A 56,932-nucleotide genomic window follows, 5' to 3' on the forward strand; every position below is an offset into this window, starting at 1 on the left:
GGTCACACCCGCTGGGCCACGCACGGCGGTCCCACCGACGGCAACGCGCACCCGCACCTCGCAGACAATGACAAGCTCGCGGTCATTCACAACGGCATCATCGAGAACTTCTCCGTGCTGCGGGAAGAACTCCTCGCTGAGGGCATCGTCTTTCAGAGTGAGACAGACACAGAGGTCGCTGCTGCGCTACTCGGACGTGAGTACGCGAGCAACGGCGGTGACCTGCAGCTTGCGTTCCGCGGAGTCGTAAACCGCCTGGAAGGCGCATTCACACTTCTTGCGATGCACCAAGATCATCCAGGTCTCGTGGTGGGCGCTCGCCGCAACTCCCCGCTCGTGATCGGCCTGGGCGATGGAGAGAACTTCCTTGGCTCCGACGTCGCCGCGTTCATCGAGTACACCCGTAAGGCGCTCGCGATCGGGCAGGACCAGATCGTTTCGATCACCCCGAACGCCGTCAGCGTCACGGACTTTGCTGGTACCCCCGTTGAGCCGGAGCCGTTCGACGTCTCCTGGGATGCTGCTGCCGCAGAAAAGGGCGGCTGGTCGAGCTTCATGGCGAAAGAGGTGTCGGAGCAGCCTGAGGCTGTGGCCAACACGATCCGCGGTCGCATTCGCGACGGCCAGGTCGTCATTCCAGAACTCGATGGTCTCGACGAGCTCTTCGTGGGAATCAATCGCGTCATCATTACGGCCTGCGGCACCGCGTCATACGCTGCTCTTGTCGGCAAATACGCGATCGAGCAGTGGGCACGCGTGGCGGTTGACGTCGAACTCGCGCATGAGTTCCGTTACCGCGATCCGGTCATCGGCGCCGACACCCTGGTCGTATCGATCAGTCAGTCCGGCGAAACCATGGACACGCTCATGGCCGTGAAGTACGCCAGCGAGCGCGGCGCACGCACCCTCTCGATCTGCAATACGCAAGGGGCCACGATTCCTCGCGAGTCCGATGCTGTCGTCTACACCCACGCGGGTCCCGAGGTTGCTGTCGCATCGACGAAGGCATTCTCGGCGCAGATCACGGCCTTGCTGCTTCTCGGACTGCACATGGGGCGCGTACGCGGAGCTGTCGCAGACGCTTCTGTGGATGTGGCCGAGCTTGCCGCTTTGCCAGAGAAGATCGCCAAGGTGCTGGAGAGCGAGCAGGAGCACGTCTCGCAGCTCGCTGGCTGGATGGCAGACACGCGCTCTGTGCTGTTCCTCGGCCGTCACGTCGGATACCCGATTGCGCTGGAGGGGGCCCTGAAGCTCAAGGAGATCTCCTACATCCACGCGGAGGGGTTTGCCGCTGGTGAGCTGAAGCACGGCCCGATTGCGCTCATCGAGCCTGGTCAGCCCGTCTTCGTGCTGGTACCGTCGCCTCGTCACTCGGCCTTGGTGCATTCCAAGGTGGTCTCGAACATTCAGGAGATCCGTGCTCGCGGCGCCAGAGTGATCGTGATTGCCGAAGAGGGCGACGCCGCTGTGCTGCCGTTTGCCGATGAGGTCATCCACATCCCGCTCGCCGGAGTGATGTTCGAGCCGCTGCTTGCCGTCGTGCCGCTGCAGATCTTCGCGATGGCGTTGGCGACAGCCAAGGGCCTCGACGTCGACCAGCCACGCAACCTCGCGAAGTCGGTCACCGTCGAGTAGGTTCGTCCTTTCGATTTGCATGGGTCCAGGTGCCGTCAGGCTCGGTAGGCTGGGCGGGTGATTATCGGAACCGGCATCGACCTCGTCGACATACCGCGTTTCGAACGAACGATGGCTCGGACCCCTCGACTGCTCGAGCGGCTGTTTGCAGAGTCTGAGCGCTCGCTCCGCCTTCCTTCCTTGGCCGCACGATACGCGGCCAAGGAGGCGCTGATCAAAGCACTAGGCGGGTCGGACGGCGTGCACTGGACCGAAATTGAGATCGCCTCTGAGGCTTCGGGGCGCCCTCATTTCGTTCTTTCGGGTTCTACCGCCGCCGTCGTCGAAGAGCGCGGGATCAGCACCGTGCATCTGACGCTCACACACGATGCGGGACTCGCCGCCGCTTTTGTTGTCGCCGAGGGGGCGCCACTGTGACTGTTCCGTTCCGCGAAGCAGCAATTGACCTTGATGCCATCGCCGACAACGTACGGCACTTTCGCCGGCTCACCGGCGTCGAAGTGATCGCGGTTGTGAAAGCCAATGCCTACGGCCACGGCGCAGCGGCTGCCGCTGTCGCTGCCCTTGCCGGCGGCGCCACCCGGCTGGGCGTTGCGGAGCTTAGCGAAGCGCTCGAACTCAGACGCCAAGGAGTGCACGCGCCGATTGTGGCGTGGTTGCACGCGCCAGGGGAGCGCTTCGAGCAGGCAGCAGCGCACGACATCGAGGTGGGGATCTCCTCTTTCGAGCAGTTGGAGGCCGCAGCGACCGCTGCGGCCGTCGATCGGCCGGTCGGGGTGCACCTGAAGTTCGAGACGGGACTGTCGCGCAACGGCATTGCTCCCGCTGACTGGGCACGCGTCCTCGCAGAGGCTGCCAGGCTGGAGCGGATCGGACGACTGCGCATCGTCGGTCTCTTCAGCCATCTCTCCAACACCTCCCCGGAAGACGATCGAGCGGCGCTTGCCAAGTTCGAGGAGGGAGTTGCGGCAGCGGCCTCCTTCGGCATCCACCCGGAGATTCGTCATATCGCCGCCACGGCCGCAGCGATCGATCTGCCAGAAATGCGACTGGACGCCGTGCGTATTGGCGTAGGTATCTACGGCCTCTCCCCATTTGCTGATCGCAGCTCGGCAGAGCTCGGCCTGCGTCCGGCGATGACGCTTCGTGCGGCCGCGGCCGCCGTGCGCCGGGTGCCTGCAGGAGCGGGCGTTTCCTACGGATACGACCACCGCACCGCAGGCGACACCACGCTGGTCTTGGTGCCGCTCGGCTACGCCGATGGTGTGCCGCGCCACGCTTCGGGCAAACTCCCCGTCTTCATCGGCGGACGCCAGTTCGTGAACGTGGGCCGGATTGCCATGGATCAGTTCGTGGTCGATGTGGGGGACATGCCGGTCTCCGTCGGCGACGAAGTTGTGCTGTTTGGCGACGCCACTTTAGGGGTACCATCCGCGGCTGACTGGGCGGATGCGGCAGACACCATCAACTACGAAATCGTCACGCGCATCGGCCCCCGCGTTCCGCGGAGAGCTTCATGAGCGTAGATCCGATACTCTTCGGACGCCAGCAGGTCGACACATCAGAGGCGATGGAGCATCTCGGCTTCCGCATCGGCGAACAGTTGATAGCAGGCGACCTCCTGATCCTGACCGGACCGCTGGGGGCGGGAAAGACCACCTTCACCCGCGGCCTCGCCGAAGGTCTGGGGGTGCGGGGGCCGGTGCAAAGCCCGACTTTTGTGATCGCGCGAACGCATCCGTCTCTCGTGGGGCGTGCGCCATTGGTGCATGTCGACGCGTATCGGTTGGGGTCAGCCTCTGAACTGGACGACCTCGATCTTGACCTCGCACGCTCTGTGGTCGTGATCGAGTGGGGAAGAGGCGTGGCAGAAGAACTAGCTGACTCCTGGTGGGACATCGAACTGGAGCGCCCCACCGGGATCGACGATGTCGACCCATCGGAGCTTGACGCTGACGCTCCGCGCATAGTGACGATTTCACCGAAAGGCATTTCATGACCACGGCGCAGACTCCTGTGCTCCTCGCGGTGATTATCGAAGACGACCCCGGTGTGCGGTCTCTGCTTGACGAAGTGTTTCTTGCGGCAGGCTTCACAACCGTCTTGGCGAGTTCAGGGTTGGAAGGTCTCGCGGCCGTTGAACAACACCACCCGGTGATCACGACCCTCGACATCAACCTGCCTGGCATCGACGGCTTCGAGGTAGCGCGACGCATTCGCCAGGTCAGCAACACGTTCATCATCATGCTCTCGGCGCTGGCCGATGAGTCTGACGTGGTGTTGGGGCTTACTTCGGGTGCAGACGAGTACCTCGTCAAGCCGTTTCGTCCGCGCGAGCTCCGTGCCCGCATCGAAGCTTTCCTTCGGCGACCGCGCACACCTGTGGCTGCGGTGGCAGAGGGCGCACGATCCGTGCCAGCGCTCACCACAGCGCATGAGCCGGCCTCCTCCGACGGAGCAACGGTGCTGACGTGGCGCGGCAAGGTGCATCGCGATCTCAGCCTCGACCTGGACACACGTCGCGTCTTGATCGGGCAAAGACGCATAGACCTGACCCCGACGGAGTTCGATCTACTGGCGGCACTTCTGGAAGCAAAGGTGCGCGTGTGCAGTAAGACAGAGCTTGCCCGCGGACTCCGCGCAGACATGGAGGGCTCGTCTGACTTCGTGAGCGAACCAGACAAAAGGGCTATCGAGACGCATATCGCAAACTTGCGCCGAAAACTAGGCGACAACACGTCCAAGCCTCGGTACATTGAGACAGTGCGTGGCGTCGGCTATCGCCTGACATCAGCGGACGCAGAGTCCGACTGACTGGGGCGGAGCCGCGGCTCCCCAGCCGCGGCCCCGGTTGCCCGCGAGTCCCCACTCGCTCGACCCCAGCATCTGCGTTGTTCCCCAGTCGCAGTATCGGCCCCACTAAGAATGCTAGGCCGGATAGGCCACCCAAAGAGCGGGCTTTACCGATCTTTGAGTAATCTTGCGCAAAAGCTGAGGTTTGGAAAGGAGTGTGAGCGCTAATGGTCCGCACCCTCTCCATTTGGCGCTGGCAACTCGTTTTCACCGGCAGCACGGTGGCGATCGTCGCCATGATCACCGCTTTTCATCCGCAGACTTTCGCTAATCGCCTTGTCGTCGCTGGAGTGGTCCTGGCCATCCTCACCACGCTGATGACGCTCGCAGTGCCGTGGCACCGACTGCCGCGCACTGCCGCCGTCGTCATCCCCTTGCTCGATGCGCTTGCTGTCGGCCTCACCACCAACGCCCCCGACATTCGACTGGGGTTCCTTTGGGTCTTTCCCATCGTCTGGCTCGCTACCTACTTCTCGATGCCGTGGGTGCTCGGTGGAATCGCTTTCATCAGTGCCACACTCGTGCTGTTCTCGGAGCAACAGGGCACTCCTGCCGACCTCTTGCTGCGACTATTGGTGCTCATCATCACCCTGGGGTTCCTGGGGGTGACAGTTCGTGTGGGGGCGCAGCGCTCCCGTGCGGCTCGGCGGCTTCTGCAGCTGAGGTCTGAGCAGGTCAACCGTGCGGCAGAGCGGGCAGAGGCCAACCAACGTCGCGTCACGCAGATCATTGACGGGCTGACGGTTGCCCTTGTCGTTGTCGCCGGTACCGGACGCGTTTTGCAAATGAACGATGCCTACCGAGCGCTCTATGGTCGCGACCGCTTCGGAGCTGCGCTTCCGTCTGCCGCGGTCGAATACGACGCCAGACGGGGGACAGCCATCCCGCCGGCGCACACTTCGCTCGCGCGCGCTGCTGCCGGCGAGACACTGCGAGCTGAGCAGGTATGGCTGTTCGACGGGGCAGGACAATGGCGAGCGCTAGAGGTTAGTACACAGCCGATGGCGAGCGCGGGAGAAGGCGAAGACCTCACGCTCGTGATTATCGACGACGTGACGGCACGGCTGGAGGCCGAAGAAGAACGTCGCGCATTCACCGCCGTCATCTCGCACGAACTCCGAAACCCGTTGACCGCGATTGTCGGGCACGTTGATCTGCTTCGCGAACGAGATGATCTGCCTGGCCGTGTACCGGCGCAGCTCGAGGTGGTGGCGCACGCGGGCGAGCGAATGCAAGATCTCGTCGAAAGCATCCTCACCCAGACCAGCACGACAGCACATGAGCCTTTCGAGTCGGTCGATCTCCGCGGTGTGGTCGAGGCTTCCGCAGCGTCTTACGAACCACTCCTTTCGGGCAACCGGCAGGAGTTCACCATCGAAGGCGCCGAGAGCCTCGTCATCTCCGGCGATGCCTTTCGGCTTAGGCAGGTGCTCGACAACCTGTTGAGCAACGCCGCCAAATACACCCCCGCCGGAGGGCGCATCAAAGTCGACCTCGACACGGTGCCCGATGGCCAGGCAGAACTGACGGTGGTCGACGATGGCGCAGGGATGACGAAAGCCGACGTGCACCGTGTGTTCGAACCATACTTTCGCACCGATAGTGCGGTGAGTTCCGGCATCAGCGGCACAGGACTCGGTATGGGCATCGTGCGAGAGATCGTCGCGGCGCACGATGGCAGCATCGACGTCGCTAGTGAGATCGGGGTCGGCACCCGGGTGACGTTGCGCTTTCCGCAGCGTCGAGTGAAGGAGACACAGGTATGACCCCGCTCGTTCCGATCAACGTCGACGTCACGACGGCTTTGGTGGCGCTCGCCACTGTGCTTACTGCCTTGGTCGCTGGCCTCGTCACCCTTGCGAGGCCCAGCGTTTCTACCGTGACGTGGGGGATCGCTTTCGGCGTGGGCATGCTGGGTGCCTATCTCTGGCTCGCGGGGCAGGAGGCAGACGAGCCTATGCTTCGTGCGGCAGCCTCGGCTCTGGTGCTGAGTTTTGAACCGTTGATCTGGATCGGACTGCGGATGCACTTCGGTCGGCGCGAAAGATGGGGCATGGTCGTCCCATTCTTGCCTGTGGTGCTCCCACTGCTTCTGTTCACTGCGGGGACGCCGTGGTACCTCCCCGTGTTCCACCTTGCCTACCTGGCCAGCGCTGTCTATGGCGGTTGCGTGGCGTATGAGCTGTGGCGAGATCGCACGGCAGTGCGAGATATTCAGATGCCGCTGGCACTGGCTTCTTGCGCGCTTGTGGCGGTCGCTGTGGTGAGCGCCGTCTCCTCCTTGCTGGCTGAGGGGGGAGGCACTGAGGAGCAGTTGGACGCATTGCGCGGTATGAATGCGGTGGGGGCTTTGGTGGTCGGCACCTGTGCAGCCTTCACCCTGGCGCTGATGGTGCGGTCATCAGACGAGAAGTCCAGCGGGCACGACCTCGCAGAGCGCTCACGTCGTCGACTTCTCAAAGCAAAAGAGCAGAACGATCAGACCTGGTCGGTGCTCGACATTTGGCTGGACGACCCTGCCGACCTCAGGGAAGCCTCTTCGGGCTCGGCATACTCCGCGATCGTCGATCGCTTCCACGAAGACATCGAGGAGGCACTGCCCGCATCCGCGGATGCCGACAGGGTGGGCGATGCACACTCCGTGGTCGTAATTCGTGGGAGCGATGAGTCCGTTCGTCACTATCTGCGCGAAATATTGAGTCGCGTCTCGGTGATTGAACGAGACGCCACCACCGTCTCCGGCATCCGGTCGTCCGCAAGTATCGGATGGGTGACAGCTGCCACTGCCGGTTTCGACTACGACGCGCTGGTTGCCGCCGCCGGTCAGGCCGCGGCCAGGGCTCGTGCTGCGGGTGGCGATCAGTGGAAGCGGGCTTCCTCCTCCGACCTCATGTCAACGACGGCTACCCTGGAAACGTGATCCTTGCCGTTGACACTTCCCTTGGCACCGCTGTTGCTCTCATCGATCCCGATGGCACCGCACGCGCCGAAGCCAGTGCCGCCGACCCCCTCGGCCATGCCGAAGTGATCGGCGACCTGCTCCTCGGGGCGCTCCGGGAAGCGGGAGACGACGAGATCTCCCATGTGGTGGCGGGGATGGGCCCAGGCCCGTTCACCGGGCTGCGCATCGGCATTGCCACAGCGCGCACCTTCGCGCTCGGGCGCGGCATCCCCGTGATCCCTGTTCCCAGCCATTTCGCTGCGGCGCTCACCGCCGCCGAGACGGAGACCTCACCGTTCGCCATCGTCACAGATGCCCGCCGTCGCGAGGTAGCCATCACTGTCTTCGATGGGACAGATAGTGACGGAATCCCGGTCGTTGTTGCCGACACGGTTCTTGTGCGTGCCGTCGATGCAGACGCGCATCTCAACGGTGTCCGACGCATCGATGTGAAGACCCTCTCGGCGACGGCACTCGCCCAGGTTGGCGCGCGGGCGCACGCCGCAGGCCGCGAACTTACAGGCGAAGAGCCGCTATATATGCGCCAGCCAGATGTGACGATGCCCGGTGCGCCCAAAAAGGTGGGAACATGACCCTCCGCGATGCCACAGCAGACGACCTCGATGCGATCATGGCCATCGAGCACCGGTCTTTCCCGACCGACGCGTGGAGTGCCGCCACAATGGCGGCGGAGCTTTCCAGCCCGCACGGCCGGTATCTGGTCGACGAGCACGACGGCGTCATCATCGGATACGGCGGGGTGCGCGCGCTTCACGGCAGTGCAGACGCAGACATTCAAACCATCGCATTTCTGCCAGAGCACCGAGGGAACGGTCGCGGCAGGGCGCTGCTGCGAGTGCTGCTCTTGACCGCTGCCGACCGAGGCGCGCGAGAGGTATTCCTCGAAGTCAGGGCAGACAACCCCTCAGCAGAGGGGCTTTACCTCGCCGAGGGATTTGAAGAGCTTGCGCGGCGTCCGAACTACTACCAACCAGACAACGTCGACGCGATCGTGATGCGTCTGCGCGTGCGTGCGTCTTCGGCATCAACCATCACGGCGGAGGAGACGAAGGCGTGAGCGAACCACTAGTTCTCGGCATCGAAACGAGCTGTGACGAAACCGGCATCGGCATCGTTCGCGGGCGGACACTGCTCTCCAACACGATCGCATCGAGTATGGATGAGCACGCCAGATTCGGCGGAGTGGTGCCAGAGGTCGCGGCCAGAGCGCACCTGGAGGCGCTGCAACCGGCGATCGATAAGGCGCTCGCCGAAGCTAACGTGCGATTGGGCGACCTTGACGCCGTTGCCGTGACGAGCGGACCAGGGTTGGCTGGTGCACTCATGGTGGGCGTTGGCGCCGCGAAAGGGCTTGCCGCGTCGCTCGGCAAGCCGCTGTACGCGGTGAATCATCTCGTGGGCCACATCGCCGCCGACATCCTCACCCCAGACAGCGATCCGCTGGAATACCCGACGATCGCGCTGTTGGTCTCCGGGGGGCATACCTCACTCCTGCACGTACGGGACCTCACCACGGACGTCGAGATGCTCGGTGAAACGATGGACGACGCGGCGGGGGAGGCCTTCGACAAGGTGGCCAGGTTGCTCTCCCTGCCGTACCCAGGCGGACCGGAGATTGATCGCGTCGCGGCGGATGGCGATCCGAATGCGATCAGGTTCCCCCGAGGGCTGTCCCGCGCTTCGGACCTTGCCAAGCACCGCTACGACTTCTCGTTCTCTGGCCTGAAGACGGCCGTCGCTCGCTGGGTAGAAAAGTGCGAGGCCGAGGGGACAGAAGTTCCTGTCGCCGACGTCGCCGCAAGCTTCAGGGAAGCGGTCGTTGACGTATTGGTGACGAAGGCGCTCGCCGCCTGCAGAGACCTCGGCGTTCCCCGCCTGTTGCTGGGCGGAGGCGTCATCGCGAACCGCCGCCTGCGTGATGTGGCCCTCGAACGTGCAGCGCAGGCCGGTGTTACGGTGCGCATCCCTCCGCTGTCTTTGTGCACAGATAATGGGGCGATGATTGCCGCGCTCGCCGCCGAACTGATCTCTGCGGGGCGTCGTCCGTCCACGTTCGGTTTCGGCGCCGATTCGACGCTTCCTGTGACCGAGATTCAGATCGCAGAAGCGAGCACTGTATGAGTGATCCGGCAGACACTCCAGAGCGGGCAGTGCCGCCGACTGCTCGAATCGAAGAGCCCAGCGGTGAGGTCGAACGCCCAGCGGGCGCTGCCCGGCTGCCGGGTGCTCGCCGAGACGGCTACACCAGACTGCCCACAGGCCCTGTCGGCATCGAGCCCATCGTCGTCAGCGGACCCGACCTCGATGAGGCGGCGACGACCGAGTGGGAACCGTCAACGGATCCCGCGTCGATCGACGACACACGCCTCGCGCCCTGGGCGTTGCTGGCCGCGATTGTCGCGCTGGTGGCTTCGTTCTTCGTGGGGTGGGGCATCCCGGTAGGTGTCGTTGCCGTGATCGCCGCAATCATGTCGCTTCGGCGCCCCGTGGAAAGTCGGGCGATCGCACGATGGGCGCTCGTGCTGGGGCTCTGCGCCACGGTGTACAGCTTGGGCTGGCTGGTGTGGGCTGGCATGCAGTTCGAGAAGCTCGGCTGACTTCGCGCGCCCTCGCCGTCCGCCGCGTTCCTACGCGTGATGGAGGTGCGGTTCGGCATCCCACGGAAAGTCGATATCGCCGTTGCCTGCGAGGATCGCTCGGTAGGTGAGTTCCGCCGCATTTTCGAGATTCAGAGCGCGCCGCAATGCCATGTCGCAGTCGTCGCCGACTGTGGTTGAGCCGTGATTGCCCATGACCACACAGTTGTGGGTGTGGAGTTCGGCTGCTGCGGTGTTCGCCAGCTCGTCTGACCCGTTGGGGTAGTACGGCGTGCGGCCGATGGATCCCACGTAGTAGGCATGGTCGAGAGTGACGAGACGGATGGGACGCTGCAGCGCATCGAGCAGAAGAGCGTGGGCGGGGTGCACATGCACGACCGAACCGATGTCGGCGCGCGCCTGGTACGCGCGCTGGTGAAGCTTCCATTCGCTCGATGGTTTTGGTGCACCGTCAACGACATTGCCATCCAGATCCATGACGCTGAACGATGAAGTATCGAGCCGGTTCAGCCAGGTCCCAGAGGCCGTCACCACAAACCGGTCAGCGCTGAGGCGGATCGAGAGATTGCCGGCACTCGCCAACGCGAGGCCTGATTGCACAATCTCCGCCCCTGCGCGGATGAGTTGCTGTACGGCGTCGGTGGTGTTGGGGGGATTCGTCATTGGATCGTCCACATCGCTCTGGGAAGTCGTTGTCAGACAACCATAGCGGTCGTTGGTGATGACCGGAAGCTCAAGCGTGGCGAATGATCGAGAAGGTATAGCGCCCATCAATGAAGTAGGTGCGCGAGTAGGCGACCGCCTGCTCGTCGCGGTCGTAGTGGACCTGGTCGAGAAGGAGTGCCAGACCGTTTCGGCCCGGCGGGGTGTCCCACGTCACGTGCTCAGAAACCACGGGATGGATTTCTGCGACGGCGCGCGTCGGGACGATGCCCCGTACGTCTCGCAGGTAGGCAAATACCGAACCGTCAAGCACGTCGGGGGACTCGCCTTCGGGGAAAACGCCGATCGGCAACAGGTCATATGAGTACGCCACGATCTCGTCGTCTGCCAAAATCACACGCCGTGTCTCGAGGGCAAGATCGTTCGTGGTGAGCCCGAGTTTGGCGGCTTCTTCGGGCAAAAGGGGCCGAATAGTGCGGCTGCGGTAACGCATTCCCGGCTCGCGTCCTGTGCGACGAATAGAGTCGGTGATCGACTCGAGCCGCTCCAGCCCCGCCGTCACGACCGGCGGCTCAGAGACGAAAGTGCCAACCCCGTGGCGGGTGTGCACGAGGCCAGCCGTCTTTAGCTCACTCAGTGCTGCACGCACCGTCGGCCGAGAAACTTCAAACGTCTCTCCGAGCTCTGATTCGGTGGGCAGGCGGTCGCCGACCGCATAAGTTCCGTCGCCGATTCGATCGCGGATACCGGCGACAACTGCATCAACGCGGGAAGCCTTACGTACCATCGTGAACCCCCCTTCACTGTTGGTCTACAGTCCTTCACTCGGACGCTTCGTTGTCGTCTCGAGCTGTAGAGACATTATGGCAGACAGGCAAGTTATTCGGTCTTATTGACACGGTTGTCTGACAACCGCTAGCGTTTCACCGTACGCAACAACGGAGTGCGGCGGAAGGAGATGGACACGGTGGTTCAAGCGATCGAGTGGATTGAGGACGAGGGCGGCCCAGCCGTGCGGATCATCGATCAGACGGTACTTCCGACTGAAGAGTCGCACCTCGACCTCCGCACCGTTGACCAGCTCGTCGACGCGATTGCGCGACTAGCGGTGCGTGGTGCACCAGCGCTCGGCGCAGCGGGCGGCTATGGCGTCGCGCTCGCAGAGCGGCAGGGAGCGGCAGAGGGGTGGACGAACGCACAACTCGACGCAGAGATCGAACGCGTCGCCTTGGCTCGCCCCACCGCCGTAAATCTCGCATGGGGCGCACGCCGCGTCGATGCGGTTCGTCGTGAAGGCGGCGGCGGCGCGCTCGCCGAGGCCCACCGAATTGCCGGGGAAGATGAAGCAGCCAACCGCGAGCTCTCCCGTCTCGGCGCTGACTGGCTGCTCAAGCGCACGGGCAAGCAGAAGTTGCGCGCCATCACGCACTGCAACACCGGAGCGCTGGCGACCACAGCGTGGGGGACCGCATACGGCGTACTGAAAGAACTACACGAGCGCGGTGCGCTTGAGATCGTCTACGTCGACGAAACTCGTCCCCTTCTGCAGGGCGTCAGGCTCACCAGCTGGGAACTCGCGAAAGACGGTATCCCACACGTGGTGCAGGTAGATGGTGCGGCTGGCAGCACGATCCTGCGCGGCCTCGTCGATTTCGCAGTCATCGGCGCAGACCGTATCGCCGCCAATGGCGATACGGCCAACAAGATCGGCTCTGTCTCTGTGGCACTTGCCGCACACCGCGCCGGCATCCCGTTCTTGGTCGCGGCGCCGATGTCGACCGTCGATGTCACGCTCGCCTCTGGTGATCTCATCGAGATTGAAGAGCGCGATGAACAAGAAGTGCTCACGCATGGCGGAACCCACATGGCGGCACCGGGGGTGCGCGGCTTCAACCCCGCCTTCGACGTCACCCCGCACGACCTCATCAGCGGCATCGTCACCGAACACGGTGTGGTGGAGCCGACGGTGACACAACCCGCATTCGCCTGACTCTGTTCAGTCGGATCGACCCCAAGAAAGGAATCGCAATGAAGCGCATGTCATCTCACAGCCTGCGGCGTCGGCTCGCAGCGACCGGCACTGTCGGACTCGCCGCGGTACTCGCCCTCACGGCTTGCAGCCAGGGGGAGCCCGCAGCTCAGGAGTCATCTGACTCTGGGGCCGTCAGCGACGCAACAGACGAAATGCCCGCCGAGCTGGTCGGGGCGAAAATCGCCATCGTTCAGCAGTCCGGTCAGGGAGACTATTTCCAGCAGTACCTCAACGGCACCCGCCAGCAGGCAGACGCCCTCGGCTTCGACCTGTCGGTGTACGACGCGCAGGGCGACAACGCCACCCAGGCAACCCAGCTCGAGCAGGCGGTGTCTTCCGGAGTCGACGCGATCATTGTGCGTCACGGCTTCCCCGACACCCTCTGCCCCGGTGTGAATGACGCCATCTCCCAAGGCATCGCTGTCATCGCCTACGACGTGAACGTCTCGGAGTGCGCTGACGGCGTGATCCAGACGCAGCAGTCGGACGAGATCATGGCTCAGCTGGTGCTCGACCGGATGTACGAAGACATCGGCGATGCGCAGCCAGTGGGCTACGTCAACGTGGAGGGCATCGCTCCGCTGGACCGCCGAGACGCCGTGTGGCGCGAATACCTTGCAGACAACGAGTGGGACCAGCTGTTCAAGACCGGTTCTTTCACCAGCTCGTCTGCAAGCGACAGTGCACCGATGGTGGCTGCGGCAACGCAGGCCAACCCTTCGGTGGTTGCCGTATACGCTCCGTATGACGAGTTCACTAAAGGAACGCTCACAGGTCTCGACCAGGTGAGCGGCAGCGAAGACGTGCTCGTCTATGGTGCTGACATATCTAACGCCGACATCGAGCTCATGCGTGCAGAGGGAAGCCGCTGGGTAGCCACCGGTGCCACCGACCCCAACGCGATCGGTGCCGCAGTGCTGCGCACCCTCGCGCTGTCGATGGCAGGCGAGCTGGACTCCGAGCTGGTGGAGTTCCCGCCGGTCCTCGTCACTCAGGAGATGCTGCAGGACGACGACATCAAAAACATGGATGATCTGCGCGCCGCCGTTCCCGAGCTGAACCTGTCGAAGGTCTCGGCGGCAGACTGGATGCCGGTCGTCAGCTTCTGACACCCCTTCCGGTGGGGCGGCAACCCGAAGCCGCCCCACCGGACCCCCTAGATATCACCCGCTCAGCGAGGAGCAGCGAGACTATGAGTACGCCGCGCGACGCGCATCCCCTACCGACTCCCGTGCTTGAGTTGCGAGACATTCGCAAATCTTTCGGCGCGAACGCCGTGCTCAAAGGCGTAGATCTCGCCCTTCGGCCAGGCCGCATCACCGCGCTCCTGGGGGCGAACGGTGCAGGAAAGTCAACCCTCATCAAGGCGCTTTCCGGAGTGCACGAGCCCACCTCAGGCGAAATCATGTTGGAGGGGGAATCGGTACAACTGGAGAACCCGATCGCCGCTTCGCGACTGGGAATGCGCACGGTTCACCAGCGCATCGACGATGCGATCATTCCCGGCCTCAGCGTGGCCGAGAACCTCGTGTTCGAGCAGATCGCGCTGGGAGAGGCTCCGGCGGTCGCTTCGCTTTCTTCGCTTCTTCCTCGTGCCCGCAAGGTCGCAGCCGCTCTCTCGCTGGACTGGGACGATGCGTTCTTGCGCCAAGACGTCTACGAGCTCGGTATTGCCGACTGCCAGATGTTGTTGTTGGCGCGCGCGCTCGTCACCGATCCGAAGGTGCTGATTCTCGACGAACCCACCTCGACGCTGTCGCAGTCCGAGGCAGAGCGGCTCTTCGAGACGATCCTTGCGCTGCGCGACCGTGGCGTGGCCATCCTGCATGTCTCGCACCGGCTCGCCGAAATCGACCAACTGGCTGACGACATCGTGGTGCTCCGTGATGGGCGCATCACCGCCATGCAGAACCGTCCATTCGACTTCGCTGCCGCCGTCACCTCGATGTTGGGGGAGGGAACCACGCACGACATCGAGGGGCTGGAACACCTCACCGGCGAGCAGGTAGCCCTGGAAATCGCGGGCCTGCGGATCTTCCCTGAGTCCCCAGCGCTCTCTGTGGCTCTCCGTGGAGGGGAGGTCACTGGGGTCATCGGGCTCGTCGGCGCTGGCAAGACCGAACTCGCCGACTACGTTTTCGGCGAGTCGACAGGTGCAGAGGCCGGCGTGATGACTCTGCGCGGAGACGCATACGCCCCGCGGCATCCGAAAGACGCCATCAATCGAGGGGTGTTCTTAGTGCCGGAAGACCGCGCGGCCCAGGGAATGCTCCCCGGATGGTCGATCGCGCGCACCTTCAGCCTGCCCTTCCTCTCGCGCTTTGCCCGAGGCCCGCTTCTCCAGCAGGGAGCCGAAACGGCGCGCGCCGCCCAAGCGATCGCCGATTTCGGCGTTGTCGCCACCGGCCCAGGACAAACAGTCGACGCGCTGTCTGGCGGAAACCAGCAGAAAGTGATGGTGGCTCGATGGATGCAGACTCCGCCAGACGTGCTGTTGCTAGATGAGCCCTTCCGCGGCGTTGACATCGGCGCGCGACGCGAGATTGCGCGCCGTGCCAGAGAGCAGGCAGCAGACGGGAGCTGCGTGGTGATGCTGTGCAGCGACGTCGATGAACTGCGCGAGATCGCCGATCGCGTGCTTGTGCTTGTCGAGGGACGCATCACCCTCGACGCCCGAATTGACACAGTTTCCGACGAGCAGATCGTCCAGAGTATGACGGAGGTGGCCTGACATGGCCGACACCACGACCCTTCGCGCGCAGAAGCGCGAGACCCGCACGAGCGACATCGTCCGCGACGCGGTGGTGAAGTACGGCTTTATCGCCGTCACCGTCATCGCTTTCATCTTCTTCGCTTTCACACAGTCCGCCTTCGCGACGCCGGACTCGCTGTTCTCGATGCTCAAGTTCGCTTCGGTCACCGCGATTCTCGGACTCGGCGTGATGTTCAGCATGATCGTCGGAGGCCTCGACCTGTCGATCGGATCGGTGGCAGGCCTTGCGGTGCAGTTGGTGGCCGTCACGATGGTCTTCTACAACCTCACCGGGGTGACGGCGGTGGGTATCGCGCTCGCCGCTGGTCTGCTGGTCGGTGTATTGAACGCCTTCCTCATTGTGGTGTGCAAGATCCCCGACCTGTTGGCAACGCTGGGCGTGATGTTCGTCATCCAGGGTGTGAAACTTATCCCGGTTTCTGGACAGTCGGTGTCTTCCGGCATGGTCCTGCCGAACGGCGAAACCGCTCCGGGAAAGTTCGATCCCACATTCCTGCTCATCGACCGTGGCACCATCGGTCCTGTCCCGATCCCCGTCGTGATCATGCTCGTGCTCGTCGTCGCTTCCTGGTTCGTGCTGACGCGCACCTCCTGGGGCCGAGTGCTTTACGCCGTGGGTGCTAACCCGGAAGCCGCGCGACTGTCTGGCATCCGCGTGGGTCTCTACCGCGGTGGCGCGTATGTCGTCTCGGCACTCTTCGCCTCTGTCGCCGGCATCATCCTGGTCTCGCGCATTGGCCAGGGCGATGTGAACGCGGGGTCTTCGAGCCTTCTGGAAGCCGTCGCGGTTGCACTGGTTGGCACCTCGGTACTCGGCATGGGTAAGCCCAACGCCTGGGGCACACTCCTGGGTGCTGTGCTGGTGGCCATCGTGCTGACCGGCATGACTATGGCAGGGTTCCAGTACTACTTCCAAGACACCGCGAAGGGACTGGTGCTGATCGTGGCCCTGCTGTTCTCCTTCACGCTATCTCGTCGCACTTCGCGGTACTCACCGGCCACATAGTCGTAGCCACCGCCCCCATTAGTCCCCCCAACGAAGGAACGGGCCCATGTCCCACGAGTACGAATTCCTCACTGAGGCGAACATCGCCAGCTACATCACCGCGCACCCCGAGTTGCAGCAGCGCATCGACGGCGCCGATCTGGCCGAGATCCGGGAGATCGGTGACGGCAACCTCAACGTCGTGTTTCACGTGCGCGACAGAGCGGGACGCTCGCTCATCTTGAAGCAATCGCTGCCGTATGTGCGGATGACGGGCGAGGGATGGCCGATGACCCCAGACCGCGCGCGCAGGGAAGCGGAATCGCTCGTCGCGCACGGCGCGATCTTGCCCGAGCTGGTGGTGGAGGTCATCAAGTACGACACCGAGCGCTACATCCTCGCCCTCGAAGACCTCTCTGACCATCGTGTGTGGCGAGGTGCACTGAACGATGGGGAGTACCACGAGGGCGTGGCTGCGCAACTGGGACGCTACGTCGCCGGTGTCGCGGTGGGCACCTCCGTGCTCGGGAGCGAACGAGGAGAGGTCGCCGACATGGCGGCTCGCTCCCAGAACGCTGAACTGTGCGTGATCACCGAAGACCTCGTCTTCACCGAACCTGTCTTCGACATCGGGCGCAATACTGTGTTGCCCGAAAACGAAGCAGACGCGGCAGCTCTCGCGGCCGATCTGTCGTTTGCGACCGCGATGAGCGAAGCAAAGTGGCGCTTCATGACACACGCCGAATCACTCATTCACGGAGACCTGCACACCGGATCTGTCATGGTGCGAGGAAGCGGTCAGCGCGGAGACGATGCTGACTCTGTCAAAGTCTTCGATTCGGAGTTCGCCTTCTACGGTCCCGTCGCCTTCGACCTCGGAGCCCTGTTCGCCAACTACGCCTTCGCGGCAGCGCGTGCACGCGCTCTGGGCGACGAGCAACGTGCAGCGTGGGCACTCTCCCTCATCGACCAGACCTGGGCGGGTTTCGCAGAGGCATACCTTGCTGCGGCAGAATCGTGGCATGAAACAAGGCTGTTCGATGCCGCATTTGCGCGCCGTCGGGTCGCCGAAACACTGCGCGAGGCCTCGCTGTTTGCGGCAGCAAAGATGGCACGCCGCATCGTCGGCGCCGCGAAAGTCGCAGACATCCAGACCTTGGAGCCGTCGCTGCGTGCCCCCGCAGCCCGCGCAGTACTGACGGCTGCTCGTGCCCTCGCGGCGGGGTGGACCGAGGTGTCGTCTGTCTCCGACATGCGCACAGTACTTGACGCTCACCTGCTCGCCTAAAGTGCTGGCGCTGCTTCGGCGCAGCCCGGTTACGCTGAGGGGATGATTCTGGGCCCGGGGGAACTCGAAGAGTTGCACTTCCTTCGCAGACGCGCGTATGGGCGAGATGGAGCGCTCACCGCGGCTGAAGCACGACGCCTGCAAGAACTGGAGGATCGCCGAGTTGCGAGAGGCCCAGAGCAAGATCCCGTGCCCTCTGCTCCCGCGGACCAGGGGATCGAAGCCTTTGACGTCCATGCTGATGACACCGATCTGGAGGATGCCCCCACGAAGGCGGAGCCGGATCAGGAATCGGAGCCAGGTCAGGAATCGGATTCGGGTGAGGAATCGGAGCCGGGCGAGCACGTCGCCCCCAAACCGTCGGAACTCCGCGCCCTGTTGCGCGCAGGATGGCGACCGCTTGCGCTCGCCGCGGCGTTAGCCATCGTTCTCGGGTTGGGGGTGGGCTGGCTCGTTTTCAGCGGTCCCGGCATCGCCGCCGTACCTTTGACCGCAGAGCAACAAAAGTGGCAAGCAGAGCTGATCGCTAGCGGGGACTATGACGCTGGATCAATTCGTGCGCTCGCCGTAGAAGACGGTGTCGTGGTGTGGTGGGCGACGAAAGATAACGCGCAGCGCACATGCCTCGTACTCGGCAACGCCGATATGACGTTCCCCAACTGTGATGAGACAGCTTCGGCAAATGAGAACGGGCTTTTCGGGTCCTTCACAGCAAGTAACCCCGATGGGTCACAAAGCCAGATCGGTGCCCAGATGCTCCGCACGACCACGGGCGAACCGGCTGTTGCTGTCAGTTCTTTCGTCATCGATGACCCCTCCTCCTCCTCCTTCAGTTACCAGTACGGGACTGACGAAGAAGTAGAGACGGCAGAGCAGCTTGTCAGCGCAGGATATGACCCCACCTCGATCTGGATTGTCGGTTATGACAACGACGTGCCAATCTGGCGGGCGATGGAAACGGGAACGCAGAGTCAGTGTCTGATCTATGACGGATCGACCCAGGACGCGCCTTTCGTCTGTGTGGAGCCGGAGATGATGCAAGACCAGGAGGGGAGGCTCATTCTCGACGTCCTTGACGCCGAAACGGGGGTATCCACGCGCTACGAGTGGCAATCGAATTCAATGTCAGAAAACCTGATCATTGAGCGTGGAGGAGCGCCAGCGAGCACCCTTGGTATGGGGGACTCGTTTGCGGTAGATGGCCCTCCTGGCGACCCCATCCAGGTCGAGGTCCCCGGGCGTAGCGCGGACGGCTGATCACCTGGTTTCGATCACAGGCTACTGACCTGCGCCTAGCGAGCGGGAGGTACCCGGTCGGCGAGAATTGCTCTCCGCTGGTTGCCCACCCTGGTGAGGATCAGCGTTGCCTCGTTGTCGCCGCGCAGGACGAGCTTCTTCCGAAACGCTGCGGGGTCGACGTCGACGCCGCGCTTCTTGATCTCGAGACGCCCGATGCCCTGAGCCTTGAGTGCGGCGCTGATCGCCTTGGGGTGCACCGGCAGCGTCTCACGCACGCGAAACGACTGCACGAAGGGGCTTGTAAGAGCGGCGTCCGACGTCAGGTAGGCGATATGCGCATCCAGCATGCCCGCGTCGAGAGTTCGCGCGACATCGCCGATCAAACGGGCTCGAATCACGGCGCCGTCTGGTTCGTGCAGGAATGCTCCGAGTTCGCGCACCCCTTCGTCTGTCGCGTCTGCGGGGGCCGTGATCTCGTGGGAGCGGTCGTCGCGGATCACGAGCGCAGAGCGACGCACTCCTTCTCGTGCCAACGCGCCGGTCCACACCACGAGTTCGACGACGCTTCCGTCGGCGCTGACCCACTGCGTTTCTGCGTCTGTCGGCAGCAGGTCGCGGTCGTGTCCTGGACCCAGCTTGATGCCGGTTGGCATGCGGGAGGCGACATCGAAGGCCCAGTCCAGTGACGGCGAATAGTCGTCGGCAGAGACACGCCGAGTTTCGCTGTGGCCCGATGTGCGTCTGGCCGGGTCCATCCAGATGGCGCGGGAGGATGCATCCTCCTCAGGCAGTGACTCCTCTGCGGTGCCGTGCCGCACGACCGCACTCTCCCCGAACGGTGCCAGGTTGTACGCCGCAATTGCTGATGTGACTTCGTCTGCATCTACCGCCAGCACGTTGAGTCCTGCCCCTGTGAACGCCAGGGAGTCGCCACCAATGCCGCAACCGAGATCGGCGACACCAGTGAGTCCTGCACCTCTGATGCGTTGAGCGTGGCGTGCGGCGACGCCGAGCCTGGTGGCTTGTTCGAGCCCTGCCCGTGTGAAGAGCATCCGCTCGGCAAAAGGGCCGAACTTCGCACTCGCCAGGAAGCGGAGTCGAGCCTGACCGACCACGGCCGAAACCAGCTCAGGGGAGTGTCCAGCTGAGCGAAGGCGAGAGACCGCACTCGCAACTTCGGCGGTCGATCCGATCGTCCCCACGCCCTCGAGCAGCTCGAGTCCGGCGGGGGTCAGTAGGGCACGCAGCTCGGACATCTCCACGCCCTCAGCCTAATTCCCGTTCATCGGCGCGAGGGTTCCGTTTGGCTGGCACTCGCATTGCATGAGTGCCAGCCAAACGCCTACACTGGGATTAGCACTCTCGGGTTGAGAGTGCGAACAAGTCTTTCGTGTCAGCGTCAAGAAAGAAGAGGTAGACAGTGTCGGTTTCTATCAAGCCACTCGAGGACCGCATCGTCATCAAGCAGGTCGAGGCAGAGCAGACCACCGCGAGTGGCCTGGTCATCCCCGACACCGCCAAGGAGAAGCCCCAGGAGGGCGAGGTCGTGGCGGTCGGCCCCGGTCGTATTGATGACAACGGCAACCGTGTTCCGATCGACGTCGCCGTCGGCGACCGCGTGCTTTACAGCAAGTACGGCGGCACCGAGGTCAAGTTCGGCGCAGACGAGTTCCTCGTTCTGTCCGCACGCGACGTTCTCGCAGTCGTCGTTCGCTGATCAGCTGAACCCGGTACCTGCCCTCTCTTGAGGCAGTGCCACGGTTTACGCAGAAGGCCCGGATGCTCAGGCATCCGGGCCTTCTGCTGTCTTCAACGGCTTCACCTCGGGCATATGGTTGACCGGTGCCTACCGAGACCGCCCGCGCCACGCAGACAGCGGGGGTCGCCTACGCCGGAGCCGCCTACCTGCTCTGGGGTGTGCTTCCGCTGTACTTTCTTCTCCTCCTGCCCACGGGCCCGTGGGAAGTCGTGGCATGGCGTGTACTTCTTTCGCTCGCTTTTTGCATTGTGCTGTTGACCGTGACGCGCGGATGGGCCGCGTTTGTGGTGATCTTCCGCCAGCCAAAACTGCTGGGCTGGACGGCGCTCGCTGGTCTTCTGATCTATGTCAACTGGCAGGCGTTTCTGATCGGCACCCTGAGCGGAAACGTTGTTGAGACAGCGCTCGGGTACTTCATCAACCCGATCACGACCGTGCTGTTGGGCGTTTTCGTTCTTAAAGAAAGCCTCAGACGTCTGCAATGGGCCGCCGTGGCTATCGCGGCGATTGCCGTCGTGGTGATCGTGGTGGCATACGGTGACGTGCCCTGGATCGCGCTCTCACTGACCGCGTCGTTCGGTTTATATGGACTCGTCAAGAAGAAGATCGGGCCGGCTGTCGATGCGGTGAGTGGCCTCACTCTCGAATCGTTCTGGCTGATTCCCATCGCCGTCGTGCAATTGATCGTGGTCGCGCAGACCACCGGCATCACAATGGGCGGGAACGGGTGGACGCACGCTCTGCTGCTGGCCTTCGCCGGTGTGGCAACAGCCGTGCCACTCTTGCTCTTCGCCGCTGGCACCAGAAGGCTCCACCTCACGGTGATCGGCATGATTCAGTTCATTACTCCGGTGATGCAGTTTCTGATCGGTGTCGTGATTCTGCATGAGCCGATGCCGCCGGAGCGCTGGGCGGGATTCATCATCGTCTGGATCGCCATCGCCGTCTTCATCATCGACCTCCTGCTTGCGGCTGGTCGCGGACGCCGGATCCCTCAACCGCTCCCCGTGTGAGGCTGAGGCTGAGGCTGAATTCGGGCGTCAAAGGCACTCGGTACCGGATCGTTAACGCACCGAGATACTGGCGGCCCCTCTGCGCGGGCGCCACGCTCTAGTGTTAGAGCACCCGATTGTGGTCAAATCCACGTTCAGTTACGCAAGGGAGCATCATGAACGCATTGAAGGGCTCGCGCAGCGCGAAGGTCTTCGCCGGAATCGCGCTGCTCAGCGCCTCCGCCATTGTCATTGCCGGTTGCAGCAGCACACCGAGCACAGAGGAGAGCGGTGGCGCAGAGCCAGCCGTCGATCTGACTCTGAAGCTTGGCTCGTTGCTCCCAGCCACCGGAACGCTTTCGTTCCTCGGAGCGCCGATGGAAGCCGGCGTCCAGCTGGCCGTCGACCAGATCAACGAGGCCGATGCTGGTGTCACCATCGAGCTCACCACTGCTGACGAGGGTGACCTCGACAACAAGGCGTACGAGACCTCGATCACCAACCTGCAGAGCGCGGGCATCACCGCGATGGTCGGTGCTGCATCGTCCAGCGTCACCAAGCTCATCCTCGATGGCAACGCCGGTGCAGGCATCCTCACCGTCTCGCCGTCGAACACCTCGCCTGACTTCTCTGGCATCAACCCGCTGTACTTCCGCACCGCCCCCAGTGACAACCTGCAGGGTGAGGTCCTCGGAAACGAGATCGCTGAGGACGGTCACAAGACCCTCGGCATCATCTACCAGAACGACCCTTACGGCACCGGCCTGGCCGAGGCCATCAAGGCGACGTTCGAAGGCACAGGCGGTGAGGTCGTCGCAGAGGCGTCTTACAACCAGGGTGACGGTCAGTTCAACGCTCAGGTGGCGACGATCGCCGCAGAGAAGCCGGACGCCGTGGCTGTCGTCTCCTACGACCAGTTCGCAACCATCGCACCGCTGCTTGGTAACGCAGGCGTTGACACCGGTGCGCTGTACCTGGTCGACGGAAACCTCAAGGACTGGGGTGCCGACATCTCCACGAGCCTCGAAGGTTCCAAGGGAACACGTGCAGGCGCTGAGCTGCCGCAGGACTTCCTCGACCAGCTCAACGAGGTCTGGACTGCCCAGGGCAACGACCCGATCGACGCTGTGACCTACTCGGCTGAGGCATACGACGCTGTCATCCTGATGGCACTGTCGGCTCTGACCGCTGGTTCGGTCGAGGGCGCAGACATCGCCGCAGAGATGGGCGCAGTCTCCGGCGGTAGCGGCGACGGCGAAGCATGCTCGACGTTCGCAGAGTGCGCAGACATCATCAACGGTGGCGGCGCGGCCAACTACAACGGTCTCTCTGGCGACATCCTCTTCGACGAGAACAACGACCCGAAGGGTGCGGCCATTGGCGTCTACGAGTTCGACGCTGAGAACATGACCTCACGCATCAAGTAATCACACACACGAAGGCCCCTGGCGCTCCGCCAGGGGCCTTCGTCGTCCCCGTCACATCCGTCATGTCCCTCGGCACATGTCCACTTGTCGGGAGTTTGCACGCCCGTCGGGCGAATTGCCCGTGTGGCCCGGCCGTGGCCGTTTTCTCCCGACAGGTGCTCCGGGGTGGGGGATGGAAAAGTGGGATGGAAAAGGGGGATAAAAAAGGGGTCAGGCGGCGTCGGTACCGAGGGTGCCGAGGTACAGGCCGATGACCTTGGGGTCGTTCAGCAGGGCGCGTCCCGAACCCTCGTACGCATCCTTGCCCTGGTCGAGCACGTAGCCGCGGTCGCAGATTTGCAGGCAACGCCGCGCATTCTGTTCCACCATGATCGTGGTGACGCCTGCTTTGTTGATGTCAGAGACACGGATGAACGCATCGTCCTGACGCACGGGGGAGAGGCCAGCGGATGGCTCGTCGAGCAGCAGCACAGACGGGTCCATCATCAGTGCGCGACACATCGCGACCATCTGACGCTCGCCGCCGGAGAGCGAGCCGGCTCGCTGCTTCAGGCGGCCGCCCAACTCGCTAAAGATGCTGCTGACGAATTCCAAGCGCTCGGTGAAGATCTTGGGGTTCTGATAGAGCCCCATCTCCAGGTTTTCCTGGATGGTCAGCGAGGGGAACACGTTATTCGTCTGCGGGACGAAAGCCACGCCTCGCTTCACAAGCTTGTCGGCTTTGAGGCCGACGATGCTCTCGCCCTTCACCGTGACGTCGCCGGAGCGCACCTCAACCATCCCGAAAATGGCCTTCAACAGTGTCGATTTACCGGCGCCGTTCGGTCCGATGATGCCGATCAGCTCACCCTTGCGAGCGATCAGATTCGCCCCATTGAGGATGTTCACTCCTGGCAGATAGCCGGCGTGCACATCTTTGAGCTCGACAATGACGTCGTCGTTCTTGATCTCGTTCCGCGGAGCGGGTGCGTCGGTCATGCCTTCTTCTCCTCGGCGTCTTCGGCCTCGATCTCGGCCTCTACTTCGGTTTCGATCCGCTCACGAATCCGCACGGCATCCTCGTCAGAGATGACCGCAAGACGGCCGGTGACCGCTCCGAGGTCGACATCTTGATGCGCACCGAGGTACGCGTCGACGACCGCTGGATCTTCCATCACCTGGTCTGGGGGTCCCTCAGCAACAACTCGGCCCTCGGCCATCACCACCACCCAGTCGGCGATGTGACGGACCATATGCATGTCGTGCTCGACGAAGAGCACCGTCATGCCGAGATCCTTCAGGCTGAGGATGTGCTCCAGCAACGACTGCGTGAGCGCCGGGTTGACCCCGGCCATCGGCTCGTCGAGCATGACCAGCGTCGGATCGCTCATCAGCGCGCGTGCCATCTCAAGCAGCTTGCGCTGACCACCAGAAAGCGAGGCAGCGAAATCCTGCTCTTTGGCATCGAGCTTGAATCGCGCAAGAAGCTCGCGCGCGCGGTCTTCGATCTCCTGGTCTTGCTTGCGCCACAAGAACGGGAACAGACTGGACCAAAAGCCTTCGCCTCGTTGATCCTTGGCTCCCAGCTTCATGTTCTCCAGCACCGTGAGCAGCGACAGAGACTTGGTGAGCTGAAAGGTGCGTACCTGGCCCATTCGAGCGACCTTGAACGAGGGGACCCCTGACAGGCCCTTGCCGTTGAACGACCAGGTTCCGGCGTTCGGCTTATCAAACCCGCACAACAGGTTGAACAGGGTGGTCTTGCCCGCACCGTTCGGCCCGATCAATGCCGTGATTGCCCCGCGAGGAATCTCGAGGTGATCGACGTCGACCGCTGTCAGACCGCCGAAACGACGCTCGACTGCATCGACAACCAGGATCGGGTCGACCTTCTTCACGCCGGGGACAGCCGGGCCTGCAGCGAGGCCCTGCGTCTTGGCGCGAGGTGTGCTGTTCGCGGGGGTGGCCGCGTGACCGTCGTTATTTGACAAAGGTCATCTCCCTCTTGTTTCCGAGGATGCCCTGTGGGCGGAAAATGACGATCAGCATCAGAACGACGCCAATCACGATGTACCGCACCACATCGGCCTGAGCGCTGGACATCGGTAGGTAACCGGCGGTGGCCATTGCGGGCAGGAGTGCCCCGAGGAACGCGAACACCAGCCAGAACAACACAGCGCCGAGAGTCGGGCCGAGGACAGTGGCCGCACCACCCAGAAGCAGGATGGTCCAGATGAAGAACGTCAGCGATGTGGAGTAGCTACCCGGAATCACCGCGGAGGGGAGCACGAAGACGATGCCGCCGAGCGCACCGATCACGCCACCGACCACGAGTGCCTGCATCTTGTAGGCGAACACGTTCTTGCCCAGCGAACGCACCGCATCCTCATCCTCACGGATGCCTTTGAGCACGCGCCCCCAGGGGCTGCGCATGAGCGCCCACACCAAGAGCACCGAGGCGGCAAGGGCAAGCAGGCCAACGACGCGGACCCACAGGTCATTCGCGTTGTAGGTCCACGGACCGAAGCCATAGGTGCCAGGGGGGAAGGGGTTCGCATCACGGAAGCTCTGGTGGTAGCCAGAGAGTCCACCGGCGGAGTTGGTCCAGTCTTTGAACAACTCGGTCAAGAACAGCAAGCGCACGACCTCTGCCGTCGCAATCGTTGCGATGGCGAGGTAGTCGGCGCGCAGACGCAGCGTCGGGATACCGAGGATGAGAGCGAACAGGGCGCCGGCGATGACGCCGACCAGCACACCGGCCCACCACGGGAACCCGAAGGTCAACACGGAGATGGCGTAGCCGTAGCCGCCGATGGCCATGAACGCCGCCATACCGAAGTTGAGGAGTCCGGTGTATCCGAAGTGCACGGCGAGGCCGGTGGCCGCCAATGCGTAGGCAATGGTGGTCGGGCTGAAGAGATAGGCGGCGGTGTTGCTAAAAATGCTTCCGAAGTCCATGCGTCAGCCCAACCTTTCCTTGCGCCCGAGAATGCCCTGCGGTCGCACCAGCAGGATGATGATCAGCGCGACCAGAGCAGTGCCGTACTTGAGGTCAGACGGAACACCCAAGAGTGTCGAGACCTCGACGGCCATGCCGACGATGATCGATCCGATCAGTGCACCGATCGCGGATCCGAGACCACCGAGCGTGATCGCACAGAACATCAAGAGCAGCATCTGCATACCCATGTCCCACTTCACACCCGGACGGAAGTAGGCCCAGAGGATGCCGGAGATCGCGGCGAGTACACCGGCGAGAATCCAGACGGTGCGGATCACCTTGTCGACGTCGATGCCGGAGGCGGCGGCGAGCTGCGGGTTGTCCGAGATCGCTCGCGTCGCCTTTCCGGTGCGAGTTCTGGTGAGGAAGAACGCCACCCCGAGGATCACGACAATGCTTGTCCCCATGGCGATCAGGTCGATGTAAGAGAGCGAGATCGGCCCAAACTGCATCGGGGTCGGGCTCGCCTCCGGCAGCTGGTAGGTGCTGCCGCCGATCATGTACTGCATGCTGTAGCGCAGTGCGAGGGAGAGCCCGATGCTCACGATCATGAGCTGGACGATTCCGAGCCCGCGCCGTCGAAGCGGCTTCCAGATCCCTGCGTCCAAAGCCCAGCCGAGCGCTCCACCACCGACGACCGCCGCGATGATCCCCAACCAGAGGGGGAGCTGCCAGAATGTGGTGCACAGAAGTGCCACGACGGCACCCCAGGTGACCATTTCACCGTGGGCGAAGTTCGACAGCCGGGTGGTGCCGTAGATGAGTGCGGCACCCATGGAGGCGAGACCGAGGAGGAGGCCGAAGTTCAGGCCACCAACGAGGCGGGAGAGCAGCTGGTCGAAGAACGACACGGTGATGCGCTCGCCTGCGCCGAGAAAGAAGTTGACGATCTTCGTGCCGGTGAGACCGAACTCGAGCTCGAACGACGCGGTCGTCCCATCAACGGGCTGGATGCCCTCAGGGAGTTGGGTGGCGTCGACGATTACTCCGTCTGGCAACGTCGATTCGTCGACCGTGAGGGTGTACGTCTCCTTTTCGGGAACGTAGAGGCGCCACTTGCCCTCTGCGTCCGTCTCGGTTTCGGCATCGAAGCCGTTCCCCTCGATCGACATCACGACGCCTTCAACTGGTTCATCGGCGTTGGTCACGACGCCGGCGAAGTAGAAGTCGGTGACCTCTTGTCCGTCATCCGACGTTTCGGCGGATGCCGCCGATGGAGGCAAGAACAATAGTGCGCTGAGCGCCATGACAATACTGAGGAAGGCGACCACCCAGGGTCGCTTTCGCTGCACGGCGAGAGATGTGGGTCCCACGCAACCTCCACTGTGAGTGCTGCGCCGCGGTATCGGGTGAACCGCAGCGTTGGACGACGCATTTGAGCGTAGTGGGCGATTCATGAATCTCCTACACCCACAGGCGCCATCGTGCTCAAGTTGTGAGGCTAGGGAATGTTCACTGGCGTGTCTCGCTTAGAATCTTCATACGGGTTACGGCCCGCCACCGGCCGACGTCGACCGTCCCTTTGCACCCGGACATGCGCGCGACTCGCGCAGAAGGAGATTTCATGGAACAGCACGATCCCTTCGGCTTCGTCGGGCTTACATACGATGACGTTCTTCTGTTGCCTGGGCACACAGACGTCATCCCCAGTGAGGCCGATACTTCGTCGCGGATCACTCGCCGCATCTCTGTGGCGACACCCTTGCTTTCCAGTGCAATGGACACGGTTACCGAGTCGCGGATGGCCATTGCGATGGCCCGCGAAGGTGGCATCGGAATTTTGCACCGCAACCTCTCTATTGCCGACCAGGCCGCGCACGTTGATCGTGTGAAGCGCAGCGAGTCCGGCATGATCACCGACCCGATCACCACGACGCAGGACGCGACAGTAGAAGAGGTCGACGACCTTTGCGCGAGATACCGCATCTCTGGCCTCCCTGTCGTTGACGCCGAGGGAAAGCTGGTCGGTGTCATCACGAACCGTGACATGCGCTTCGTCTCCGGTTTCGAGCGCCAGACCACTCTCGTTAAAGACGTCATGACGAGCGAGAACCTGGTTACCGCTCCCGTCGGCGTGGCCGCAGGCGAAGTTATCGCCCTCTTCGCCAAGCACCGCGTAGAGAAGCTGCCGCTTATCGATGGAGAGGGCAAGCTCGCCGGTCTCATCACCATCAAAGACTTCGACAAGAGCGAGAAGTATCCCCTCGCGACCAAAGATGACCAGGGTCGCCTGCGCGTCGGTGCCGCCATCGGGTTCTTCGGCGACGCTTGGGAGCGCGCAGAGGCGCTGCGTGACGCGGGTGTCGATGTTCTTGTCGTCGACACCGCCAACGGGCAGTCCCAGGGCGTTATCGACCTTGTGCGTCGGTTGAAGGCCGATACCTCGTTCGAGCACATTGACGTGATCGGCGGCAACGTCGCGACCCGTGAAGGTGCCCAGGCGCTGGTAGATGCAGGCGTGGATGCCGTGAAGGTGGGCGTAGGCCCCGGTTCGATCTGCACAACGCGTGTGGTGGCCGGTGTGGGCGTGCCTCAGGTTACTGCGGTGTACGAGGCGACGTTGGCGGCGCGGCCTGCTGGCGTTCCCGTGATCGCCGACGGCGGCCTGCAGTACTCCGGAGACATCGCCAAGGCGCTCGTCGCGGGGGCCGATGCCGTGATGCTCGGCTCTCTTCTTGCCGGAACAGATGAGTCGCCAGGTGAGATCGTTTTCCAGTCAGGAAAGCAGTTCAAGCAGTACCGCGGAATGGGGTCGTTGGGCGCGATGCAGACCCGCGGCAAGCAGACGTCGTACTCGAAGGACCGGTACTTCCAGGCCGATGTCCCCAGCGACGACAAGCTGATCCCTGAGGGCATTGAGGGGCAGGTGCCCTACCGAGGTCCGCTCGCTGCGGTGGCCTACCAATTGGTTGGCGGACTCCGTCAGTCGATGTTCTACGTCGGCGCACGCACCATCGAAGAGCTGAAGACGCGGGGCAAGTTTGTGCGCATCACCTCGGCTGGCCTGAAGGAGTCGCACCCGCACGACGTGCAGATTGTCGTCGAGGCGCCGAACTACAAGAAGTAGCCGACTTCTTCTGCTTTCGACGCGCAACTCGTCGCGGACGCGGAAGCGTCCTGAGCGTATCTCGTTGTGCCAGGATTGACTTACACCGCTCGACTTTCCCTGCGGTCTCAGCCCCGTAGGGGCGAGATCAACTCGCCGATTCCCCGATCGGTAGGGAATCTCCCCAAGGAGAGCTCTACATGTCAGAGGCAACCCCTCGCATCCTCGTCGTCGATGACGACCCAGACGTCGCACTGCTCGTAAAAACAGTGTTGGAGCGACGCGCTGGCTGCATCGTCGATGTCGCGGAGGATGGTCGCATGGCCGTCGAACGCGTCGCCGCTGTTCGACCAGACGTCGTCGTGACCGATATCGAGATGCCTGGGCTCAGCGGCATCGAACTCCTCGAGGAACTACGACGCACGGTCCCGACGGTGCCCGTCGTTGTGATGACCGCGCACGTCTCGGTGGAGTACGCCGTTTCTGCGTTGCGTGCGCAAGCAGACGAATTTCTCACCAAGCCGCTCGACAACGCCAAGCTGGTCGAATCCGTTACTCGCCTTGTCGAGGAGGGACGCCGACGCCGCGACGAAGCACGTCGGCCTGAGCGTGTGTTGGCCATCGGGGCACACCCCGATGATGTGGAGATCGGGGTCGGCGGCCTGCTGGCAGCCCACGCACAGGCGCAGGATGAGATCACGATCCTCACTCTTTCCCGCGGCGACCGCGGGGGCGATGCAGACAGCAGGCAAAACGAGTCGTTGGCCGTGGCCGAGATGCTGGGCGCTCGCCTTTTCCTGAAAGACCTCGTCGATACAGAAATCTCTGGCGGCGGCTCCACGGTGCGGCTGATCGAAGAGATCGTGCAGGAGATCAATCCCACGATTGTCTACACGCACTCGTCTCACGATCGCCACCAGGACCACCGCGCGGTGAGCGAGGCGACCATCGTCGCGACGCGTCGGGTGGGTACTGTCGCCTGTTACCAAAGCCCCTCCGCCACGATCGACTTCCGCCCGACGCGTTTCGTGCGGATCGATCAGTACCTCGATGCCAAGTTGGAACTGCTCTCTCAATTTGAATCGCAGTCCACGAGTCGTGATTATTTGGCCCCCGAGTTCGTCACCGCAACCGCGCGCTACTGGTCGCGATTCGGTGGCGGAACCGCCGTGGAGCCGCTGGAAGTAATCCGGGAGACGGCAGAATTCGTCGGGGCCCACGAACTCACTCGACGGGAAAGCTAATGACGCAACGTGTGCTGGTAACCGGAGCAGGGGGACCGGCCGGAGTCGCGGTGATCCGCTCGCTCCTTCGTCGTTCCGATCTGACAGTCTTCGCCGCCGACATGGACGGCTGGGCAAGCGGGATCTACCTCGTGCCCGCAGAGCAGCGCCGACTTGTGCCGCCGGGACGCGACGAAGACTTCGTCCCCGCGATCGCGCGCATGGTGGCGGAAGACAGGCTCGACCTCGTGATTTCCACGGTTGATGTGGAACTGATCGCTCTGGCAGGGCGGCGGCAGGAACTTGCTCCAGCGGTGCTCGCTGCTCCCTCGGCCGACACTCTGAATACGGCGTTGGACAAGCTCGCGCTCGCCGAGCGTTGCGAGCCCACAGGGCACACTCCCCGCACTGTTCTTGCGGGCAGCGCAGCGGAGGCAGTCGACTGGGAGTTCCCGGTCTTTGCCAAGCCGCGCCAGGGAGCGGGAAGCCGTGGTGTGCGGCTTGTTCCCGACAGGGCAGCTCTGGAAGCTTTGCCGCTGGACGAGGGTCTGATCGTGCAGGACTTTCTCCCCGGCGAGGAGTACTCCGTCGACGTTCTTGCCGATGCCACAGGCAACGTCGTTGCTGCGGTGCCCCGCACCCGCGCGCGGGTGGATTCCGGGGTCGCGATTGCTGGACGCACCGTCCGTGACCCGGAACTCGAAGAGACGGCGGCGTCGATTGCCCGCGCGATCGGGCTCGTCGGTGTCGCGAATGTGCAGTTGCGTCGGGACCGTACTGGCCGGGCTGTTCTGCTGGAAGTGAATCCGAGGTTCCCCGGTGCGCTTCCCCTGACGATCGCGGCCGGGGTTGATATTCCGTCGTTGGTCGCCGATCTGTTCCTCGGACGCGAGCTGCCTGTGCATGTGCCGTTCCATGAGATTGCGTCTGTGCGGTTCTTGGAGGACGTGATCCTCGAGATTGATGAAGTGCTGGTCTCCGACCATGCGGGGCATCAGGAGGAGCTGTGAGTCACGCGGAGCTTCGCGGCGACTACCACGTCCACTCGACGTTCTCGGACGATGCCGTCTCGACGCTGGCAGAAAACGTTGAGGCGGCGGCGGCCGCTGGCCTCAGCACCGTGCGTCTGGTTGACCACGTCCGCCAGAGCACAGCGTGGGTCCCGGAGTATCTGGCGGCTGTGCGCGCGCTGCGGCTTCCCGATGGGCTCACGGTGCTCACCGGTGTCGAAGCGAAGATCCTCGATACCTCAGGAGCGCTCGACATCCCGGCGCTCCCCGACGGTATTGATCGAATTCTGATCGCTGACCACCAGTTCCCTGGCCTCGAGGGTCCGCTGGGGCCTTCTACGGTGCGCGAACGGATGGCGGCAGGATGGGCGAAAGAAGACGTGCTCGACCAATTCGTCGACGCTCTGATGGCGACCATGCGCCGGTATCCAGGCAACCAGCTCGCGCACTGCTTCTCGATCCTTCCCAAAATCGGGCTCTCGGAGAGCGATTTGGGAGCCGAGCGTACCCAGGCCTGGGCCCGCGCCGTCGCTGAGACGGACACCCTTGTCGAGGTCAACGAGAAGTGGGGCTGCCCAGAAGTTGGTGCGCTTTTGGCCGTGCGCAATGCGGGAGGCCAGATTGTCGCCTCCACCGACAGCCACAACGCTGATGAGGTCGGTCGGTACGCCAGAGTGGTTTCGCTGCTTGACGCGTTGGGTGCATCCTCATGACAGCTGTGAGCTGGTGGGAAGCTTCACTCGCGGTGTTCTTTCTCATCGTGGTTTTGGTCTGCACCCTTCCGGTCATCAGCACCGCGATGCAGTTTCTTACATTGCCAATGCACGCGCTGCGCAATCACTACGGCAAGGCGGCTCCTCACCATCCCAATGTCGCGGTAATCATTCCGGCGTGGAACGAGGGGCTCGTGATTGGCCCGGCGATTGACCGGCTACTTCAGCTGGAGTACCCGACGTCCGGTCTTCGGATCTTCGTCGTCGACGATGCCTCTACCGATGACACCCCGGCGATCGTCGCGAGCAAGGCCCAAGCGAATCCAGGGCGCGTCGTTCATCTGCGCAGAGACAAAGGCGGCGAGGGTAAAGCACATACTCTCAACCATGGTCTCGACGTGGTGCTTGCCGACGAGTGGACCGAAGCCGTACTCATCATGGACGCCGACGTGATCTTCGCGCGAAACTCCTTGCGCAAGCTCAGCCGGCACCTGGCCGATGAAAAGGTTGGCGCTGTCACCGCTTACATCGCTGAGGGCAGCAGCGATCGCAATTACCTCACCCGGTTCATCGGAATTGAGTACGTGATTGGTCAGCTCGCTTCACGGCGTTCGCAGAACGTCACGGGGGCCATCGCGTGCCTGGCCGGTGGAGCGCAGCTGCATTCGCGGGCGAACCTCGAGGCGATCGGTGGCCGTATCCCGACGGGGACACTTGCGGAAGATACGATGACAACTTTCGAGGGCCAGCTCCAAGGGCGTCGAATGGTCTTCGAGCCGTACGCGGTGGTGCTGGCTGAGGAGCCTCGAACAATTGACGGTCTGTGGAAGCAGAGGCTGCGCTGGGCTCGCGGCAACGTGCAACTCACATCTATTTATCGCAAGCTCTGGTTCCGCCCGAGCCGTGTGCACAACTTGGGAAGCGTGGGCTTTGGCCTCTCCTGGTTCACGGTTCTGCTCCTGCCGGTATTCATGGTCGTGGCGTCCATCGGTATGCTCGCGCTCCTCGCAGTGCACAGCGAACTTTCGGAGTTCGTGTTCCGTGTGATGTGGATCTCCGCGGCGTGTGTCTACATGGTTTCGATGTTGTTCTCTGTGCAGCTAGATCCGCAGACAGGACGACGGTCGTGGCGTGAAGCCGTGATGTTCCCTGGGCTTGGGGCGCTGATCCTGATGTCGATCGCACTCTTCCCCAGCGGATTTGCGTGGGTTCTCGATCAAGTCGGGCTCCCGGTGACAGATCAGAGCAGAGTTGTCTGGGCGGCTTTCTTCTACCTTTGGGGCCCAATTGCACTGCTGGGAGCCTGGCTAGCTCGTATTATCGAGCCGCTCCCCGGTGGCCGCTTTTTCGCTGGCGTGTTGGTTTACACGTGCGGCTACGGCTCGCTGCTGTGCGCGATCACCGTGGACTCCTACATCAAAGAGTGGCGTCGAGCCGACGCCTCCTGGATTAAAACAGAGAAGATCGGACGGGTCGCCTCATGACCTCAGAACCGTCACCCCGCTCAGAGGCGAGAGAAATCACCGCAGACGCACGGCGGGAGCGGCGACTGATCTTTCAAGGAATCCTGACTCTCGCTGTCGTCGCGGTCATCGTGATTGTGCGCGAGCTGGTGCTGCGATGACGGGTCGGCCGTTGGCTCTGGTCGTGGAAGATGCGCACGACCAGGCTGCGCTACTGCGCCGCTACCTCGACCGTGAAGGTTTCGATGTTTTCGTGGCTCACGACGCAGAATCGGCGATTGCGGCGTTCGCCGAGATTGACCCTGCTCTCGTAATTCTGGACCTCATGCTTCCAGGGGTCTCTGGAAAGGCGTGCGCTGAGCTCATCAGGGCGCGCTTTCCTGATTGTTTCTTGGTGATCAGTTCCGTTCTTGACGCCACTGACTACCCGCCGGCGGATGCCGCGCTCCCAAAACCGATTACGGGTGCAGAGGTGCACGCGGTGGTGGGGAGAATGCGGTGAGCAACGTGACCCCGTTGGATAGGGCGGAACGCCGCTGGTACCAGATGTTCGATAGCCCGAGTCCGCTCGTCAAACAGTCGCCAACGATCATCGCAACCATCATCGCGGCGATCTTGACCTGTATGAATATGGATCTGCCGTTCACGAACATGCTCGTCGCTCTTTCGGGCGTAGGCCTTGTTGTTGCCGCGACGGTGCATGCGGCAGTGCTGAGCGCTCGACGGCTGTGTGATGGATGGATCGTCTTGCTGATCCCGATGGTCGACATCGTGGGCCTCGGCCTCTTCCGAGCGGGAACGGGCGGGTCGAGCTCCCTCTTCGGAGCGCTGATTCTTCTTCCGGCGGTGTGGCTGGCTGCGGCCCCTGGCATCCGCTATGTCGTGTTCGTCGGAGTGCTGAGTTCGCTCGCCTTGCTCATGCCTTACGTCAATGACACCTCCACGACTTCGGCGGAGTGGCTGCGCGGTGTCGTCGCTCCGCTCGTGTTTGTCGCCGTCGCTGCTGTTGTCAATCAACTCTCCCGACAGCAGCGGGTGCGCGCTGAGCAGGCAGAAGATTCGGTCGCTGAGCGCACGAAAGCACTGTCAGAAAACATTGCGATGGTGGTGCAGTTGCGCGACAAAGAGCGACAGTACCGCGAGCTTCTCGATTCTTTCGAGAGCCTGTGGTCGTCGATCACTGCCCAAGCGGTGGTTGCGACAGACCGTAGCGGCACGGTTACCGCGTGGAACCCCGGGGCGGAGCGCCTTCTTGGGCTCTCGGTGAGCGAGGCGCTAAGCGATGTGAAAATTGACCGTTTCTTTTCTCGGGACGTGCTTTCGATGCTGGCCGAGGAGAACACGGAGCCAACGCACACGGACGACGGAGAGGTTCCTGGCCGCGCCGAACTTTCGCCGGGCATTAGTGCACTGTTCGCGCAGGCAGATGCGGGGATGATGGTCGACGGTGACATCGAGATCGTCACCGCAGGGGGATCGACCGTCCCTGCGAGGGTGACTGTTAGTCCGCACACCGATGGATCCGGCACTCAGCAGGGATTCCTGTTTGTGCTCACTGATGAAACACGGGCTGTGGAAGTCGCCCGCATGAAGGATGAGTTTGTCGGGATGATCTCGCACGAGCTCCGGACACCGCTGAGCGCAATTATTGGGTTCCTCGACTTACTGCAGAATGACCCAGCGCAACCTCTCACAGATGACCAGCAAGAATTCGTGGGGATTATTGAGCGCAACGCCAAGCGACTGCTCAATCTTGTCGGCGATCTGCTGTTCACCGCTCAGGTGGAGTCGGGACGCTTTCCGCTGGAGCGAGAAGAATGCGATGTTGCCGAGCTGGTCAGCTCCGCTGTGGCTTCGGCAGGGCCGCATGCACAACGCGAGGGGATCGACCTCGTGGCCGACGTGGGCACCTCCCCGGTGACGGTCGTCGTCGATGCGGGGAGAGTCGGTCAAGCGATCGATAACTTGCTGTCGAACGCGATCAAGTTCACCCCTCGAGGCGGAACGGTGACGGCACGAGTTGAGCAGAACGACGGCGGAATCGAGCTGTCTATTGCAGACACCGGTATCGGCATCCCCGAAGACGAGCAGGGAATGCTGTTCACTCGGTTCTTCCGCGCATCAACAGCGACACGCAACGCTGTGCCTGGTGTGGGCCTTGGCCTCACCATCACCCGAGCCATTGTCCTGGCGCACGGTGGCTCGATGGATGTGAAGAGCCAAGAAGGCGTCGGTACAGAGTTCCGCTTCGTGCTGCCGACCTCTCCCCGCACCGAATCGCTGCGCGCCGTCAACCGCGACGCCTGACCCCGCCTCGCTCGCTGAGCTCACCCCGCCTCGCTCGCTGAGCTCACCCCGGTTGGGTCGCTGAGCTCACCCCGCTTGGGTCGCTGAGCTCACTTCGGTTGGGTCGCTGAGCTCACCCCGGTTGGGTCGCTGAGCTTGTCGAAGCGTCCCCGCAACGCCCCGGTCCTCTCGCCGGGTAGGCTGGAGGGGTGACCATGGAGATCGAGCTGGGCCGAGGAAAGCGCGCGCGTCGCGCGTACACTTTCGACGACATTGCGGTGGTGCCTTCGCGGCGCACGCGCAACCCGGAGGATGTATCGACCGCCTGGACGATCGATGCGTTCGGGTTCGAGATTCCGGTGCTGGGTGCGCCGATGGACTCGGTTGTGAGCCCGCAAACAGCGATCATGCTCGGTCAACTCGGTGGCCTCGGTGTGCTGGACCTTGAGGGTCTGTGGACACGGTACGAGAATCCTGAGCCGCTGCTGGCCGAGATCGCTGGCCTCGATGCCCGCAAGGCGACCGTTCGGATGCAGGAGCTGTATTCCGAGCCGATCAAGCCGGAGCTCATCACCAGCCGCCTCGCGGAGATTCGCGAGGCTGGGGTCACGGTTGCGGGTTCACTGACTCCGCAACGTACCCAGGAGTTTTATGACACGGTCGCCGCAGCAGGCGTCGATCTGTTCGTCATCCGCGGCACGACCGTTTCGGCAGAGCATGTGTCGAGCGTCGCCGAACCGCTCAACTTGAAGAAGTTCATTTACGACCTCGATGTTCCGGTCATCGTTGGGGGCGCTGCGACTTACACCGCTGCTCTGCACCTGATGCGCACTGGTGCCGCCGGTGTGCTGGTCGGATTCGGTGGGGGAGCGGCATCGACCACCCGCGCCACGCTGGGTATCCATGCGCCAATGGCCACAGCGGTTTCTGATGTCGCTGCTGCTCGTCGCGACTACCTCGATGAGTCGGGTGGACGTTACGTGCATGTGATTGCCGATGGTGGAGTGGGAACGTCAGGTGACATCGTGAAGGCACTCGCCATGGGTGCCGACGCGGTGATGCTCGGTGTCGCTATCGCCAGGGCAACGGATGCGCCCGGTCGTGGTTTCCATTGGGGCCCCGAAGCACACCACTCGAAGCTTCCGCGTGGCCACAGGGTCGAGGTCGGCGGCATTGGCACGCTGGAGGAGATCCTTTACGGTCCCGCACCGGTAGCCGATGGCACGGCGAACTTAATCGGTGCGTTGCGCAAGTCGATGGCAACCACTGGGTACTCCGATTTGAAGGAGTTCCAGCGGGTTGAAGTCGTGCTCGCTCCGTACGAGGCCTGAGGTTCTGCGCTCCACTGTGACCACTCCTGCTCTGTTCCCCCCGACCCTCCGCGAGGTCATGCTTCGGGGACGCTGGATCGGGATGCTCCTTCTCTGCCTTCTGGTGGCCGGCGTTTTTGCGTGGCTCGGCCAGTGGCAGCTGGAGCGCGCTATTGACACGGACCCGCCTCCGCCGGGCATCACGGAAGAAGTGCAGCCGCTTGCAGACGTCCTGCAACCGGCGGAGTATCTTCCCGAACCGCTCGTCGGTCAGCGTGTAGAGACTTCGGGAGCGTGGGTTCCCGGAGACTTCTTGATTGTGTCCGGGCGCTTCAATGACGATGTCGAGGGGTATTGGGTCACCGGCCAGCTCCGGGTTGAAGAGCGCACATCAATTGCTGTCGCCATCGGATGGGCGCCAGATCTGGCGAGCGCCGAGGCAGCGGTCGACGAGCTCGATGCCGCCGCAGACGGCTCGGAAGTGGCGGTCTCCGGGCGCATCATTTCCGATGAGGGGCCCCGTGTTCCGCCGCGCTCAGACCCAGCAGAGCTGAGTCGTATGTCTCCGGCGGCACTGTTGAGCGTCTGGCACGACATCGACGAACTTGAGGTCTTCCGCCCGTACCTCGCCTCGACCACCGCATCCAATGGTCTGGCAGACATCGCCTCGCCTGCGCCGGCGGAAATCTCGCCGGTGAACTGGCTCAACGTTTTCTACGCGGCAGAGTGGGCGATCTTCGCTGGCTTCGCGTTCTACCTCTGGTACCGCCTCGCGAAAGACGCCTGGGAGCGCGAAGTAGAAGAATTTGAAGACGCCGCTACCGAATCGGCAGACCCCGCAGCCGTCTGAGTTCTCGCGCATCTGCGCGCAAAACTTTGCGCAGATGCGCGACTGCCCTCCTCGATAGAGACCTTCGTCAGGGGTGTGCGCCGACGTCCGGTGAGCGCTAGATGACGAATCGGAAAACTCCGTTGATGATGCTTTAAGCGCTCCGTATGCTCACAACATGTGCGCGCGCTGGGAGACCCCGATGCGTGCCACGGCAGTCCTGTGATGTATCGAAAAACGATCGAGGAGACAGCACCGATGATGTCCGCCCCAGACGAGGGGAACCGTATGGTTCCTTTCCTTCGCCGCAGGAATCGGGGGCGCCTCGGCGCTCTTGCCGTGACCTGCGTAGCAACGCTGAGCTTCGGCACACTCGCCGCAGTCCCGGCCGCAGCCGACACCACCGGTACGGGGGTGGTGATCAACGAGGCATACCTCTCTGGCGGGAGCGCTGGCGCGGCGTTTAAGAACAAATTCGTCGAGCTTTACAACCCCACGGCGTATCCGGTCACCCTCGACGGGATGTCGCTGCAGTACCGATCTGCGAGCGGATCGGCCGCCTTCAACGGGGTGGCGCCGCTCACCGGCACAATTCCTGCGGGTGGGTACTACCTGGTGCAGGGCAACAGCAACGGCGCAAACGGTGCGGAGCTGCCGACACCGGATGCGGTGAGCAACCTGACTCCGAGTGGCACCAACGGAACCCTCGCGCTGGTCGAAGGTACGGCCGCTGTGACGCTTACCCCCGGCTCCATCGAAGGCGTTGATGGGGTCATTGATCTGGTCGGCTACGGCTCGTCGAACACCTTTGAAGGTGCGGCAGCAACCTCGCCATCCAGTAACACGGACGTCAAATCGCTGAACCGCACGGATGGCGTCGACACTGACGTCAACAGCGCAGATTTCACGCTCTCAGCGGCAATCACTCCGCAGGGCACCGGTGATGTTGATCCGGGTACGGATCCAGGGACAGACCCAGGGACAGACCCAGGGACAGACCCAGGTACCGAGCCCAAGAAGGTCACCATTGCCGAAGTGCAGGGAACGACAGACGTCTCCCCGCTGTCAGGCGAAACGGTGCAGGTGGAGGGCGTTGTCACCGCGGACTACCGCACGGGTGGCTACAAGGGCATTGTCATCCAGACCGCCGGGTCTGGCGGGGCAGAAGATGCCACCCCCGGGGCGTCAGACGGTATCTTCGTCTTCTTGAACGCGCTGGCTCCCACCGTGGAGATCGGTGACCTGGTTTCGGTCACTGGCGCTGTGAGCGAGTACTTCGGCCAGACGCAGATCAATCCGTCTGCTGTCGCTGATGTCGCTGTGGTCACCGCTGGCGCTGGTGTTCCTGACATCACGCCGCTGCCTGACACGGTGCGCGGGACCGACCGCGAGCCGTACGAGAACATGTATGTCGGGCCGGAGGGGACGTACCGTCTCGCCTCCAGCCACCAGTTGTATAACTACGGGACGCTGTGGCTGAACGCGGGCACCGATCTCGCGGTGAAGAGCACAGAGACCACTCGCCCCGGCGACGACGCAGCGGCGATCGCCGCGGCGAACCGTGCCAACCGTCTCCTGCTCGATGACGGCTGGTCGATCCAGGTGTCGAACAACGGACACCCGGGCGAGCAGCCGTACTTCACCGAAGATGCTGTCGTTCGTAACGGCGACACGGTCGACTTCGGCGAGACCGGCTACGTGCTGCAGTGGAGCTTCAGCGACTGGCGTCTGCAGCCGGTCGTGCCGATCGACGATTCTTCTGATGATGACCTCAAGGTCGCATTCGAGGCGACGAACCCGCGCACCGAGAGTGCACCAGCTGTGGGTGGTGACGCGCAGGTTGCGTCTTTCAACGTCTACAACTACTTCACGACCCTGAAGAGCGAAAACTCTGATGCTCGCGGGGCCGCCAACGCAGAGCAGTTCGAGATTCAGAAGTCCAAGATCGTTGCGGCGATCAATGGTCTGGATGCCGAGATCGTCTCCCTCATGGAGATCGAAAACTCGGTCAAGCTGGGAAAGCCTGTCGACACCGCTCTGAAGGATCTGGTGTCTGGTCTGAATGAAGACGCAGGTAGCGACGTGTGGGACTACGTGCCCACTCCTGACGCACTGAACGATGCGGACACGACGGACTTCATCACCAACGCGATCATCTACAAGAAGGATGCGGTCAAGACCGTCGGCGACAGCGCGACTGTCAGCGACGAAAGCGTGTGGAACAACGCCCGCGAACCTATCGCGCAGGCGTTCGACATCGACGGGCGCGTTGTCACTGTCGTGGCGAACCACCTGAAGTCGAAGTCGCCGCCTTCTGGCGCTGGTGTAGAGCCGGCAGACGGTCAGGGCTTCTTCAACGATGACCGCGTGAAGCAGGCAGAGGCGATCCTCGCTTTCACTGCTGAGCTGGAGGAGACCACCGGAAGCAGCGACATGCTTCTGATTGGCGACTTCAACGCGTACGGCAAGGAAGACCCGATCAACGTTTTCACCTCGAACGGCTGGAGCGACCTTGTCGCCGACGAGGCGTCGGGTGAATACACGTATACGTATGACGGCGAGCTCGGATCGCTTGACCACGTGATCGCGTCGCCTTCACTCGTGGCATCGGTCACGGGTGCAGGCGTCTGGGCTATCAACTCTCCGGAGTGGAGCGACCGCGGCTACGCGTTCGGTGCAGCCGAAGAGGGAACGCCCTACCGTTCCAGCGACCACGACCCGATCATCGTCGGCGTCTCGGCAGATATCCCGCCGGTGAGCATCGATGTCGTCACCGTCAATGACTTCCACGGGCGGATCGAAGCCGACGGCGCAGCCGCTGGTGCCGCGGTCTTGGCAGGGGCTGTTCAGCAGTTCCGTGCGGAGAACCCGAACACGATCTTCGCGGGGGCCGGTGACCTCATTGGTGCATCCACGTTCACGTCGTTCATCAATGATGACAACCCGACCATCGATGCGTTGAACGCGGCTGGTCTCGATGTCAGCGCAGCGGGTAACCACGAGTTCGACCAGGGTTGGGAAGATCTGCGCGATCGTGTGCAGGATCGGGCTGACTGGGAGTACATCTCCTCGAACGTCTTCGTCACCGAAACCGGCGAGCCAGCGCTTGCACCGGCGTGGGTAAAAGAGCTCGATGGTGTGAAGGTTGGTTTCGTCGGTGCGGTTACCGAAGATCTCGACTCGCTCGTCTCTCCTGCGGGCATCGAAGACCTTGAGGTTCGCAGCATCGCTGATTCCGTCAACGCAGTGGCAGACGACCTGCGAGACGGAGATGAGTCCAACGGCGAGGCAGATGTCGTCATTCTGCTCGTGCACGAGGGTGCGGCTAGCGCTGAGCTGTCGAGCATCACCAAAGACTCACCGCTGGGCGAAATCGTCTACGGAGTCGATGAAGATGTCGACGCGATTGTGTCGGCGCACACGCACCTCGCGTACAACCACGTGATCGACGGTCGTCCCGTCGTCTCCGCCGGCCAGTACGGCGAGAACCTCGGTCTGATGAACATCCAGGTCGACCCGAAGACGAAGGACTTGATCTCGATCACAAATGAGATCAAGCCCCTCACTGAAGGAGGCAAGGCGCTGTATCCCGCAGTGCCGGAGGTCGCAGACATCGTGGCGAAGGCGAAAGCTGAAGCTGATGTTCTCGGTGCGGTCAAGGTCGGAGACATCACTGCCGACCTCAACCGTGCGCGCCAGACGAATGGATCGGAGAACCGCGGTGGCGAGTCGACGATCGGCAACTTCGTCGCCGATGTTCAGCAGTGGTCCACCGGCGCCGACGTGGCGCTGATGAACCCTGGTGGCATCCGCGCGAACCTCACGTACGGCTCGGCTGGAGAATCCGATCCTGACGGCAACGTCACCTACCGCGAAGCCGCGACAGTGCAGCCTTTCGCCAACACACTGGTGACGCTGACGCTCACCGGTGCGCAGTTGAAGGCAGTGCTGGAGGAACAGTGGCAGCCCGCAGGCGCATCACGACCGTTCCTGAAGCTCGGTGTCTCGGAAGGGTTGGTCTACACATACGACCCCGCAGCGGCACAGGGCTCACGGATTACCTCCATCACGTTGAACGATGAAGCGATCGACCCGGACGCCAACTACACGGTGGCCGCGAACTCGTTCCTCGCTGGAGGCGGTGACAACTTCTCTACCTTCACAGAGGGAGCAGACAAGCGTGACACCGGAAAGATCGACCTTCAGTCGATGGTCGACTGGTTCGACGCCAACAAGACAGCGAGCCCAGACAGCGCCCAGCGTGCTGTCGGCGTCTCGTTCAGTGCAGCGGATGCAGACGGATACAGCGCGGGTGACGAAGTCACTGTTGCGCTGTCATCCTTGGCCTTCAGCGCTGGCGAGCCCGCTCCTGGCGAGGTGACGCTCTCGCTGGGTGACACAGTGCTTGCGAGCAGCGCTGTCGATGCCACCATCGTTGACACCACGGATGAGGGCGGGCGCGCCAGCCTGACCTTCACTATCCCCTCTGGTGTCTTCGGAGAGCAGATGCTGACGGTATCTGTCGCTGGCACCGACACCGTCGTGGACGTGCCGTTCGCGGTGGCCGGCGAAGAAGAATTCGCTGGTTCGATCACGCTGGGCTCCTCGAAGGTGACCGCAGGCAAGAAGCTGCAGGTTGCAGGCGAGGGGTACCTGGCTGGCGAGACCGTGCGCATCGAACTCTTGCCCAAGAAGGGCAAGCCCGTCGATGTAGGCACTGTTACCGTCGCGGGTGACGGATCGTTCAACACACAGGTCACTGTCCCCAAGAGCGCCCCATCGGGAAGCTACACGGTTTCTGTATCGCAGGAAGACGGAGACGCGGCAACCGCCGCGGTGACCGTAAATCGTGCTGGTGGATTCTTCGGGGCGATTCTGGACTGGCTGTGGAACCTTCTGACCAGGTGGTTCTGACCTAGATTCAGCTGAGTAATACGAAGGCCGTCGGGAGCAATCCCGACGGCCTTCGTCATTGACGGGAGGGTAGCTACGAGGTAACCACTTCTACCTCGGCCTGAGCGAGGGCACTCAACAGCGGTTCGGCGGGCGGTGCGTCGCTCACGAGCACGTCTGCACGATCGAGTGGGGCCACTTGAGCGAACAGGCGGCGTCCGAGCTTGGAAGAGTCAGCGAGGATCGCCGTGCGCTCTGCCCGTTGAATCATCTCCGCCATCATCGCCGCATCTCCGAGATTCGACGTGGAGTACCCGCCCTCGTCCACCGCACCTACGGCGATCAGGGCCAGGTCGCAACGAATGTCTACTTCGGACCCACCAGGGGTCATGGTGAATGCCACCGGGCCAGTGGTGGCCTGGGTGATAGCGCGCACCGCGCCGCCGAACACATAGAGGTCACGGAACGCCGAAGGGGCGATTTCCGCCGGGATGCGGAGGTTGTTCGTCGCGATAGTGAGATCTTGATGGTTGCGCAGCGCTCGTGCCAGCGCCAGCGTGGTGGTGCCAGCGTTGAGCATCACCACGGCACCGTCATCGATGAGGGCAGCAGCGATCCGTGCGATCTTCTCTTTCTCTTCGGTCTGCAGGCGCAGGCGAACATCGAGTGCTCGATCTTTCAGCTGACCGCCGGTCGCGCTGACGGCGCCGCCATGGGTCCGGATGACCACTCCCTCCCGGTCGAGCTGATCCAGATCGCGTCGAATGGTGTCGATTGAGACGTTGAAGTGGGCGGCCAGGTCACTGACGGTGACCTCTCCCGCTTGCTCGACAAAGGCGGCAAGTTCCGCCTTGCGTCCGGCGGGGAGGCGTCGTCGATGCGTTGACTCTGATGCGACCATGCAGACATCTTTAGCACAGTATGTGGAGTAACTCCGCAGACTTCCGCAGGAAACAGCATCTCTGCCAAGCTGGGTGTTCCCGATTCTCGCTGATTTCTCGCTCGTTAACCCTCTTCTCACGGAATTCAAGCCTTGACGACTCGCAAATGTCGGCATAACATGGCTTAAAACCGCACGAACAAGCAATAAAGCGCGTTGTGCGGCACGATCTCAAAGAGGAGAAGTGATGAGCACAGTGGTACGCGGGCAGCGGCGAACCCGAAAAATCGTCGGCGCCGGTACAGCGGCGGTTGCCCTTCTAGCCCTGACGGGTTGCGCGGCTGGGGCCGAAGGTGGAAGCGAAGGAGATGGCGGCGATGTCACCATCGAGTTCGCCCAATGGTGGGAGCCGGAACTGCCTGATGGTGAGTTTCGTGCTCTGATCGACGGGTTCGAGGATGCCAACCCCGGCATCACCGTTGAGCTCGTCAGTGGGCCGTACGCCTCGACTAAAGAGCAGCTGTTCGCCGGAGCAGCATCCGGCACGATGCCCGATGTCGTCGGCCTCGACGGTGCGTGGGTGAATGACTTCGCCTCGCAGGGGGTGATTGCCGACCTCAGTGCGCTGATGGACGAAAGCGGCTACGACGACAGCGAGCTCGCCAGCCAAATCCAGGTTGACGGCAGCACCTACATGATCCCGGTAGTGAACTTCGTCTACCCGATGTTCACGAACGACGATTTGCTCGCTCAGGCGGGCGTAGATGCACCTCCCGAAACGCGGAGCGAGTTCGCCGATGCAGCCGCCGAGGTATCTGCTTTGGGCGATGACATCTCCGGCTGGGTTCTGCCGCTCTCGCTTGAGTCGCCGAACGGCGTCCAGAACGACGTCATGTCGTGGGTATGGGCCTCTGGTGGGTCGATGCTGGACGAGGGTCAGCCCGACCTCACCAACGACGACGTCACATCCGCTGTGGAGTACATCGGCGGGCTGTGGGACGACGGCGTCATCGCCTCTGGCTCCTTCACGATGAAAGAGCAGGACAAAGTCGAGGAATTCACGAACGGCCGTGCCGGAATGATGATCGACTCGCTGGCGCACATCAACCTCATCCGTGAGACGAATCCTGATCTGAACTTCTCGATCTCGGCGATCCCTGCCGAAGACGGCTACAGCGGTGAACGTGGCATTCCGTACGCGTCATGGGGCATCGGCGTCGCTGAGAACTCCGAGAACAAAGACGCTGCGTTCAAGCTGGTGGAGTACCTGATGAGCGAGCAGACCAACTCCGAGCTTGCGACGATGGCGAAGGCATTCCCCGGTAACGCGAACTCGGTGCCGGACTTCGTGAGCGACGACGAGTTGTTCAAGGCAGCTTTCGACATCTACCAGGAGGGGTACCCCGCGAACGAATTCACCGGGCTCCCTGTCGCGGAAGATCTCATGCGACAGCTCGGCGAACAACTGCAGGCCGCGCTTGATGGGCAACAGTCGATCCCCGACGCGCTCAAGAACGCGCAAGCTTCGTGGGAAACGGAGTTCTGAGCCTCCGTCTCTCTGCCTGAACCGGGTGCCGCACTGCGGTTGCAGTGCGGCACCCCACCAAACAAGGAGCTCGAGTTCCCATGAGTATGAGAACGTCAGACGACACTGAGGTGATCGTCACCGGAGTGGCGCAGTCGAGGCGGCGCCGGCAGCTACGCAAAACGACTGAGTCGTACGCTTTCCTTTCGCCGACGGTCATCCTGCTGTTTGTGCTGATGATCGTGCCGATCGTGATCGTGATTGGGTACTCGTTCCAAGACAACGTCATCCTGAACAAATCACCGGAGTTCGTCGGCATCGCCAACTACGTCGAGGTGCTGACCGATGGTCGGTTCTGGAAAGCCACCAGCAACACTGTGCTGTTCACTGTGGCAAGTGTGGCGGCACACCTGGTGCTCGGGCTCACGTTCGCGATGATGCTCAACAGTCCGCTTCTTGGGCGGTTCTCCCGCTCAATCTTCCGTGCTCTCTACGTTCTTCCATGGCTGTTCACTGTCGCGGTCATCGCCGTGTTGTGGCGCATGCTCCTTGCCCCCAACGGCGTAATCAACTTTCTCCTCAACACCGACATCGAGTGGCTGGCATCTCCGCAACTCGCACTCGGCACAATCATCTTCATCAACATCTGGGCGGGGTACCCCTTCTTCATGGTGAGCTTGCTGGCTGGGCTGCAGGGCGTCCCGGTTGAACTGCACGAAGCAGCGACCGTCGATGGGGCCAGCGCTATCCAGCGCTTCTGGAACGTGACCATTCCGCAGCTGCGACCGATCATCGTGAGCTTGGTGCTCCTCGACCTCATCTGGACGTCCCAACAGTTCGCATTGATTTGGATGACCACAGGTGGGGGACCGATCGACGTCACTGAGGTGCTCAGCACCTTCACCTACAAGCTGGCGTTCGCTAAGTACGACTTCGCACTTGCTTCGACATCCGCCGTGCTCGTCTTGCTGATGTCGATGGTGCTCGCTGTCTTCTACGTCCGTCACCAGAAAGCGAGGGACTGATCATGGCTCTTACCGCCAGGACCCAGCGCCGCGTCAGCAAGACCGGCCTCATGATCGGCCTCCTCCTCGGCGCGGTGTTCTCTGCCGGGCCGGTGCTGTGGATGTTGTCCAGCTCGTTTAAATCGAACACGCAGATCTTTGAGTTGCCGCCGCGGTTGGTGACCGACACCTTTTCGTTCGACGCGTACGTGGCGATCTTTACCAGCCCAGAGACAATGCGGTTCTTCTTGAACAGCTACATCGTCGCTGGATCGGTCACGGTACTGACGCTCGTGGTGGCAATCCAGGCGGCCTACGCCTTCAGTCGCTTCGATTTCCGAGGCAAGCGCGTCCTGAACGTTGTCATCGTCAGCGTGCAGGCAGTGCCGCCCATCACGTTGCTCATTCCATACTTCGGTCTGATGGTCGCCCTCGGCCTCTACAACTCATACGCCGGCCTGATCCTCACCTACATGGTGTTCACGCTGCCGTACGCCATCATCATGATGACCGGGTACTTCAACACTCTGCCGAAAGAACTCGACGAGGCTGTGCGGGTCGATGGCGCCGGGGCGATGACAGCTCTGTGGCGGATATTGGTGCCGATCTCGGTGCCAGGCATCGTCTCTGTCGGTATCTACACCTTCATGATCGCGTGGAACGAATACCTCTTCGCGTTGACGCTGACCCGCACAGTCGACATGCGCACCGTCCCGATCGGCATCCAGCTTCTTATGGGGCAGCACTCTTACGAGTGGAACCAGATCATGGCGATGAGCGTGCTCGGATCGATCCCCGTTCTTATCCTTTTCCTCTTCTTCCAGCGGTACTTCATCAGCGGTCTCGCGGCCGGTTCTGTGAAGAGCTGAAACGCCCGTACCGGGCGCCAACCACCACGAAACAGGAGATTCACGTGCTGTACACAGGCAAATCCATCCTCGACGTCGCCAATGCGAACAATTTCGCGATTCCAGCCTTCAACATCAGCGACTGGGCGATGTTCAACGGCGTTATGGATATCAGCGAAGAGAAGAATGCACCGGTCATCATCGCGATTCACCCGGATGAGGTTTCGCACATCACGACCGATTTGATCGCAGCGATGCATTCCAGGGCCCACCGATCCAGCGTGCCCGTTGCCATCCACTGGGATCACGGCGGCAGCTACGAGCAGATGATCACTGCGATCAAAGCGGGCTTTACCTCGGTGATGATCGATGCATCGCTCCTTCCTTTTGACGAGAACGTTGCTCTCACCCGCAAGGTCGTCGAAGCGGCGCATGCTGTGGGGATTCAGGTCGAGGGAGAGCTCGGAACCATCGGGGCGAACGATAGCTACGGTGAGTCGGGTGCGGCGGAGATCATTTACACGAACGCTGCTGACGCGGTGCGGTTCGTCGAAGAGACAGGCGTCGACAGCCTCGCCATCGCCATCGGTACCTCTCACGGGCTGTACCCCGCAGAGAAGAACCCGGAGCTGCGCCACGACCTGTTGGAGGAGATCAAGGCGGCTGTCGGAATCCCTCTGGTACTGCACGGCGGATCGGCGAACCCGGACTCGGAACTGCGCCGCGCGGTGGAACTGGGCATCAACAAGATCAACATCTCTAGCGACATCAAGGTGTCGTACCACAACCGCATGCGTGAGATTCTCGGCACAGACGAGCGACTGCGGGAGCCCAATGCGATTCAGCCGGAGCCGATTATCGCTCTCAAGGCGACCGCGGCTGAGAAGATCGAGCTGTTCGGCGCAGACGGCAAAGCCGGACTGTACTGAGGCGTAAAAGAACACTCGAGGGTGAGGACGATCGGCAATGGGTGATGTCGCTGAGCGACAGTTCGTGCTCGGGCTCGGAGGAACTGTCGACTTCGAGTTGCAGTGGGATTCGGCGGTGCTACAGCGCCTGGCCACCCACCACAGTGTGCTCCGGTGCGAGTTGACAGCCGATGCACCGATCAGCGACGAGAGATCACTTGTGGTGGCCGTCCTCGCCCTCGTTGACGCGGGGGCGGGTGCGGAACGCTTCGTTCTTTCTTCAGAGGTGATTCGGGCGTTCTCCGCGCACTTCGACTACGCCGTGACCCTCGGCGGGACCGGCGTGCGTGCCGGTCTGGTGATGGACAGCTTGGGCATACCGAGCGTGCAGCACCTCGTGAGTATCGATGAGAATGTGCGCCGCCTGCTCCCATCGCGCGTCTCGTTCATCTGCTCAGCGATCGCAGACTCGCTCGATCCACACCTGATCGTGCAGTATCCGGCAGGTGCTCGTATCCGTCTGTCCGATGGTGAGGTCGTTTCCTCTGATGCGAACCGGCTGATCTTCGCCAACGACCCGCCCAACAGGGAGATGCGTCTCGCACCCGAGCTCGGGAAGACCCTGGCGAATGCCTCCGTGTTCCTGGTGTCTGGCTTCAACACGATGCAGGACCACGCTCTTCTCGAGCAGCGGTTGGAGGAGTTACGCCATGCGATGGCGACGTTGCCAGACGACGCGCTCGTCTACTACGAGGATGCGGGCTTTTACACGCGGGCCTTCGCCGAGACCGTGCGTGCCAGACTCCTCTCCGAGATCGATGTCTACAGCCTGAACGAGGATGAGCTCCAGGAATACGTTGGCCGCCGTGTTGACCTGCTGAACTCGGCAGAAGTGTCTCGTGCGCTGGCAGAGATCCGGGTGATCATCCCTGTCCCTGTCCTTGTCGTGCATACCCGTTACTGGGCACTCGCTGTCGGAACTGATGCCGCTCGCCATCGGACCGCACTGGAGAGTGCGGTGCGTGTGGCCGCCACCCGCTTTCGGCTGGGCGATGGGTGCACTGCCGCACAGGTCGCGGAGACTGCGGGGATGCCCCGACACGTGGACGGTGCACACGTCGTCGATGCGGTCGAGGCCGCAATGGCTGACGCCGTCGGCGTTCCCGCTTTTGATCTTGCTGTCGACAACCCCACAACCATCGGCTTGGGGGACACCTTCGTCGGTGGTTTCCTTGCCGGTCATGTTTCGAAAGAGGGCATAATTTGAAACCCGTCCGCCTCGCCTCCAATCGTCCAGCGGATCGCTTTTACCGTGGGGGCGCCCAGATATCCGACTTTCGTGGGGAGGCGATGTCCGCTCCCAGGCAGCCAGAAGATTGGGTGGGATCGACCACGACAATCCGCGGGGAAGAGCGACTCGGGCTTACGACGCTGCCCGATGGTCGATTGCTCCGGGATGCCGTTGCCGCCGACCCGGTTTCTTGGTTAGGAGTCGATCACGCGCAGTGTTGGGGCGACGACACTCGTTTGCTGGTGAAGCTGCTGGATGCCGGACAGCGGCTGCCAGTGCACGCGCATCCGCATGATGATTTCGCCGCGTCGCACCTCGGCCGTGCGCACGGCAAGGCAGAGGCCTGGTACATCCTTCGCGGGGGCACGGTCTACATCGGCCTGAAAGAGGATTCGACGGGAGATGCCCTCGCTGACCTGGTGTCGCGGCAAGATACGGAGGCACTGTTGGGGCTCCTGCATGAGGTTGAAGTGGAACCGGGCGACACTGTGTGGGTTCCGCCCGGCGAACTCCACGCGATCGGTGCCGGGGTGTTGCTGCTCGAGCTGCAGCAACCGGAAGACCTTTCGATCCTGCTGGAATGGGACGGGTTCGAGATTGATGGCCCAGGTGAAGGGCACCTCGGTCTGGGGTTTGAGCGCGCCCTGGCCGCCGTGACCACCGCGGCGCGCAGTCGCGCGGAACTCGCCATGCTCGTGCAGCAAGCGCCTGCATCCGGGTCCGTGTTCCCGAGCGCTGCCGATCGCTATTTTCGGCTCGAACGGTACCAGGTCAACGGGGAGACGGTGCTGGAGCGCGGATACGCGATCGCGATCGTCTCTCGTGGAGCCGTTGACATCGACGGCGAACCCCACCCAAGAGGCTCCACCATCCTTTTTCCCGCCAGCGCGGACTCGATCCCGATCAGTGGTGATGGCGAGCTTCTCGTGGCACGGCCCCCGGCTGTCGCACACTGACAGCGGCGAACGGAGCGCGCGGGAGCGGCGGCTAGACTGGGAGGCATGCCCGAACCGAAAGTCGCCAGCTTTCCGGCGATCCGCGGTGCGCTGAAGTTCTACCAGATCGCGTCGATCATCACAGGAGTCATGCTCCTTCTGCTGCTCGCCGAAATGGTGCTGAAGTACACGCCGATCCATCTCGAGCTTTTCATAGGAGGTTCCGGAGGGCCGCTGTGGTTCGCCGGTGTCATTGCGGGGCCCGACTGCCTATGGTGGTCGCTCTTTGCCCCGTGGTCGAACTCGTGTGAGATGACTTCGCTCGGCGACGGGTTCAACGTGTCGTTGTTCATCCTTGTCGCGCACGGCTGGTTCTACGTTGTCTACCTGTTCGCCTGCTTCCGCGTGTGGAGCTTGATGCGCTGGCCGTTCCCGCGCTTCATCTTGCTTGCACTCGGTGGCGTCATCCCGCTGCTGTCGTTCTTCATGGAAGCGATCGTTGCGCGTGAAGTGAAGACCTATCTCGCCACCAGGGAAGCCGCCGAGGCCGCGAAAGCCTCTCCGACTGACCCGAAAAATGCCCCGGAAGGTGTCCGTTGACCGAGCAGTCCGAGACCCAGCAGCGCCCCGCGCTGGTTGTTGACTTTGGTGCGCAGTACGCGCAGCTGATCGCCCGCCGAGTGCGCGAAGCTGGCGTGTACAGCGAGATCGTGCCGCACACGGCTACGGCGGAAGAGATCGCAGCGAAGAATCCCGTCGCGATCATCCTCTCCGGTGGCCCTTCGTCGGTATACGACGAAGGCGCCCCGCGCCTTGACCCGGCGGTCTTCGACCTCGGGGTGCCCACACTGGGCATTTGCTACGGCTTCCAATACATGGCGCAGACGCTCGGCGGTGAGGTCGCGAACACAGGCCTCCGCGAGTACGGCGCAACAGATGCCGTTATCACCGGCGACGGCGGAACGTTGCTGGGCGGCCAGCCAGCTGAGCAAAACGTCTGGATGAGCCACGGCGACCAGGTCGCCAAGGCCCCAGAAGGATTCCAGGTGCTCGCAACGACCGATGCGACCAAGGTAGCGGCGTTCGCAAACGACGAGCGTGGCTTCTACGGTGTGCAGTGGCATCCAGAGGTGAAGCACTCTGACCACGGCCAGCGCGTGCTGGAGAACTTCCTGCATAAGGGTGCTGGACTTGCCTCTGACTGGAACAGCGGCAACGTGATTGCCGAGCAGATCGCGCGCATTCAGGAGCAGGTGGGCGACGCTCGCGTTATCTCTGCGCTCTCTGGCGGCGTTGATTCCGCGGTGTCGACGGCCCTCGTCCACAAGGCGATTGGTGACCAGCTCACGGCTGTTTTTGTTGACCATGGTCTTCTCCGCAAGGGGGAGCGCGAGCAGGTCGAGAAAGACTACGTCGAGTCCACTGGCGTGCGCCTGATCACTGTCGACGCTGCTGACACCTTCCTTGGACACCTCGAAGGCGTGACAGACCCGGAAGAGAAGCGCAAGATTATCGGTCGCGAGTTCATCCGCGCTTTTGAGAAGGTGCAGCTCGATCTGGTGGCTGAAGCAAAGGCTTCAGGCGGCGCTCCGGTGAAGTTCCTCGTGCAGGGCACGCTCTACCCCGACGTTGTCGAGTCTGGTGGCGGAGCAGGTACCGCAAACATCAAGTCGCACCACAACGTGGGTGGGCTTCCTGACGACCTCGACTTTGAGTTGATCGAGCCGCTGCGCGCGCTGTTCAAAGACGAGGTACGCGCAATCGGTCGTGAACTCGGCATTCCAGAGGCAATCGTCGGACGCCAGCCGTTCCCCGGTCCAGGCCTCGGCATTCGCATCATCGGTGAGGTGACCGCTGACCGCCTCGAGATCTTGCGCGAAGCTGACGCTATCGCTCGTGAGGAGCTCACCAAAGCCGGCCTTGACCAAGAAATCTGGCAGTGCCCTGTGGTGCTTCTTGCCGACGTTCGTTCGGTGGGCGTGCAGGGTGACGGCCGCACCTACGGTCATCCGATCGTCCTGCGTCCCGTCTCCAGTGAAGATGCAATGACAGCCGACTGGACGCGTTTGCCGTACGACGTACTGTCAAAAATCTCTAACCGCATCACTAACGGGGTCCGCGACGTGAACCGGGTCGTGCTCGACGTCACGTCGAAGCCGCCGGGGACGATCGAGTGGGAGTAGGGAGCGAGATGCTCCCCGACGCGGCGCCGGTTCTTCCCGACGCCGAGTATCTGGTGCTGTCGAGCCGGCTGATCCCTGGCTTGGATGGCGGATACACAATCGCGACGATGGGGCGCGCCCGCCAACTGGCTGGTGCTGGTGTTGCCGAGGGCGCGGGGCCGCAATTGCTCACCTTCGATCCAGGCTCCGTGACCGACCACGCGGCACACCGGCGCACCTTCGTCGAGCAGGGGGCGCTGGTGGATGCTTCCCGGATGCGCAATCTGTTCGATGAGGCAGTTGCCGACGGTGGGGGAGCGACCGGCTGGGCGCGCGACGCCGCCGACGACGCGGTAGATCGCGATCCTGACATCGAATATCGGGCGCTGACGGATGTCGAGGGCCGTCCGTTTCTGGCCCTCCCTGTCATTCCTGGCAATCCCGATTGGCATCTGACTACCGAGCCGGTGCTGGTCTACGACGCAGCGGGCGCCGTCGTGGGCGCGCTGCACGGCTTCCGTGGACTGTATATGGCCTGGTTGCAGCACGTGGTTGCGGGGTTCGGTGACCGCCCGGTGGTCGTGATCTGCGAAGCGCGCCAGCTGGGCGAGCTCATCGCCGACTGGTCCGACCCGCGGGTGCGCATCCTCCACACGATCCACACGATGCATGTCGAGGCGCCGTATACGCCGGATGCCTCGATGAACACGCTGTGGACACGCTGGTTCCGCCTCTCCGATCGGTTCGATGCGGTGATCTGGCCGACAGCGACGCAGCGCGACGATGTCGTCGCCCGATTCGGTACTGCGGCTTCACACGTCGTAGTCCCCAACCCGATCACGCCAGTGGCGCGTCGTGACGACCTGCGCGAAGACGGACTCGTGGTGGTGCTGGGAAGGCTCGCCCCAGGAAAACGCGTCGAGCAGGCCATCCGTGCCTTTCTGACGGCAGATGTCTCAGGCGCACGGATGGAGATCTGGGGCGGCGGGCCGGAGCAAGAAAAATTGCACGCGCTTATCGAGGATCTCGATGCCGGAGACCGCATCGTGCTCGCTGGCTACACCGATTCCCCGGGAACGGTGCTTGATCGAGCTTCCCTCGTCGTTACCGCGACTGCGTATGAAGGGCAGCCGCTGTCGATTGTCGAAGCACTCCTGCACGGAGCCCCTGTGGTCTCGTACGACGCTCGTTACGGCATCCGCGACGTGTTGCAGCAGGGCGGCGGCGTGCTGGTGCCCAGTGGTGACGTTGACGCGCTGGGTACAGCGATCCGCGACGTGCTGACGCAGCCGGGGCGGCTTGCCGCGCTGAGTGCCGAAGCGCCCGCAGTGGCTGCGGCGTGGAGTCCAGAGCGTTCGCTTGAGGCACTGACCACGGTTATCGCTGCGGCGGTAGCGGCGCCACCGCGCCGCTGATCCCTCCCGCCCTTCCCGGCCTGCCGCGTTTCCCTCTTTGCTCCCGTCGCACTTTCTGTCGCTTTCCCGCGATCCGAGCGACAGAAAGTGCGACGGGAGCGGATAGAGCGGGAGGGGGGGATAGCAGGGGGGGACGGGAAGAGGCCCGCCTCCCTGGGGAGACGGGCCTCTGGTGCTGCGGAGTCTGTGCGGTCAGTTACTGCCGCGGACGATCGCGATCATGCGCAGGATCTCGACGTACAGCCACACGACGGTGACCATGATGCCGAAAGCGCCCATCCAGCCAAGCTTGCGAGGTGCGCCGTTGCGTACGCCCTGCTGGATCTGGTCAAAGTCCAACACCAGCGAGTACGCCGCCATGATCACGACGAGAACGCCGATGATGAGGCCGAGCGGGATACCCATGATCGTGCCGCTGAGAAGCCCGAAAGCGTTGTCGTTGATGCCGGTCCACATCAAGACCACGTTCAGCAACGAGAAGACCATGTAGCCGATCATCGCGATCATGAAGACCTTGGTGGCCTTCTTGGATGCGCGGATCTTGCCGCTGGCGAAGAGGGCGAGGGTCACGCCGACGACCGAGACAGTCGCGAGCGTCGCCTGAACGACGATGCCGGGGTAGATGACCTCGAAGAACGCTGAGATGCCACCGATGAAGAGACCCTCGAACGCGGCGTACGCAAAGATCAGCCCTGGACGGACCTTCTTGCGCGAGGTGAAAATGATCGCCATGGCGAGCACGAAACCACCGAGCGCTCCGGCGATCCACGGCAGCATGTTCGGCTCGAAGGTCGAGTTCGGGCTGTAGGCCGGCACGTCGAGACCGCCAAGGGTCACGACCCAACCGATCGCTGCGGTGACGAGAAGGATGCCGAACAGGCCAGCGGTCTTCCACACGGTGTCTTCGACAGACATCCGGTCGGTCTCGATCGAGCCTGCAGAGGGAGATGCGTACACACCCTCGAGGTGTGCGTTGGCGGCGGCAGCCGTCGCTCCGTTCTGAAGCGAGGCGCTCTGCGCGGCGCCCTGAGCTGCCTGCGGTCCGCCCGGGTACGTCGCGACATTGCGCGGGTCCTGCTGCTGGAAGGCAGGGTTGTTGAAAGCGAAGTTGCTCATTGGTGGGCCTCACTCCAAAAGGGGGGTAGTAGGTCTTGACTCAAGGATACTCGGGAGAGTGCCTTGCTGGCGTGTTCTACGCTGAGAGCGTGCCCAGCAAAAGCCCTCTCGTCATCGGGCACCGCGGTGCGCCCGGCTATCGACCAGAGCACAGCCGCTCATCGTACGAACTCGCCCTCGCTATGGGGGTGGATGCCGTGGAGCCCGACGTGGTGGCGACGAAAGACGGTGTCTTGGTCGTGCGGCACGAGAACGAGATATCCGGGACCACAAATGTCGCGGAGCATCCGGAATTCGCCGATCGCAAGACGACGAAGCGTATTGACGGGCAGGCGCAGACCGGCTGGTTCACCGAAGACTTCACCTGGGCGGAGCTATCGACCCTGCGCGTGCGCGAACGACTGCCCGAGGTGCGAGCAGTGAGCGCGAGCTTCGACGACTCGCAGGGGATTCTGCGTCTGCGTGACCTGCTCGACATCGTGCGTGCGGGATCAGCAGAGCATGCACGCGAGATCGGTGTTGTGTTGGAGGTCAAGCACGCGACGTATTTCGCGAGCATCGATCTCGACCTGGTTCCTCTCATCGAGCGCGAGCTCCACGAATCGGGATGGGCGAACGGTGACCGTCCGCTGATCATCGAGTCGTTCGAGCCCACGGTTCTCGGAGAGTTGCGCGCACGCGGCATCGCGGCGTCTTACATCTACCTCATCGAAGCCTCCGGGCGCCCTTATGACCGTGTGGTCGCCGAGGGGAAGCAGGCTCTCACCTACAAAGCGACAGTCTCGCCGGCGGGGCTAGACGGACTTGTCGGCCAGGTCGATGGCATCAGCGTCAGTAAGAAGATGCTGCTCGCCCACGGCAACACGATCATTAAGGATGCGCACGCACGGGGCCTTCAGGTGTTCACGTGGACCTGCCGGCCGGAGAATATGTTCCTCTCCGCGGAGTTTCGAAGCGCAGGCGCCCGCGAGGCGCACGGTGACTACGAAGCGGAATGGGGCGTGATCGCAGGGCAGGGCATCGACGGAGTTTTTGTGGATCACCCCGACCTGGGCGTTGCATTCTTCCGCAGCTGAGCTACGCGGTCAGAACGAGCCTCGCCGGGTGGAGACGATCTCTTTCCCCAACGGCATGAGCGAGATGGGCACCATCTTGAAGTCGGCGATGCCCATCGGGATACCGATGATCGTGACGCACAGCAAGATTCCGGACACGATGTGGCTGATCGCGAGCCACCAGCCGGCGAGCACGACCCAAAGCACATTGCCCAGAAAAGATCCGACGCCAGCGGTAGGCCTACTGACGACTTCGCGGCCGAACGGCCAGATGGCGTAGGCGGCGATGCGGAAAGAGGCGATCGCCCAGGGGATCGTGATGATCGGAATGCACAGCAGAAGCCCCGCCACAACGTAGCCGAGGAAAAGGGCCCATCCGGCGAGGAGGACCCAGATGATGTTGAGGATCGTGCGCATGAGTTGATTCTGCCACCACTGTCTTAGAGATCCCCTCCCATCTCATTTTCTGTCGCTGGAGCGAGCTCACGGCGACAGAAAATGCGACGGGAACGAGGGGGAGTCGACAGGGGTGGGGGAAGCCGACAGGGGTGAGGCTAGAGGCCCAGTACTGCGCGGGCACCAGCGGCATCGGCCTGCGTGTATTCCTCGGCGAGTTGCGCTGCACGTTCGGAAGACTGGCGCAGGATGCCGGCGTGCAAACGCCACTGTGCATCGAGCGCCGAAGATCGGCGGGCGAACGCATTTTGCGACTCGCCTGACCAGCGGGTGGCGATGTCGCGCGCAGAGCCCGACAGAAAATCCAGCGAATCAACAATCGCCGACGCGGAAGCGAGCGCGCTCGCTGCGGTTTCGGCGAGGCGATCAGGATCGACTT

At 62.7% G+C, this 56,932-nt stretch carries 52 protein-coding genes (2 of these 52 cut by a window edge); 41 read left to right on the forward strand and 11 right to left on the reverse strand.

Annotation, left to right across the window (positions count from 1 at the left end):
- The 11 genes from glmS to AB0O87_RS12790 form a co-directional block, all read left to right on the forward strand.
- Nucleotides 1-1,635 carry the 3' portion of a glutamine--fructose-6-phosphate transaminase (isomerizing) gene (glmS, locus tag AB0O87_RS12740; RefSeq protein WP_363516565.1) on the forward strand. Its footprint begins 213 nt before the window's first position, so 1,635 of the gene's 1,848 nt are visible here — the last part of the coding sequence; its start codon lies beyond the left edge, outside the window; the stop codon is at nucleotides 1,633-1,635.
- A gap of 57 nt (nucleotides 1,636-1,692) precedes the next feature.
- Nucleotides 1,693-2,052 carry a holo-ACP synthase gene (locus AB0O87_RS12745; RefSeq protein WP_363516568.1) on the forward strand — a complete coding sequence of 120 codons (360 nt, stop codon included), beginning with the start codon at nucleotides 1,693-1,695 and terminating at the stop codon, nucleotides 2,050-2,052.
- Nucleotides 2,049-3,155 (forward strand): alanine racemase, encoded by a 1,107-nt coding sequence (alr, locus tag AB0O87_RS12750; protein WP_363516571.1) that lies wholly within the window; start codon nucleotides 2,049-2,051, stop codon nucleotides 3,153-3,155. The genes AB0O87_RS12745 and alr overlap by 4 nt, the downstream gene beginning before the upstream one ends.
- Complete coding sequence (gene tsaE, locus AB0O87_RS12755; RefSeq protein ID WP_363516574.1) at nucleotides 3,152-3,634, forward strand: tRNA (adenosine(37)-N6)-threonylcarbamoyltransferase complex ATPase subunit type 1 TsaE; 483 nt, start codon at nucleotides 3,152-3,154, stop codon at nucleotides 3,632-3,634. The genes alr and tsaE overlap by 4 nt, the downstream gene beginning before the upstream one ends.
- Nucleotides 3,631-4,449, forward strand: a complete 819-nt coding sequence (locus tag AB0O87_RS12760) for a response regulator transcription factor (RefSeq protein WP_363516577.1) — start codon at nucleotides 3,631-3,633, stop codon at nucleotides 4,447-4,449. The genes tsaE and AB0O87_RS12760 overlap by 4 nt, the downstream gene beginning before the upstream one ends.
- Nucleotides 4,450-4,655: 206 nt before the next feature.
- A complete protein-coding gene (locus tag AB0O87_RS12765; RefSeq protein WP_363516580.1) occupies nucleotides 4,656-6,254 on the forward strand; it encodes an ATP-binding protein in 1,599 nt (532 codons plus the stop codon).
- Nucleotides 6,251-7,408, forward strand: a complete 1,158-nt coding sequence (locus AB0O87_RS12770) for a hypothetical protein (RefSeq protein WP_363516583.1) — start codon at nucleotides 6,251-6,253, stop codon at nucleotides 7,406-7,408. Before AB0O87_RS12765 ends, AB0O87_RS12770 begins: the two co-directional genes overlap by 4 nt.
- Nucleotides 7,405-8,022 (forward strand): tRNA (adenosine(37)-N6)-threonylcarbamoyltransferase complex dimerization subunit type 1 TsaB, encoded by a 618-nt coding sequence (tsaB, locus tag AB0O87_RS12775; protein ID WP_363516586.1) that lies wholly within the window; start codon nucleotides 7,405-7,407, stop codon nucleotides 8,020-8,022. The genes AB0O87_RS12770 and tsaB overlap by 4 nt, the downstream gene beginning before the upstream one ends.
- A complete protein-coding gene (gene rimI / locus AB0O87_RS12780) occupies nucleotides 8,019-8,507 on the forward strand; it encodes a ribosomal protein S18-alanine N-acetyltransferase (RefSeq protein ID WP_363516589.1) in 489 nt (162 codons plus the stop codon). Before tsaB ends, rimI begins: the two co-directional genes overlap by 4 nt.
- Nucleotides 8,504-9,571 carry a tRNA (adenosine(37)-N6)-threonylcarbamoyltransferase complex transferase subunit TsaD gene (gene tsaD, locus AB0O87_RS12785; protein WP_363516592.1) on the forward strand — a complete coding sequence of 356 codons (1,068 nt, stop codon included), beginning with the start codon at nucleotides 8,504-8,506 and terminating at the stop codon, nucleotides 9,569-9,571. Before rimI ends, tsaD begins: the two co-directional genes overlap by 4 nt.
- Nucleotides 9,568-10,047: a hypothetical protein gene (locus AB0O87_RS12790; RefSeq protein WP_363516595.1), complete on the forward strand. Its 480-nt coding sequence runs from the start codon at nucleotides 9,568-9,570 to the stop codon at nucleotides 10,045-10,047. The genes tsaD and AB0O87_RS12790 overlap by 4 nt, the downstream gene beginning before the upstream one ends.
- 30 nt (nucleotides 10,048-10,077) lie before the next feature.
- On the opposite strand, the gene AB0O87_RS12795 is transcribed toward AB0O87_RS12790, so the two are convergent.
- Both AB0O87_RS12795 and AB0O87_RS12800 read right to left on the reverse strand, forming a co-directional pair.
- Nucleotides 10,078-10,710 carry a class II aldolase/adducin family protein gene (locus AB0O87_RS12795; RefSeq protein WP_363516598.1) on the reverse strand — a complete coding sequence of 211 codons (633 nt, stop codon included), beginning with the start codon at nucleotides 10,708-10,710 and terminating at the stop codon, nucleotides 10,078-10,080.
- A gap of 70 nt (nucleotides 10,711-10,780) precedes the next feature.
- Complete coding sequence (locus tag AB0O87_RS12800) at nucleotides 10,781-11,497, reverse strand: GntR family transcriptional regulator (RefSeq protein WP_363516601.1); 717 nt, start codon at nucleotides 11,495-11,497, stop codon at nucleotides 10,781-10,783.
- A gap of 180 nt (nucleotides 11,498-11,677) precedes the next feature.
- On the opposite strand from AB0O87_RS12800, the gene mtnA reads away from it, so the two are divergent.
- From mtnA to AB0O87_RS12830, 6 genes are all read left to right on the forward strand, one after another.
- Nucleotides 11,678-12,700 (forward strand): S-methyl-5-thioribose-1-phosphate isomerase, encoded by a 1,023-nt coding sequence (gene mtnA, locus AB0O87_RS12805; protein ID WP_363516604.1) that lies wholly within the window; start codon nucleotides 11,678-11,680, stop codon nucleotides 12,698-12,700.
- A 38-nt stretch (nucleotides 12,701-12,738) separates the two neighbouring features.
- Complete coding sequence (locus tag AB0O87_RS12810) at nucleotides 12,739-13,851, forward strand: substrate-binding domain-containing protein (RefSeq protein ID WP_363516607.1); 1,113 nt, start codon at nucleotides 12,739-12,741, stop codon at nucleotides 13,849-13,851.
- Between the two features lie 83 nt (nucleotides 13,852-13,934).
- A complete protein-coding gene (locus AB0O87_RS12815) occupies nucleotides 13,935-15,473 on the forward strand; it encodes a sugar ABC transporter ATP-binding protein (RefSeq protein WP_363516610.1) in 1,539 nt (512 codons plus the stop codon).
- A 1-nt stretch (nucleotide 15,474) separates the two neighbouring features.
- The gene (locus tag AB0O87_RS12820) at nucleotides 15,475-16,521 is read left to right on the forward strand and encodes an ABC transporter permease (protein ID WP_363516613.1); all 1,047 of its coding nucleotides are present in this window, start codon (nucleotides 15,475-15,477) and stop codon (nucleotides 16,519-16,521) included.
- Nucleotides 16,522-16,567: 46 nt separating this feature from the next.
- A complete protein-coding gene (gene mtnK / locus AB0O87_RS12825) occupies nucleotides 16,568-17,788 on the forward strand; it encodes an S-methyl-5-thioribose kinase (protein ID WP_363516616.1) in 1,221 nt (406 codons plus the stop codon).
- Between the two features lie 42 nt (nucleotides 17,789-17,830).
- On the forward strand, nucleotides 17,831-19,045 hold the full coding sequence (locus AB0O87_RS12830; RefSeq protein ID WP_363516619.1) for a hypothetical protein: 1,215 nt from the start codon (nucleotides 17,831-17,833) through the stop codon (nucleotides 19,043-19,045).
- A gap of 35 nt (nucleotides 19,046-19,080) precedes the next feature.
- Here the strand turns inward: AB0O87_RS12830 and AB0O87_RS12835 are convergent, their stop codons facing one another.
- Nucleotides 19,081-20,289 carry a class I SAM-dependent methyltransferase gene (locus AB0O87_RS12835; RefSeq protein WP_363516622.1) on the reverse strand — a complete coding sequence of 403 codons (1,209 nt, stop codon included), beginning with the start codon at nucleotides 20,287-20,289 and terminating at the stop codon, nucleotides 19,081-19,083.
- A 158-nt stretch (nucleotides 20,290-20,447) separates the two neighbouring features.
- Here AB0O87_RS12835 and groES point away from each other — a divergent pair, with 158 nt between their 5' ends.
- The 3 genes from groES to AB0O87_RS12850 all read left to right on the forward strand — a co-directional run bounded on the left by groES (nucleotide 20,448) and on the right by AB0O87_RS12850 (nucleotide 23,205).
- Nucleotides 20,448-20,744: a co-chaperone GroES gene (gene groES, locus AB0O87_RS12840; protein WP_047524164.1), complete on the forward strand. Its 297-nt coding sequence runs from the start codon at nucleotides 20,448-20,450 to the stop codon at nucleotides 20,742-20,744.
- A gap of 125 nt (nucleotides 20,745-20,869) precedes the next feature.
- Nucleotides 20,870-21,799 carry an EamA family transporter RarD gene (gene rarD, locus AB0O87_RS12845; RefSeq protein WP_363516625.1) on the forward strand — a complete coding sequence of 310 codons (930 nt, stop codon included), beginning with the start codon at nucleotides 20,870-20,872 and terminating at the stop codon, nucleotides 21,797-21,799.
- A 155-nt stretch (nucleotides 21,800-21,954) separates the two neighbouring features.
- The gene (locus AB0O87_RS12850) at nucleotides 21,955-23,205 is read left to right on the forward strand and encodes an ABC transporter substrate-binding protein (RefSeq protein WP_363516628.1); all 1,251 of its coding nucleotides are present in this window, start codon (nucleotides 21,955-21,957) and stop codon (nucleotides 23,203-23,205) included.
- Between the two features lie 210 nt (nucleotides 23,206-23,415).
- On the opposite strand, the gene AB0O87_RS12855 is transcribed toward AB0O87_RS12850, so the two are convergent.
- The 4 genes from AB0O87_RS12855 to AB0O87_RS12870 form a co-directional block, all read right to left on the reverse strand.
- Nucleotides 23,416-24,183: an ABC transporter ATP-binding protein gene (locus AB0O87_RS12855; protein WP_363516631.1), complete on the reverse strand. Its 768-nt coding sequence runs from the start codon at nucleotides 24,181-24,183 to the stop codon at nucleotides 23,416-23,418.
- A complete protein-coding gene (locus tag AB0O87_RS12860; protein WP_363517397.1) occupies nucleotides 24,180-25,082 on the reverse strand; it encodes an ABC transporter ATP-binding protein in 903 nt (300 codons plus the stop codon). Before AB0O87_RS12860 ends, AB0O87_RS12855 begins: the two co-directional genes overlap by 4 nt.
- 82 nt (nucleotides 25,083-25,164) lie before the next feature.
- Nucleotides 25,165-26,142, reverse strand: a complete 978-nt coding sequence (locus tag AB0O87_RS12865; protein WP_363516634.1) for a branched-chain amino acid ABC transporter permease — start codon at nucleotides 26,140-26,142, stop codon at nucleotides 25,165-25,167.
- Between the two features lie 3 nt (nucleotides 26,143-26,145).
- Nucleotides 26,146-27,432, reverse strand: coding sequence for a branched-chain amino acid ABC transporter permease (locus AB0O87_RS12870; protein WP_363517400.1), 1,287 nt, complete (start codon nucleotides 27,430-27,432; stop codon nucleotides 26,146-26,148).
- Nucleotides 27,433-27,749: 317 nt separating this feature from the next.
- On the opposite strand from AB0O87_RS12870, the gene guaB reads away from it, so the two are divergent.
- The 11 genes from guaB (at nucleotide 27,750) to AB0O87_RS12925 (ending at nucleotide 42,979) form a co-directional block, all read left to right on the forward strand.
- A complete protein-coding gene (gene guaB / locus AB0O87_RS12875) occupies nucleotides 27,750-29,252 on the forward strand; it encodes an IMP dehydrogenase (RefSeq protein ID WP_363516637.1) in 1,503 nt (500 codons plus the stop codon).
- Between the two features lie 179 nt (nucleotides 29,253-29,431).
- Nucleotides 29,432-30,475, forward strand: a complete 1,044-nt coding sequence (locus AB0O87_RS12880) for a response regulator (RefSeq protein ID WP_363516640.1) — start codon at nucleotides 29,432-29,434, stop codon at nucleotides 30,473-30,475.
- Nucleotides 30,475-31,464 (forward strand): ATP-grasp domain-containing protein, encoded by a 990-nt coding sequence (locus AB0O87_RS12885; RefSeq protein WP_363516643.1) that lies wholly within the window; start codon nucleotides 30,475-30,477, stop codon nucleotides 31,462-31,464. Before AB0O87_RS12880 ends, AB0O87_RS12885 begins: the two co-directional genes overlap by 1 nt.
- Nucleotides 31,461-32,177 carry a PHP domain-containing protein gene (locus AB0O87_RS12890; RefSeq protein ID WP_363516646.1) on the forward strand — a complete coding sequence of 239 codons (717 nt, stop codon included), beginning with the start codon at nucleotides 31,461-31,463 and terminating at the stop codon, nucleotides 32,175-32,177. The genes AB0O87_RS12885 and AB0O87_RS12890 overlap by 4 nt, the downstream gene beginning before the upstream one ends.
- Complete coding sequence (locus AB0O87_RS12895) at nucleotides 32,174-33,661, forward strand: glycosyltransferase (protein ID WP_363516649.1); 1,488 nt, start codon at nucleotides 32,174-32,176, stop codon at nucleotides 33,659-33,661. Before AB0O87_RS12890 ends, AB0O87_RS12895 begins: the two co-directional genes overlap by 4 nt.
- Nucleotides 33,658-33,801: a hypothetical protein gene (locus tag AB0O87_RS12900; protein WP_363516652.1), complete on the forward strand. Its 144-nt coding sequence runs from the start codon at nucleotides 33,658-33,660 to the stop codon at nucleotides 33,799-33,801. The genes AB0O87_RS12895 and AB0O87_RS12900 overlap by 4 nt, the downstream gene beginning before the upstream one ends.
- Entirely contained in the window at nucleotides 33,798-34,142 is a 345-nt protein-coding gene (locus AB0O87_RS12905; protein WP_363516655.1) for a response regulator, read from the forward strand. The genes AB0O87_RS12900 and AB0O87_RS12905 overlap by 4 nt, the downstream gene beginning before the upstream one ends.
- On the forward strand, nucleotides 34,139-35,947 hold the full coding sequence (locus AB0O87_RS12910; RefSeq protein WP_363516658.1) for an ATP-binding protein: 1,809 nt from the start codon (nucleotides 34,139-34,141) through the stop codon (nucleotides 35,945-35,947). Before AB0O87_RS12905 ends, AB0O87_RS12910 begins: the two co-directional genes overlap by 4 nt.
- A gap of 194 nt (nucleotides 35,948-36,141) precedes the next feature.
- Nucleotides 36,142-37,257: a GuaB3 family IMP dehydrogenase-related protein gene (locus tag AB0O87_RS12915; protein ID WP_363517403.1), complete on the forward strand. Its 1,116-nt coding sequence runs from the start codon at nucleotides 36,142-36,144 to the stop codon at nucleotides 37,255-37,257.
- 58 nt (nucleotides 37,258-37,315) lie between these two features.
- Nucleotides 37,316-38,086 carry an SURF1 family cytochrome oxidase biogenesis protein gene (locus AB0O87_RS12920; RefSeq protein ID WP_363517406.1) on the forward strand — a complete coding sequence of 257 codons (771 nt, stop codon included), beginning with the start codon at nucleotides 37,316-37,318 and terminating at the stop codon, nucleotides 38,084-38,086.
- 267 nt (nucleotides 38,087-38,353) lie between these two features.
- Nucleotides 38,354-42,979: an ExeM/NucH family extracellular endonuclease gene (locus tag AB0O87_RS12925; RefSeq protein ID WP_363516661.1), complete on the forward strand. Its 4,626-nt coding sequence runs from the start codon at nucleotides 38,354-38,356 to the stop codon at nucleotides 42,977-42,979.
- Nucleotides 42,980-43,052: 73 nt separating this feature from the next.
- On the opposite strand, the gene AB0O87_RS12930 is transcribed toward AB0O87_RS12925, so the two are convergent.
- On the reverse strand, nucleotides 43,053-43,859 hold the full coding sequence (locus tag AB0O87_RS12930; RefSeq protein WP_363516664.1) for a DeoR/GlpR family DNA-binding transcription regulator: 807 nt from the start codon (nucleotides 43,857-43,859) through the stop codon (nucleotides 43,053-43,055).
- Nucleotides 43,860-44,085: 226 nt separating this feature from the next.
- Between AB0O87_RS12930 and AB0O87_RS12935 the strand changes: the two genes are divergently transcribed.
- The 9 genes from AB0O87_RS12935 to AB0O87_RS12975 all read left to right on the forward strand — a co-directional run bounded on the left by AB0O87_RS12935 (nucleotide 44,086) and on the right by AB0O87_RS12975 (nucleotide 53,926).
- Nucleotides 44,086-45,384, forward strand: coding sequence for a sugar ABC transporter substrate-binding protein (locus AB0O87_RS12935; protein WP_363516667.1), 1,299 nt, complete (start codon nucleotides 44,086-44,088; stop codon nucleotides 45,382-45,384).
- Between the two features lie 80 nt (nucleotides 45,385-45,464).
- On the forward strand, nucleotides 45,465-46,388 hold the full coding sequence (locus AB0O87_RS12940) for a sugar ABC transporter permease (RefSeq protein ID WP_363516670.1): 924 nt from the start codon (nucleotides 45,465-45,467) through the stop codon (nucleotides 46,386-46,388).
- A gap of 2 nt (nucleotides 46,389-46,390) precedes the next feature.
- A complete protein-coding gene (locus tag AB0O87_RS12945; RefSeq protein WP_363516673.1) occupies nucleotides 46,391-47,236 on the forward strand; it encodes a carbohydrate ABC transporter permease in 846 nt (281 codons plus the stop codon).
- Nucleotides 47,237-47,280: 44 nt separating this feature from the next.
- Nucleotides 47,281-48,144, forward strand: coding sequence for a ketose-bisphosphate aldolase (locus AB0O87_RS12950; protein ID WP_363516676.1), 864 nt, complete (start codon nucleotides 47,281-47,283; stop codon nucleotides 48,142-48,144).
- Nucleotides 48,145-48,181: 37 nt separating this feature from the next.
- Nucleotides 48,182-49,390: an ADP-dependent glucokinase/phosphofructokinase gene (locus AB0O87_RS12955; RefSeq protein ID WP_363516679.1), complete on the forward strand. Its 1,209-nt coding sequence runs from the start codon at nucleotides 48,182-48,184 to the stop codon at nucleotides 49,388-49,390.
- Between the two features lie 83 nt (nucleotides 49,391-49,473).
- On the forward strand, nucleotides 49,474-50,370 hold the full coding sequence (locus tag AB0O87_RS12960; protein WP_363516682.1) for a class I mannose-6-phosphate isomerase: 897 nt from the start codon (nucleotides 49,474-49,476) through the stop codon (nucleotides 50,368-50,370).
- Nucleotides 50,371-50,415: 45 nt separating this feature from the next.
- Nucleotides 50,416-50,949 (forward strand): DUF3817 domain-containing protein, encoded by a 534-nt coding sequence (locus AB0O87_RS12965; protein WP_363516684.1) that lies wholly within the window; start codon nucleotides 50,416-50,418, stop codon nucleotides 50,947-50,949.
- On the forward strand, nucleotides 50,946-52,532 hold the full coding sequence (guaA, locus tag AB0O87_RS12970) for a glutamine-hydrolyzing GMP synthase (RefSeq protein ID WP_363516687.1): 1,587 nt from the start codon (nucleotides 50,946-50,948) through the stop codon (nucleotides 52,530-52,532). Before AB0O87_RS12965 ends, guaA begins: the two co-directional genes overlap by 4 nt.
- Before the next feature lie 8 nt (nucleotides 52,533-52,540).
- Nucleotides 52,541-53,926 carry a glycosyltransferase gene (locus AB0O87_RS12975; RefSeq protein WP_363516690.1) on the forward strand — a complete coding sequence of 462 codons (1,386 nt, stop codon included), beginning with the start codon at nucleotides 52,541-52,543 and terminating at the stop codon, nucleotides 53,924-53,926.
- Nucleotides 53,927-54,118: 192 nt separating this feature from the next.
- Here AB0O87_RS12975 and AB0O87_RS12980 read toward each other — a convergent pair whose 3' ends face one another.
- Entirely contained in the window at nucleotides 54,119-55,042 is a 924-nt protein-coding gene (locus tag AB0O87_RS12980) for a Bax inhibitor-1/YccA family protein (protein ID WP_363516693.1), read from the reverse strand.
- An 89-nt stretch (nucleotides 55,043-55,131) separates the two neighbouring features.
- Here AB0O87_RS12980 and AB0O87_RS12985 point away from each other — a divergent pair, with 89 nt between their 5' ends.
- Nucleotides 55,132-56,118: a glycerophosphodiester phosphodiesterase family protein gene (locus AB0O87_RS12985; RefSeq protein ID WP_363516696.1), complete on the forward strand. Its 987-nt coding sequence runs from the start codon at nucleotides 55,132-55,134 to the stop codon at nucleotides 56,116-56,118.
- Between the two features lie 9 nt (nucleotides 56,119-56,127).
- Here AB0O87_RS12985 and AB0O87_RS12990 read toward each other — a convergent pair whose 3' ends face one another.
- Both AB0O87_RS12990 and AB0O87_RS12995 read right to left on the reverse strand, forming a co-directional pair.
- On the reverse strand, nucleotides 56,128-56,514 hold the full coding sequence (locus AB0O87_RS12990; RefSeq protein ID WP_363516698.1) for a YccF domain-containing protein: 387 nt from the start codon (nucleotides 56,512-56,514) through the stop codon (nucleotides 56,128-56,130).
- A 137-nt stretch (nucleotides 56,515-56,651) separates the two neighbouring features.
- Nucleotides 56,652-56,932, reverse strand: partial view of a WXG100 family type VII secretion target gene (locus AB0O87_RS12995; protein ID WP_363516701.1) — the 3' portion only. Its footprint extends 10 nt past the window's final position; the window shows 281 of its 291 coding nt (coding positions 11-291); its start codon lies beyond the right edge, outside the window — the gene reads right to left on this strand; its stop codon occupies nucleotides 56,652-56,654.

Origin of the sequence: Microbacterium sp. NPDC076768, assembly GCF_040687205.1 — a bacterium.
In the GTDB taxonomy this organism is placed as follows: domain Bacteria; phylum Actinomycetota; class Actinomycetes; order Actinomycetales; family Microbacteriaceae; genus Microbacterium.

What these genes read in the sequence shown, in the direction of transcription:
- tsaE (WP_363516574.1), top strand. Translation starts at nt 3,152, where the DNA reads ATGAGCGTAGATCCGATACTCTTCGGACGCCAGCAGGTCGACACATCA.
- AB0O87_RS12760 (WP_363516577.1), top strand. Translation starts at nt 3,631, where the DNA reads ATGACCACGGCGCAGACTCCTGTGCTCCTCGCGGTGATTATCGAAGAC.
- AB0O87_RS12765 (WP_363516580.1), top strand. Translation starts at nt 4,656, where the DNA reads ATGGTCCGCACCCTCTCCATTTGGCGCTGGCAACTCGTTTTCACCGGC.
- AB0O87_RS12770 (WP_363516583.1), top strand. Translation starts at nt 6,251, where the DNA reads ATGACCCCGCTCGTTCCGATCAACGTCGACGTCACGACGGCTTTGGTG.
- rimI (WP_363516589.1), top strand. Translation starts at nt 8,019, where the DNA reads ATGACCCTCCGCGATGCCACAGCAGACGACCTCGATGCGATCATGGCC.
- AB0O87_RS12790 (WP_363516595.1), top strand. Translation starts at nt 9,568, where the DNA reads ATGAGTGATCCGGCAGACACTCCAGAGCGGGCAGTGCCGCCGACTGCT.
- AB0O87_RS12795 (WP_363516598.1), bottom strand. Translation starts at nt 10,710, where the DNA reads ATGACGAATCCCCCCAACACCACCGACGCCGTACAGCAACTCATCCGC.
- AB0O87_RS12800 (WP_363516601.1), bottom strand. Translation starts at nt 11,497, where the DNA reads ATGGTACGTAAGGCTTCCCGCGTTGATGCAGTTGTCGCCGGTATCCGC.
- AB0O87_RS12810 (WP_363516607.1), top strand. Translation starts at nt 12,739, where the DNA reads ATGAAGCGCATGTCATCTCACAGCCTGCGGCGTCGGCTCGCAGCGACC.
- AB0O87_RS12815 (WP_363516610.1), top strand. Translation starts at nt 13,935, where the DNA reads ATGAGTACGCCGCGCGACGCGCATCCCCTACCGACTCCCGTGCTTGAG.
- AB0O87_RS12820 (WP_363516613.1), top strand. Translation starts at nt 15,475, where the DNA reads ATGGCCGACACCACGACCCTTCGCGCGCAGAAGCGCGAGACCCGCACG.
- mtnK (WP_363516616.1), top strand. Translation starts at nt 16,568, where the DNA reads ATGTCCCACGAGTACGAATTCCTCACTGAGGCGAACATCGCCAGCTAC.
- AB0O87_RS12830 (WP_363516619.1), top strand. Translation starts at nt 17,831, where the DNA reads ATGATTCTGGGCCCGGGGGAACTCGAAGAGTTGCACTTCCTTCGCAGA.
- AB0O87_RS12850 (WP_363516628.1), top strand. Translation starts at nt 21,955, where the DNA reads ATGAACGCATTGAAGGGCTCGCGCAGCGCGAAGGTCTTCGCCGGAATC.
- AB0O87_RS12855 (WP_363516631.1), bottom strand. Translation starts at nt 24,183, where the DNA reads ATGACCGACGCACCCGCTCCGCGGAACGAGATCAAGAACGACGACGTC.
- AB0O87_RS12865 (WP_363516634.1), bottom strand. Translation starts at nt 26,142, where the DNA reads ATGGACTTCGGAAGCATTTTTAGCAACACCGCCGCCTATCTCTTCAGC.
- AB0O87_RS12870 (WP_363517400.1), bottom strand. Translation starts at nt 27,432, where the DNA reads ATGGCGCTCAGCGCACTATTGTTCTTGCCTCCATCGGCGGCATCCGCC.
- guaB (WP_363516637.1), top strand. Translation starts at nt 27,750, where the DNA reads ATGGAACAGCACGATCCCTTCGGCTTCGTCGGGCTTACATACGATGAC.
- AB0O87_RS12880 (WP_363516640.1), top strand. Translation starts at nt 29,432, where the DNA reads ATGTCAGAGGCAACCCCTCGCATCCTCGTCGTCGATGACGACCCAGAC.
- AB0O87_RS12885 (WP_363516643.1), top strand. Translation starts at nt 30,475, where the DNA reads ATGACGCAACGTGTGCTGGTAACCGGAGCAGGGGGACCGGCCGGAGTC.
- AB0O87_RS12895 (WP_363516649.1), top strand. Translation starts at nt 32,174, where the DNA reads ATGACAGCTGTGAGCTGGTGGGAAGCTTCACTCGCGGTGTTCTTTCTC.
- AB0O87_RS12900 (WP_363516652.1), top strand. Translation starts at nt 33,658, where the DNA reads ATGACCTCAGAACCGTCACCCCGCTCAGAGGCGAGAGAAATCACCGCA.
- AB0O87_RS12905 (WP_363516655.1), top strand. Translation starts at nt 33,798, where the DNA reads ATGACGGGTCGGCCGTTGGCTCTGGTCGTGGAAGATGCGCACGACCAG.
- AB0O87_RS12915 (WP_363517403.1), top strand. Translation starts at nt 36,142, where the DNA reads ATGGAGATCGAGCTGGGCCGAGGAAAGCGCGCGCGTCGCGCGTACACT.
- AB0O87_RS12920 (WP_363517406.1), top strand. Translation starts at nt 37,316, where the DNA reads ATGCTTCGGGGACGCTGGATCGGGATGCTCCTTCTCTGCCTTCTGGTG.
- AB0O87_RS12925 (WP_363516661.1), top strand. Translation starts at nt 38,354, where the DNA reads ATGGTTCCTTTCCTTCGCCGCAGGAATCGGGGGCGCCTCGGCGCTCTT.
- AB0O87_RS12930 (WP_363516664.1), bottom strand. Translation starts at nt 43,859, where the DNA reads ATGGTCGCATCAGAGTCAACGCATCGACGACGCCTCCCCGCCGGACGC.
- AB0O87_RS12935 (WP_363516667.1), top strand. Translation starts at nt 44,086, where the DNA reads ATGAGCACAGTGGTACGCGGGCAGCGGCGAACCCGAAAAATCGTCGGC.
- AB0O87_RS12940 (WP_363516670.1), top strand. Translation starts at nt 45,465, where the DNA reads ATGAGTATGAGAACGTCAGACGACACTGAGGTGATCGTCACCGGAGTG.
- AB0O87_RS12945 (WP_363516673.1), top strand. Translation starts at nt 46,391, where the DNA reads ATGGCTCTTACCGCCAGGACCCAGCGCCGCGTCAGCAAGACCGGCCTC.
- AB0O87_RS12955 (WP_363516679.1), top strand. Translation starts at nt 48,182, where the DNA reads ATGGGTGATGTCGCTGAGCGACAGTTCGTGCTCGGGCTCGGAGGAACT.
- AB0O87_RS12960 (WP_363516682.1), top strand. Translation starts at nt 49,474, where the DNA reads ATGTCCGCTCCCAGGCAGCCAGAAGATTGGGTGGGATCGACCACGACA.
- AB0O87_RS12965 (WP_363516684.1), top strand. Translation starts at nt 50,416, where the DNA reads ATGCCCGAACCGAAAGTCGCCAGCTTTCCGGCGATCCGCGGTGCGCTG.
- AB0O87_RS12975 (WP_363516690.1), top strand. Translation starts at nt 52,541, where the DNA reads ATGCTCCCCGACGCGGCGCCGGTTCTTCCCGACGCCGAGTATCTGGTG.
- AB0O87_RS12980 (WP_363516693.1), bottom strand. Translation starts at nt 55,042, where the DNA reads ATGAGCAACTTCGCTTTCAACAACCCTGCCTTCCAGCAGCAGGACCCG.
- AB0O87_RS12990 (WP_363516698.1), bottom strand. Translation starts at nt 56,514, where the DNA reads ATGCGCACGATCCTCAACATCATCTGGGTCCTCCTCGCCGGATGGGCC.